Source organism: Conexibacter arvalis (assembly GCF_014199525.1).
Classification (GTDB): Bacteria; Actinomycetota; Thermoleophilia; order Solirubrobacterales; family Solirubrobacteraceae; genus Conexibacter; species Conexibacter arvalis.
Genome location: NZ_JACHNU010000008.1, coordinates 164,577 through 220,796 on the forward strand (window position 1 = coordinate 164,577; position 56,220 = coordinate 220,796).

At 74.7% G+C, this 56,220-nt stretch carries 50 protein-coding genes and 1 riboswitch (2 of these 51 running past the window's edge); of the genes, 23 read left to right on the forward strand and 27 right to left on the reverse strand.

Annotation, left to right across the window (positions count from 1 at the left end):
* The 6 genes from BDZ31_RS21610 to BDZ31_RS21635 all read right to left on the reverse strand — a co-directional run.
* Nucleotides 1-272 carry the 5' end (the start) of a Re/Si-specific NAD(P)(+) transhydrogenase subunit alpha gene (locus BDZ31_RS21610; protein ID WP_183345036.1) on the reverse strand. 865 nt of this gene lie to the left of the window's left edge, so 272 of the gene's 1,137 nt are visible here — the first part of the coding sequence; the start codon lies at nt 270-272; its stop codon lies beyond the left edge, outside the window.
* A gap of 81 nt (nt 273-353) precedes the next feature.
* A complete protein-coding gene (locus tag BDZ31_RS21615) occupies nt 354-2,105 on the reverse strand; it encodes a prenyltransferase/squalene oxidase repeat-containing protein (protein ID WP_183345038.1) in 1,752 nt (583 codons plus the stop codon).
* The gene (locus BDZ31_RS21620) at nt 2,102-3,937 is read right to left on the reverse strand and encodes an ATP-binding cassette domain-containing protein (protein WP_183345040.1); all 1,836 of its coding nucleotides are present in this window, start codon (nt 3,935-3,937) and stop codon (nt 2,102-2,104) included. The genes BDZ31_RS21615 and BDZ31_RS21620 overlap by 4 nt, the downstream gene beginning before the upstream one ends.
* On the reverse strand, nt 3,934-4,809 hold the full coding sequence (locus tag BDZ31_RS21625; protein WP_183345042.1) for an energy-coupling factor transporter transmembrane component T family protein: 876 nt from the start codon (nt 4,807-4,809) through the stop codon (nt 3,934-3,936). Before BDZ31_RS21625 ends, BDZ31_RS21620 begins: the two co-directional genes overlap by 4 nt.
* Nucleotides 4,809-5,762: a DUF4430 domain-containing protein gene (locus BDZ31_RS21630; protein WP_183345044.1), complete on the reverse strand. Its 954-nt coding sequence runs from the start codon at nt 5,760-5,762 to the stop codon at nt 4,809-4,811. The genes BDZ31_RS21625 and BDZ31_RS21630 overlap by 1 nt, the downstream gene beginning before the upstream one ends.
* A complete protein-coding gene (locus tag BDZ31_RS21635; protein WP_183345046.1) occupies nt 5,759-7,180 on the reverse strand; it encodes a hypothetical protein in 1,422 nt (473 codons plus the stop codon). The genes BDZ31_RS21630 and BDZ31_RS21635 overlap by 4 nt, the downstream gene beginning before the upstream one ends.
* Before the next feature lie 141 nt (nt 7,181-7,321).
* Nucleotides 7,322-7,455, reverse strand: a riboswitch (cobalamin riboswitch).
* 123 nt (nt 7,456-7,578) lie between these two features.
* On the opposite strand from BDZ31_RS21635, the gene BDZ31_RS21640 reads away from it, so the two are divergent.
* Nucleotides 7,579-8,133, forward strand: a complete 555-nt coding sequence (locus tag BDZ31_RS21640; protein WP_183345048.1) for a cob(I)yrinic acid a,c-diamide adenosyltransferase — start codon at nt 7,579-7,581, stop codon at nt 8,131-8,133.
* Nucleotides 8,134-8,139: 6 nt separating this feature from the next.
* On the opposite strand, the gene BDZ31_RS21645 is transcribed toward BDZ31_RS21640, so the two are convergent.
* Nucleotides 8,140-9,000 (reverse strand): phosphatase PAP2 family protein, encoded by an 861-nt coding sequence (locus BDZ31_RS21645; protein ID WP_183345049.1) that lies wholly within the window; start codon nt 8,998-9,000, stop codon nt 8,140-8,142.
* A gap of 115 nt (nt 9,001-9,115) precedes the next feature.
* Here BDZ31_RS21645 and BDZ31_RS26125 point away from each other — a divergent pair, with 115 nt between their 5' ends.
* The 3 genes from BDZ31_RS26125 to BDZ31_RS21660 all read left to right on the forward strand — a co-directional run bounded on the left by BDZ31_RS26125 (nt 9,116) and on the right by BDZ31_RS21660 (nt 12,536).
* Entirely contained in the window at nt 9,116-9,706 is a 591-nt protein-coding gene (locus BDZ31_RS26125) for an FKBP-type peptidyl-prolyl cis-trans isomerase (protein ID WP_221243243.1), read from the forward strand.
* A 69-nt stretch (nt 9,707-9,775) separates the two neighbouring features.
* Complete coding sequence (locus BDZ31_RS21655; protein WP_183345051.1) at nt 9,776-11,521, forward strand: pyruvate dehydrogenase; 1,746 nt, start codon at nt 9,776-9,778, stop codon at nt 11,519-11,521.
* Between the two features lie 37 nt (nt 11,522-11,558).
* Nucleotides 11,559-12,536, forward strand: coding sequence for a nucleoside hydrolase (locus BDZ31_RS21660; protein ID WP_183345053.1), 978 nt, complete (start codon nt 11,559-11,561; stop codon nt 12,534-12,536).
* A gap of 29 nt (nt 12,537-12,565) precedes the next feature.
* Here the strand turns inward: BDZ31_RS21660 and BDZ31_RS21665 are convergent, their stop codons facing one another.
* From BDZ31_RS21665 to BDZ31_RS21695, 6 genes are all read right to left on the reverse strand, one after another.
* Nucleotides 12,566-13,468 carry a hypothetical protein gene (locus BDZ31_RS21665; protein ID WP_183345055.1) on the reverse strand — a complete coding sequence of 301 codons (903 nt, stop codon included), beginning with the start codon at nt 13,466-13,468 and terminating at the stop codon, nt 12,566-12,568.
* Between the two features lie 44 nt (nt 13,469-13,512).
* Entirely contained in the window at nt 13,513-15,171 is a 1,659-nt protein-coding gene (locus BDZ31_RS25635) for a calcium-binding protein (RefSeq protein ID WP_281381788.1), read from the reverse strand.
* 54 nt (nt 15,172-15,225) lie between these two features.
* Nucleotides 15,226-18,033, reverse strand: a complete 2,808-nt coding sequence (locus BDZ31_RS21680) for an AAA family ATPase (protein WP_183345057.1) — start codon at nt 18,031-18,033, stop codon at nt 15,226-15,228.
* Between the two features lie 94 nt (nt 18,034-18,127).
* The gene (locus tag BDZ31_RS21685) at nt 18,128-18,901 is read right to left on the reverse strand and encodes an ABC transporter permease (protein WP_183345059.1); all 774 of its coding nucleotides are present in this window, start codon (nt 18,899-18,901) and stop codon (nt 18,128-18,130) included.
* A complete protein-coding gene (locus tag BDZ31_RS21690) occupies nt 18,898-19,707 on the reverse strand; it encodes an ABC transporter ATP-binding protein (RefSeq protein WP_183345062.1) in 810 nt (269 codons plus the stop codon). Before BDZ31_RS21690 ends, BDZ31_RS21685 begins: the two co-directional genes overlap by 4 nt.
* Nucleotides 19,685-20,776, reverse strand: a complete 1,092-nt coding sequence (locus BDZ31_RS21695) for an ABC transporter substrate-binding protein (protein ID WP_183345064.1) — start codon at nt 20,774-20,776, stop codon at nt 19,685-19,687. Before BDZ31_RS21695 ends, BDZ31_RS21690 begins: the two co-directional genes overlap by 23 nt.
* Before the next feature lie 294 nt (nt 20,777-21,070).
* Between BDZ31_RS21695 and BDZ31_RS21700 the strand changes: the two genes are divergently transcribed.
* Nucleotides 21,071-21,316, forward strand: coding sequence for a hypothetical protein (locus BDZ31_RS21700; RefSeq protein ID WP_183345066.1), 246 nt, complete (start codon nt 21,071-21,073; stop codon nt 21,314-21,316).
* Between the two features lie 5 nt (nt 21,317-21,321).
* On the opposite strand, the gene BDZ31_RS21705 is transcribed toward BDZ31_RS21700, so the two are convergent.
* Together BDZ31_RS21705 and BDZ31_RS21710 are read right to left on the reverse strand one after the other, a co-directional pair.
* On the reverse strand, nt 21,322-22,575 hold the full coding sequence (locus BDZ31_RS21705) for a sigma-70 family RNA polymerase sigma factor (RefSeq protein WP_183345067.1): 1,254 nt from the start codon (nt 22,573-22,575) through the stop codon (nt 21,322-21,324).
* A complete protein-coding gene (locus BDZ31_RS21710; protein WP_183345069.1) occupies nt 22,572-22,940 on the reverse strand; it encodes a YciI family protein in 369 nt (122 codons plus the stop codon). Before BDZ31_RS21710 ends, BDZ31_RS21705 begins: the two co-directional genes overlap by 4 nt.
* Nucleotides 22,941-23,205: 265 nt before the next feature.
* Here BDZ31_RS21710 and BDZ31_RS21715 point away from each other — a divergent pair, with 265 nt between their 5' ends.
* The gene (locus BDZ31_RS21715; RefSeq protein WP_221243244.1) at nt 23,206-23,700 is read left to right on the forward strand and encodes a hypothetical protein; all 495 of its coding nucleotides are present in this window, start codon (nt 23,206-23,208) and stop codon (nt 23,698-23,700) included.
* A 42-nt stretch (nt 23,701-23,742) separates the two neighbouring features.
* On the opposite strand, the gene BDZ31_RS21720 is transcribed toward BDZ31_RS21715, so the two are convergent.
* Nucleotides 23,743-24,096 (reverse strand): winged helix-turn-helix transcriptional regulator, encoded by a 354-nt coding sequence (locus BDZ31_RS21720; RefSeq protein WP_183345071.1) that lies wholly within the window; start codon nt 24,094-24,096, stop codon nt 23,743-23,745.
* Nucleotides 24,097-24,194: 98 nt separating this feature from the next.
* On the opposite strand from BDZ31_RS21720, the gene BDZ31_RS21725 reads away from it, so the two are divergent.
* The 3 genes from BDZ31_RS21725 (at nt 24,195) to BDZ31_RS21735 (ending at nt 28,043) form a co-directional block, all read left to right on the forward strand.
* Entirely contained in the window at nt 24,195-26,492 is a 2,298-nt protein-coding gene (locus BDZ31_RS21725) for an LLM class flavin-dependent oxidoreductase (protein ID WP_183345073.1), read from the forward strand.
* A gap of 110 nt (nt 26,493-26,602) precedes the next feature.
* Complete coding sequence (locus BDZ31_RS21730; protein ID WP_183345075.1) at nt 26,603-27,079, forward strand: DUF2269 family protein; 477 nt, start codon at nt 26,603-26,605, stop codon at nt 27,077-27,079.
* Nucleotides 27,080-27,218: 139 nt separating this feature from the next.
* The gene (locus BDZ31_RS21735) at nt 27,219-28,043 is read left to right on the forward strand and encodes a universal stress protein (RefSeq protein ID WP_183345077.1); all 825 of its coding nucleotides are present in this window, start codon (nt 27,219-27,221) and stop codon (nt 28,041-28,043) included.
* Here the strand turns inward: BDZ31_RS21735 and BDZ31_RS21740 are convergent.
* Both BDZ31_RS21740 and BDZ31_RS21745 read right to left on the reverse strand, forming a co-directional pair.
* On the reverse strand, nt 28,040-29,611 hold the full coding sequence (locus BDZ31_RS21740; RefSeq protein ID WP_183345079.1) for an FAD-dependent monooxygenase: 1,572 nt from the start codon (nt 29,609-29,611) through the stop codon (nt 28,040-28,042). The two genes, BDZ31_RS21735 and BDZ31_RS21740, sit on opposite strands and share 4 nt — an antisense overlap.
* A 121-nt stretch (nt 29,612-29,732) precedes the next feature.
* Nucleotides 29,733-31,997 carry an MBG domain-containing protein gene (locus tag BDZ31_RS21745; protein WP_183345081.1) on the reverse strand — a complete coding sequence of 755 codons (2,265 nt, stop codon included), beginning with the start codon at nt 31,995-31,997 and terminating at the stop codon, nt 29,733-29,735.
* 194 nt (nt 31,998-32,191) lie between these two features.
* On the opposite strand from BDZ31_RS21745, the gene BDZ31_RS21750 reads away from it, so the two are divergent.
* A complete protein-coding gene (locus BDZ31_RS21750; protein ID WP_183345083.1) occupies nt 32,192-32,641 on the forward strand; it encodes a VOC family protein in 450 nt (149 codons plus the stop codon).
* Nucleotides 32,642-32,713: 72 nt separating this feature from the next.
* Here the strand turns inward: BDZ31_RS21750 and BDZ31_RS21755 are convergent, their stop codons facing one another.
* Complete coding sequence (locus tag BDZ31_RS21755; protein WP_183345085.1) at nt 32,714-33,196, reverse strand: SRPBCC family protein; 483 nt, start codon at nt 33,194-33,196, stop codon at nt 32,714-32,716.
* A 635-nt stretch (nt 33,197-33,831) separates the two neighbouring features.
* Between BDZ31_RS21755 and BDZ31_RS25205 the strand changes: the two genes are divergently transcribed.
* From BDZ31_RS25205 to BDZ31_RS21770, 4 genes are read left to right on the forward strand one after another with little or no spacing between them, the layout of a single operon-like run.
* Nucleotides 33,832-34,608, forward strand: a complete 777-nt coding sequence (locus tag BDZ31_RS25205) for an ATP-binding cassette domain-containing protein (protein ID WP_246345708.1) — start codon at nt 33,832-33,834, stop codon at nt 34,606-34,608.
* Nucleotides 34,605-35,321 (forward strand): ABC transporter ATP-binding protein, encoded by a 717-nt coding sequence (locus BDZ31_RS21760; protein WP_343075665.1) that lies wholly within the window; start codon nt 34,605-34,607, stop codon nt 35,319-35,321. The genes BDZ31_RS25205 and BDZ31_RS21760 overlap by 4 nt, the downstream gene beginning before the upstream one ends.
* Complete coding sequence (locus BDZ31_RS21765; RefSeq protein WP_183345089.1) at nt 35,318-37,855, forward strand: ABC transporter permease; 2,538 nt, start codon at nt 35,318-35,320, stop codon at nt 37,853-37,855. Before BDZ31_RS21760 ends, BDZ31_RS21765 begins: the two co-directional genes overlap by 4 nt.
* 51 nt (nt 37,856-37,906) lie before the next feature.
* The gene (locus BDZ31_RS21770; protein ID WP_183345091.1) at nt 37,907-39,073 is read left to right on the forward strand and encodes a DUF2600 family protein; all 1,167 of its coding nucleotides are present in this window, start codon (nt 37,907-37,909) and stop codon (nt 39,071-39,073) included.
* Here BDZ31_RS21770 and BDZ31_RS21775 read toward each other — a convergent pair.
* The 4 genes from BDZ31_RS21775 to BDZ31_RS21790 form a co-directional block, all read right to left on the reverse strand.
* Complete coding sequence (locus BDZ31_RS21775) at nt 39,021-39,731, reverse strand: ATP-binding cassette domain-containing protein (RefSeq protein ID WP_183345093.1); 711 nt, start codon at nt 39,729-39,731, stop codon at nt 39,021-39,023. The two genes, BDZ31_RS21770 and BDZ31_RS21775, sit on opposite strands and share 53 nt — an antisense overlap.
* On the reverse strand, nt 39,728-40,300 hold the full coding sequence (locus BDZ31_RS21780) for a helix-turn-helix transcriptional regulator (protein WP_183345095.1): 573 nt from the start codon (nt 40,298-40,300) through the stop codon (nt 39,728-39,730). Before BDZ31_RS21780 ends, BDZ31_RS21775 begins: the two co-directional genes overlap by 4 nt.
* 239 nt (nt 40,301-40,539) lie before the next feature.
* On the reverse strand, nt 40,540-40,803 hold the full coding sequence (locus BDZ31_RS21785; protein WP_183345097.1) for an SHOCT domain-containing protein: 264 nt from the start codon (nt 40,801-40,803) through the stop codon (nt 40,540-40,542).
* Between the two features lie 15 nt (nt 40,804-40,818).
* Entirely contained in the window at nt 40,819-41,280 is a 462-nt protein-coding gene (locus tag BDZ31_RS21790) for a DUF6325 family protein (protein WP_183345099.1), read from the reverse strand.
* A gap of 109 nt (nt 41,281-41,389) precedes the next feature.
* On the opposite strand from BDZ31_RS21790, the gene BDZ31_RS21795 reads away from it, so the two are divergent.
* Nucleotides 41,390-42,547, forward strand: a complete 1,158-nt coding sequence (locus BDZ31_RS21795) for an AI-2E family transporter (protein ID WP_183345101.1) — start codon at nt 41,390-41,392, stop codon at nt 42,545-42,547.
* On the opposite strand, the gene BDZ31_RS21800 is transcribed toward BDZ31_RS21795, so the two are convergent.
* Complete coding sequence (locus BDZ31_RS21800; RefSeq protein ID WP_183345103.1) at nt 42,540-43,247, reverse strand: response regulator; 708 nt, start codon at nt 43,245-43,247, stop codon at nt 42,540-42,542. The genes BDZ31_RS21795 and BDZ31_RS21800 overlap by 8 nt on opposite strands.
* Before the next feature lie 138 nt (nt 43,248-43,385).
* On the opposite strand from BDZ31_RS21800, the gene BDZ31_RS21805 reads away from it, so the two are divergent.
* From BDZ31_RS21805 to BDZ31_RS21820, 4 genes are all read left to right on the forward strand, one after another.
* A complete protein-coding gene (locus BDZ31_RS21805; RefSeq protein WP_183345105.1) occupies nt 43,386-45,503 on the forward strand; it encodes a winged helix-turn-helix domain-containing protein in 2,118 nt (705 codons plus the stop codon).
* Nucleotides 45,504-45,609: 106 nt separating this feature from the next.
* Nucleotides 45,610-46,056, forward strand: a complete 447-nt coding sequence (locus tag BDZ31_RS21810; protein ID WP_183345107.1) for a DUF7144 family membrane protein — start codon at nt 45,610-45,612, stop codon at nt 46,054-46,056.
* A 34-nt stretch (nt 46,057-46,090) separates the two neighbouring features.
* The gene (locus tag BDZ31_RS21815; protein ID WP_183345109.1) at nt 46,091-46,567 is read left to right on the forward strand and encodes a response regulator; all 477 of its coding nucleotides are present in this window, start codon (nt 46,091-46,093) and stop codon (nt 46,565-46,567) included.
* Between the two features lie 147 nt (nt 46,568-46,714).
* Nucleotides 46,715-48,517 (forward strand): sensor histidine kinase, encoded by a 1,803-nt coding sequence (locus tag BDZ31_RS21820; RefSeq protein ID WP_183345111.1) that lies wholly within the window; start codon nt 46,715-46,717, stop codon nt 48,515-48,517.
* A gap of 17 nt (nt 48,518-48,534) precedes the next feature.
* Here the strand turns inward: BDZ31_RS21820 and BDZ31_RS21825 are convergent, their stop codons facing one another.
* Together BDZ31_RS21825 and BDZ31_RS21830 are read right to left on the reverse strand one after the other, a co-directional pair.
* Nucleotides 48,535-50,937: an arylsulfatase gene (locus BDZ31_RS21825; protein WP_281381789.1), complete on the reverse strand. Its 2,403-nt coding sequence runs from the start codon at nt 50,935-50,937 to the stop codon at nt 48,535-48,537.
* A 174-nt stretch (nt 50,938-51,111) separates the two neighbouring features.
* Entirely contained in the window at nt 51,112-51,609 is a 498-nt protein-coding gene (locus tag BDZ31_RS21830) for a DUF1269 domain-containing protein (protein WP_183345115.1), read from the reverse strand.
* Between the two features lie 169 nt (nt 51,610-51,778).
* On the opposite strand from BDZ31_RS21830, the gene BDZ31_RS21835 reads away from it, so the two are divergent.
* Nucleotides 51,779-53,215, forward strand: a complete 1,437-nt coding sequence (locus BDZ31_RS21835) for an SHOCT domain-containing protein (protein ID WP_183345117.1) — start codon at nt 51,779-51,781, stop codon at nt 53,213-53,215.
* Between the two features lie 86 nt (nt 53,216-53,301).
* Here BDZ31_RS21835 and BDZ31_RS21840 read toward each other — a convergent pair whose 3' ends face one another.
* The gene (locus BDZ31_RS21840) at nt 53,302-54,210 is read right to left on the reverse strand and encodes a collagen-like domain-containing protein (protein ID WP_183345118.1); all 909 of its coding nucleotides are present in this window, start codon (nt 54,208-54,210) and stop codon (nt 53,302-53,304) included.
* Between the two features lie 21 nt (nt 54,211-54,231).
* Between BDZ31_RS21840 and BDZ31_RS21845 the strand changes: the two genes are divergently transcribed.
* The 3 genes in view from BDZ31_RS21845 to BDZ31_RS21855 are tightly spaced (at most 2 nt apart) and all read left to right on the forward strand, a layout consistent with a single transcriptional unit that may run on beyond the window.
* Entirely contained in the window at nt 54,232-55,047 is an 816-nt protein-coding gene (locus BDZ31_RS21845; protein ID WP_183345120.1) for a sigma-70 family RNA polymerase sigma factor, read from the forward strand.
* A 2-nt stretch (nt 55,048-55,049) separates the two neighbouring features.
* Entirely contained in the window at nt 55,050-55,742 is a 693-nt protein-coding gene (locus BDZ31_RS21850) for a hypothetical protein (RefSeq protein WP_183345123.1), read from the forward strand.
* Nucleotides 55,739-56,220 carry the 5' portion of an ImmA/IrrE family metallo-endopeptidase gene (locus tag BDZ31_RS21855; protein ID WP_183345125.1) on the forward strand. Its footprint extends 82 nt past the window's final position, so the window shows 482 of its 564 coding nt (coding positions 1-482); its start codon is at nt 55,739-55,741; the stop codon falls past the right edge of the window. Before BDZ31_RS21850 ends, BDZ31_RS21855 begins: the two co-directional genes overlap by 4 nt.

Genomic DNA, 56,220 nt, shown 5'->3' on the forward strand with positions numbered 1-56,220 from the left:
ATCACGACGCTGCCCGAGCCGAGCCGGCCGGTCTCCTCGGTCGAGGGCGGTGCGACCTTCACGACGACGTCGCTCTGCCAGACCGCGGCCGCGTCGTCGGTGAGCGTGGCGCCGGCATCCTCGAACTGGGCGTCCGGGATGAACGCCTCCGCACCGGCTCCGCGCTCGACGACGACGTCGAGTCCGGAGCCCGTCAACGTTCTCACGACCTCGGGTACGAGCGCGACGCGACGCTCGCCCTCAGCGGTCTCTCTGGGAACACCGATCCTCATAGGGGCGGGAACCCTACTGATCGAACAGACGCAAGAGCGCCGATTTGGCGCAGTCGACACAAGCGTCTGCGCCAACCTGGATCATCGCCGCCTGAGCAGCAGCGCGGCGGCGCCGCCGGCGACCCCGAGCGCGGCCGCCACCGGCACGATCACGGCCGCCGCGGAGCTGCCGCCGTCGTCCTCCTCCAGCGGCTGCGCGGAGGACGACGCGCCGCGTCTGGCGGCGCCCAGCGGGAAGCTGCCGCCGGCGAGCGCGACCGCGACCGAGCCGGTCGTCCAGACCGGCGTCTGGCGGCTCGTGCGCGAGAACTGGACCATGCCGCTCGGCGTCACGAGCGAGCGCAGGTAGGCGATCGGCGAGCGCGCGCCGCCGCGGCGGACCCGCTCCGGCCGCACGCCGGCGGCCCGCAGCGCCTGGACGGTCCAGCCGGTCGACATCGCGTTGGAGGTCTGGCCGGGCAGCAGCGGGAAGCCGCCGTCGGCGTTCTGGTTGGCCCGCAGGAAGCCGATCGCGCGTCTGACCGCGGGCGATCTCGCGCGGCCCGCGGCGGCGAGCGCCTGCACGACGGCCGCCGTGTCGTCGACGTCGCTGCCGCCGCCCTTCGTCGCGAAGCCCCAGCCGCCGTCGCGGTTCTGCTGGCGCCCGAGCCAGCCGGCGGCGGCGCGCACCTGCCGGTCGCGCGCGGGCACCTTCGCGGAGCGCAGCGCGAGCACGCCGAAGGCGGTCAGGTTGGTCTGCCTCAGCACCGAGCCGTCGCGCGCGAACCGTCTGCGCAGGCCGGCGACGAGGTCCTGGCCGGCGAAGGAGCGCGGCGAGCGGCCCGAGGCGGCGACGACCATGATCGTGCGCTCGAGGTCGCCGACCGTCTCCGGCGCGTTCCCGCGCGTGAGGTCTCTCGCGCGCGCTCTGACGTAGTCGAGGACGCTCGTGCCGCCGCGTCTGACGTCCTGCGGATTGCGGCCCTGGGCGGCGAGGCCGAGCGCGACCCAGCCGGTGAAGAGGTCGACCGACGCCTGGCCGGGCGCGGCGCCGAAGCCGCCGTCGCGGTTCTGCGACCGCTCGAGGTAGTCGACCGGCGTGGCGGCGCGAGCGTCGGCCGGCGCGAACGCCGCGACGGCGATGCTCGCGCTCGCCAGCGCGACGGCGACGAGCAGCAGCGGCGACGCCGCCGCCGAGCGGGCGGCGTGCGCGGTGCCGGCCTCCGGCGCGCCGGCCGGCACAGACGGGGCCCAGGAGAACTCGAAGCGGGTGCGGAAGCGGCGCAGCGTGCGCACGAGCGCCGGGCCGAAGACGAGGTAGAAGACGACGTTGCCGACCGCGTGCGCGACGTCCCACGGCAGCGAGGTCGCCTGGTAGGCGGCGAAGCGGCCCCACAGGTCCTGGTCGCCGAACGTGACGACGCTGCCGAAGTTGACGACGACGCCGAAGGCGAGGCCGGCGAGGCCGCAGGCGAGCGCGAGCGGGAGGCGGCCGAGGTCGCGGCCGCCGAGCCGTGCCAGCAGCGCGCCGAAGATGCCGATCGCGCCCCAGGCGCCCATCTGCCAGGGCGTCCACGGGCCTTGCGTGAAGAAGAGATTGGAGGCGAGCGCCGACACGGCGCCGACGGCGAAGCCCGGGGCGCCGCCGAAGACGTAGCCGGCGAGCAGCACGATGTCGGTCGTCGGCTTGACGTTCGGGACCGCGGCGAAGGCGATCCGGCCGAGCACCGCGAGCGCGGCGAGCGTGCCGACGAGCGCGAGCACCCGCGCCGAGGGGTGCGAGCGCTCGTACCAGGCGAAGCCCGTGACGAGCGCGAGCGCGAGCAGAAGGAACGAGGCGAGCTGCCAGCTCACGGGCGGGCCTCCGTCGGGGTCGTGGACGTTCTGGGGGCGGCCGTGCCGGGAGCGGCCGTGCCGGGAGCGCGGGCGGCGAGGAGGGTCCGCACGAGCGCGGCGCCGGCCTCGGGGTCGAGCGCGCCGCCGGCGCCGCCAAGGATCCGCGCCGTCTCGGTCGCGAAGTACCAGCCGCCGGCGAGCGCCTCGGCCGCCGGGCCGTCGGCGATCGGCCGGCCGTCGCCGAGCAGCACGACGCGCGCGGCGAAGGCGGCGGCGAACTCCGGGTCGTGCGTGGTGACCAGCAGCGCCGTGCCGGTCGCGGCGAAGCGGCCGAGCAGGACGGCGAGGTCGGCCTTGTGGGCGCGGTCCATCCCGCGCGTCGGCTCGTCGAGGCAGAGGACGGCCGGCGGCTCGGGCGAGTCGAGCACGATCGCGAGCGCGAGCCGCTGGCGCTCGCCGCCGGAGAGGTCGCGCGGATGGCGGTCGGCGTGGGCTGAGAGGCCGGCGGCGGCGAGCGCGTCGGCCGAGGCCTCGTCGCCGACCCGCTCGTGGACGAGGTAGTCGTTCGGGTTCTGCAGCAGCAGCGCGACGCGGCCGGCCGCCTCGACGGAGCCGCGGGTCGGCCGCTCGAGGCCGGCGACGTGGCGCAGCAGCGTCGACTTGCCGGCGCCGTTGCGGCCCATCAGCGCGACCCGCTCGCCCGGCGCCAGGCGCAGGTCGACCGCGCGCAGGATCGCCGCGCCGTCGTGCGGCTCGCACCACAGCCGCTTCAGGCGCAGCGCGGCGGGCGCGCGGTCAGCGCGCAGACGCCCGAGCCGGCCGCGCGGCGGCGAGGGGGGCGAATCGGCGGCGCGCGCGCCCTCCCGGGTGGGTGGGAACAACTCTCTTCTCGCGGGATCGGCCTGCGGCGGGGCGGCGGCGGGCTGCGCGGGGTCGGCGACCGTGTGAGACGACGCGGAAGCCGCCGGCGGCGGTGCGATCGGCAACGGCGGGGCGGCGGGGTCGGGGAGGGCTTGGGCGGCGCGGAGGGTGGCGCGCGCCTCCTTGACGCCGACCGGCGGCGGGGCGAGGCCGGCGCGGGAGAGCAGGCGGGCGCCGGGGGTCTCGAGCGCCGGGGCCTCGCGCGCCGCCCAGGCGAGGAAGTCGCGCGGGGAGCCGTCGCAGGCGAGGCGGCCGTCGACCAGCGCGATCACGCGGTCGGCGGCGGCGAGGCAGCGCTCCAGCCGGTGCTCGGCGAGCACGATCGTCGTCCCCCACTCTTCGTTCAAGCGGCGCAGCAGGCCGATCAGCTCGTCGCCGGCGACCGGGTCCAGCTGCGAGGTCGGCTCGTCGAGAAGGACCAGGCGCGGGCGGCCGGCGAGCGCCGCGCCGAGCGCGACCCGCTGCAGCTCGCCGCCCGACAGCTCGTGGGTCGGGCGGTCGAGCAGGTGGGCGACGCCGAGCGCCAGCGCCGCCTCCTCCACCCCGCGCGCGACGGCGGCCGGCGGCTCGCCGCGGTTCTCCAGCGGGAAGGCCAGCTCGCTGCGGACCGTCCCCATCACCACCTGCGTCTCGGGATCCTGGAACAGCGAGCCGGCGACGGCGGCGAGGTCGCCCGGGCCGTGTCTGCGCACGTCGAGTCCGCCGACGCGCACCTCGCCGGAGATCTCGCCGCCGTGGAAGTGCGGCACGAGCCCGCTGCCGGCGCGCAGCAGCGTCGACTTGCCGCCCCCCGAGCGGCCGGCGAGCACGACGAACTGGCCGTCGCAGACCGTCAGCGAGAGGTCGCGCAGCGACGGTGCGCTCGCGCCCGGGTAGGTGTAGGTGACGTGCTCGAGCTCGAGCACCGCCGGATGGGCCGAGCCGCTCACGCGAGCCCTCGCCGGTCGAGGAACGGCAGCAGCGGCAGCAGCGCGACCGCGGCGGCGAGCGCGATCGTCGCCCCGCCCCAGTCGCCCTCCAGCCGCGGATAGGCCTCGAACGCCGCCACCCCGGCGAGCCGGCCGCCGACGGCCAGCGCGACGAGCGCGACGGCGACCGCGGCGAAGGCGATGTCGTGGCGCGACCACGGCGCGGCCTGCCGGCGGGCGGCGGCACCGCTTGCCGAGCCCGCGCCGCCGTAGCCGCGCACCTCGAGCGCGGCGGCGACCTCGACCGCGCGGTCGAGCGCGCCGCTGGCGACCGCGCGCAGGAGCGTGACGCGCGACGGCGGCGGGCCGGGACGGCAGCGCTGCGCGTCGGCGATCCGCCGGCCGTCGCGCTGCAGCAGCGGGACCATCCGCGTCGCGAGCGTCGCCGTCAGCGCCGAGCGGAAGGAGACCCCGCGGAACAGGCGCAGCAGCTGGTCGGGGTCGACGACGAGCGTGAGCAGCGCGAAGGCGACGATCAGCGCGAGCGCGCGCAGGCCAAGGATCCCGCCGTAGACGGTCGCCTCCAGCGTCACGTCGAGGCGGCCGAACCACGGCAGGTCGCCGAAGCGCGCGATCACCGTCAGCCCCTGGCGCGAGACGAACGGGTTGACGAGCACGACGAGCGCGACGAACGGCAGCGCGAACAGCAGCGTGCGCCGCAGCTCGCGCCCGACGCCGGCCGCGACCGCCGCCCCGATCCCGGCGACCAGCGTCGCCGCCAGCACGAGCGGGTGGTCGTACAGCAGCGCGACCAGCGCGATCGCGACGCACAGCCCGCTCCCGACCGCCGCGCGGACGGCGTGCAGCGGGCTCGGGCGGCGGCGGTAGCCCATCAGCGCAAGAGCGGCAGGCCGACGTCGTCGCCGGCGGGGTCGGTCGCGAGCGCGAATCTCTGTCTCAGCCGCTGCGGGACGAGCGCGTCGGCGGCGGCGGCGACGCCGTCGAGGTCGGTCCCGGTGACCGTCCACGTCGGCACCTGCTCGCCGAGCTTGACGGCGGCGACGAGACCGGCGCCGGCGCCGACGGCGCGGGCCGTGCGACCCTGCGCGTCGAGCAGCTCGAGCGTTCTGCCGTCCTCGTCGAATCTGGCGAAGACGCCGCTGGAGGTCGGGCCCTTGTCGATCAGCCGCAGCGCCTGGTCGCGGCGCAGGTCCTGCCAGCGGCCGACCATCACGCGCAGCACCTCGGTCTCGACGTTCGTCCCGAGCGTCTGGCGCGAGGCCTTCGTCCCGACGTCCGACAGCTGCTGGGAGACCTGCTGGCAGATCTCCTCGGAGTCCTTCGCGCACTGGATCACGACCGGGTAGCGCTTGCCCTCGGCGCCGTGCGCGAACGGCTCGGGGAACTGGCCGACGACGGCGTTGACGTTCTGCGAGCCGCTCCAGTCGTGGTAGTCCCACCAGACGCGGTCGCCGCCGTGCAGCTCGAAGTCGGCGGCGCTCTCCTCGCCGACGATCCCGTTGACCCAGTAGAACCAGTCGGCCTTGCCGCCGCTGCCGCCGCCGGCGAGGCCGTCGATCGACTGCACGAACTTGCCGCCGTAGGTGGTTCTGACGTCGAAGGCCCGCTCGGTCAGGCGCATCGCCGTCTCGGACTCGGGGATGTTCTGCTCGATCTGGGCGCCGAGCGTTCTGGCGCCGAAGTCGCGCGTCACGAGGATGCGCGCGTCGCCGCTCTTCTCGCCCGCGCCGAGGCCGCAGCCGGCCAGCGCGACGGCGGCGAGCGCCGCCGCGCAGGCGCCGCGCAGCGGCGCGCGGAGACGGACGGCGAGGCGCGCCCCGCTCATCGCGGCACCCGCGTGCAGGAGTTGGCCCGCGCGCACCAGAACCAGACGACCTTCTGGCCGCCGCGCAGGCGGCCGCTGCCGAACGGGCCCGACGGATCGGCTGCGCCGGCGGTGCCGACGCGCCCGTTGACGGCGTAGACCCAGCCCGCCTGGCCGCGACGGCGGTCGCTCCCGACCTGCGTCACGTAGAGGCCGCCGGAGTTGGCGGCGCGGCGGCCGCAGGAGCCGTAGTCGGCGACCTTGACGGCCGGCGCCCCGGCGCGGTCGGCGGCCAGCAGCGCCGCGAGCGGCGTGCCGGCAGGGACGGCGCAGCGCTTGCGGCCGACCTTCACGGTCGTCGCCGAGGCGGTGACGGTGCGGCTGCCGAAGACGGTGCCGCGCTTGCCGACGACCTTCGTCGCGACGCGCGGCGACGCGGCCGCGACGGCGACGGCGACGGCGACGGCGCTCGCGGAGCCCTGCGCGCCGCGGGCGCGGACGGTGAAGCGGGCGACGGCTCTGCCGACGTTGCCGGCGCCGTCGGTCGCGCGCGCCTGGAGCGTGTAGCGGCCGGGCGCGAGGCGCGAGGGCAGCAGGTAGCTCCAGCGACGGCGGTCGCCGGCCGCGACCCAGGCCGCTCTGCGCTTGCAGGGGACGAACCGCTCGCTGCGGCCGTCGAGCACCGTGCAGGCGCCGCCGGCGCGGCGGGTCAGCCGCAGCTCGACCTTCGCGCCGGACGGGTCGGCGGCGGTGCCGCGCAGCGCGCGCGGCGCCTTGCCGGCGGCGAATGCCTTGCCGGCCGGGAGGCCGGCGATCTTGACCGTCGGCGCCGTCACGTCACTGCTGCCGCAGCGGCCGGCGGCGCAGTGGAGCGGCGCCGACGGCACGTCGCTGTCGCGGGTCGCGCGCAGGCTGCTCTGGCCGGCGGCGAGCGTCACCTTCGCGCGCCCGCGCGCGTCGGTTCTGACGGCCTTCGTCCCGCCGGAGACGGTCGCGCCGGGGACCGGCGTCGTCGTCCCGTCGGGCGCGTACGCGACGACGCGGACGGTCGGCGCCGCGCTTCTGCCTCTCGGCGCGACGATCCCGAGCGGGCGGTTGGTGCAGCCGCTGTAGTCGGGGGTCGGCTCGCAGACGAACAGCAGCAGCTCGTCGCCGTTCTGCAGCTCGGTGTCGCAGAGGCCGGTCATCGACGATCTGCCGTTGAGCCAGACGACCCAGTAGTCGCTGCCGCTCGGCGCGACGCCGCCGACGCCGGTCAGGAAGTAGCCGAAGCTGGGGTTGTACGAGGCGCTCCATCTGCCCTTCGTCGCCAGCTCGAGCGCGCCGGCGGCGCTCGTGCCGCTGCAGGCGTGCTCGCCGTCCTTGGCGACCGCTCTCGCGCTCGTCGTCACGCGCGCGTCGGCGAGCGTCGCGCTCGGGCCTTCGACGCGGACGGTCACGCTCGCGGGCTTCCCCGCCGCTTGGGCTGAGGCCGCCGCGAGGGCGGTGACGGCAAGGGCTCCTGCGAGTGAGCCAAGGATGGAGCGAGTCATACGTGCACCCCTTTCCGCGAGGGCGTCTGAACCGTGGGTCGTGACTCTGTCTCCTGGCTTCCGGGCCTACCCGTTCCGCGCCTTCCCGGGAGCATGCTCCCAGTGGCTGCGCGCCAGGCGCGCGTGCGGCGGGCGTCCCCGGTCACAGTGGCGGGTCCGCACCGGCTTCTCACCGGACTTCCATCGCCACGACCTCGAACGGCGCGGATGGTAGCGCGAGAGACGTTGCGGATGCCGCCGAACAGGTTGCAACCCGGCTGGAAATCGGGGTCTTCCACGCCCTTCCGGGGCTAGACTCAGGCTCCATGACGGTCAACCTGACACGCATCTACACGCGCCTGGGCGACAAGGGCGAGACCCATCTCGGCGACATGAGCCGGGTGCCGAAGACCCACCCGCGGATCGAGGCGTACGGGACCGTCGACGAGCTCAACGCTCACCTCGGCGTCGCGGTCGCGACGCCGGGCATGCCCGAGCAGTACGTGCCGTGGCTGCGGCGGGTCCAGAACGACCTCTTCGACGTCGGCGCCGACGTCTCGGTCCCGCACGGCGGCGACCGCGAGCGCCTGCGGGTCAAGCCCTCGCAGACCGCCTGGCTGGAGGAGCGCTGCGACGAGGTCAACGCGACGCTGAGACCGCTGCGCTCGTTCGTGATCCCCGGCGGCACGGCGGCGGCCGCGCAGCTGCACGTCTGCCGCACCGTCTGCCGCCGCGCCGAGCGCGCCGCGATCGTCTGCGGCGACGAGCTCAACGCCGAGGTCGTCTCCTACCTCAACCGCCTCTCGGACCTGCTGTTCATCCTCAGCCGCGGCGCCAACGGCCCCGACGAGCCGCTCTGGGAGCCGGGCGCCGGGCAGTAGGCGCCCTCAGCGCCTCGGCGCGCGCAGCAGCAGGAGGCCGAGGGCGACGGCGAGCGCGAGGGCGGCGACCGCGAGCGCGCCGGCGCCGACGACGAAGGTGGTGTGCTCGGCGGCGTAGTCGAGCGTCTGCCGCGGCCGCGCGAGCAGGACCATCGCCGCGAGCAGCGCCGCCGAGGCGGCGGTCACGCCGGCCGGCGCGAGCACCTCGCGCAGCGGCAGCGGGCGGCCGGCGCCGCTCTCCTCCTGCGGCCAGCGGACGGCCGCCCACGACAGCACGGCGACCGCCGCCGCCGCCCACGCCGCCGCGACGAGGAAGCCGCCGAGGACGTCGCTCGGGTAGTGCCAGTTGAGCGTCAGGAACGAGAAGGTGACGGCGACCGCGAAGACGGCGCCGAGCGCCGCCGCCCACGCGCGCAGCCGCGCCGGCGCGACGAGCACGGCGCAGAGCGCGAGCGCCATCGAGGCGGTCGCGTGGCCGCTCGGCCAGGAGGCGGGAATGATCTGGCCGAGACCGTCGAGCAGCTCCGAGTGGCGCGGCGTCGCCAGCGCCGGCTTCAGCAGCTGCGTCGTCAGACCCGAGCCGAACAGGACGATCACGACCGCCGCGGCGGTGCGCGGTCTGCGCCGCAGCAGCGCGACGGCGACGAGAGCCGCCGCCAGCCAGACGAAGCGGTCGGGATCGCAGAGGCGCGCGAGGAAGAGCGCGATCGGGTGGACGCGCGGTCCGTCGAGGTTCGCGAAGCCGGCGAGGATCTGCGCGTCGAGGTGGTTGGCCGCTCCCGAGCGCGTCGCGAGCAGGTAGACGAGCGGCAGCAGGACAGCGGCGGCGAGCGCTCCGGCACCGGCGAGCTGTGCGCGGCGAGGCATCGGGGACACGGTAGCGAGCCGGATCCTAAACTCGGCATAAACACTGTAGAGACCGGATAATTGACTGAATCGAACCGGCGCATGGGCGGGGTCCGTTCCGCTACATTCCCGCGGCGTGACCACTGCTCGCGCTACCCGATTCCTCGCCGTCGGCCTCACTGGCGCGGCGCTCCTGATCGCCGGCTGCGGCGACGACGACGACGCGTCGAACGCATCCGCCGCGACCTCGACCGCGGCCGAGACCGCGACGACCACGACGCCGGCCGACCCGGCCGCGACGCCGATCAGAAACCCGTTCAGAAGACCGGTCCAGAGAGCCCACCCGGGCGAGAGACCGGACCAGCTGATCGTCAAGGACGTGAAGGTCGGCGACGGCGAGGAGATCGCCGCCGGCGACACCGCGATCGTCGACTACTACGGCACGATCTACCAGACGGGCAGAAGATTCGACTCGTCTTGGGACCAGGGCAGACCGCTCGAGATCAGAATCGACGCCGGCGGCGTGATCGCCGGCTGGTGGCAGGGCATCCCGGGCATGAGAATCGGCGGCCGCCGCACGCTCGTGATCCCGCCGGCGCTCGGCTACGGCGAGCAGGACAACGGCTCGATCCCGGCGAACTCGACGCTCTTCTTCACCGTCGACCTGCTCGGCATCAGACGCGAGACGCCGACGGGCCCCGCGCCCGAGGGCCAGCCGGTCGGCTGATCGCGCCTGCGCGCCGCCGCCCCGGCGGCGCGTTTCGCCGCCTGCCCGGCGGGCACCATCGCACCCACGATGGCCCGCGGCAGAACGACGATCGCCGAGCAGTTCGTCGAAGTCCTGCGCGACACCGGCGTCGAGCGGATCTACGGCCTCGTCGGCGACTCGCTCAACCCGATCGTCGACGCGGTCCGGCGCACCGACGGGATCGACTGGGTCCACGTCCACAACGAGGAGTCCGCGGCCTTCGCCGCCGGCGCCGAGGCGCAGCTGACCGGCAGGCTGGCGGTCTGCGCCGGCAGCTGCGGCCCCGGCAACACCCATCTGATCCAGGGTCTGTACGACGCCCACCGCAGCGGCGCGCCGGTGCTCGCGCTCGCGTCGCACATCCCCTCCGACCAGGTCGGGACGCTCTTCTTCCAGGAGACCCACCCCGAGCGGCTGTTCCAGGAGTGCAGCCACTACTGCGAGCTGATCTCCCAACCGGGGCAGATGCCGCGCGTGCAGCGGATCGCGATCCAGACGGCGCTCGGCAAGGGCGGCGTCTCGGTGCTCGTGCTGTCGGGCGACGTCGCCGACGAGGAGGCGGCGCGTCCGACCGGGCACAGCGCGATCGCCGCCCCGGCCGCCACCGTCGTGCCGGGCGAGGAGCAGGTCCGCGCGCTCGCCGACGCGATCGACGCGGCCCACAGCGTCACGCTCTTCTGCGGCGCCGGCGTCCGCGACGCCCACGCCGAGGTGATGGAGCTGGCGGGGAAGGTCCTCTCCCCCGTCGGCCACGCGCTCGGCGGCAAGGAGTGGATCCAGTTCGACAACCCCTACGACGTCGGCATGAGCGGCCTGCTCGGCTACGGCGCCTGCTTCGAGGCGTGCAACGAGGCAGACCTGCTGATCCTGCTCGGTACCGACTTCCCCTACGACAGCTTCCTGCCGCAGCGGCGCACCGCCCAGGTCGACCGCGACCCGTCGAAGCTCGGCCGCCGCACACTCGTCGAGGTGCCGGTCCACGGCGACGTCGCCGCGACGATCCGCGCGCTGCTGCCGCTGATCGAGCAGAAGCGGGACCGCTCGTTCCTGGACCGGATGCTGAGAGCGCACGCCTCGAGACTGGAGCGGGTCGTCTCGGCGTACACGAGAGACGTCGAGCGCCACACGCCGATCCACCCCGAGTACGTCGCCGCCGTGCTCGACGAGGTCGCCGACGACGACGCCGTCTTCACCGTCGACACGGGGATGAACAACGTCTGGGCGGCGCGCTACCTGACCCCGAACGGACGCCGGCGCGTGATCGGCTCGTGGCGTCACGGGACGATGGCCAACGCGCTGCCGCAGGCGATCGGCGCGCAGATCTCCCATCCCGACCGGCAGGTGATCTCGCTGTCGGGCGACGGCGGGCTGGCGATGCTGATGGGCGAGCTGCTGACGGTGAAGATCCACCGCCTGCCGCTGAAGATCGTGCTGTTCAACAACGCCTCGCTCGGGATGGTGAAGCTGGAGATGCTCGTCGGCGGCGTGCCCGACTGGCAGACCGACCACCCGGCGCACGACTTCTCCGCGATCGCCCAGGCGGCCGGCATCGACGCGATCCGGATCGAGGACCCGACGAAGGTCGGAGACGGCCTCGCCGACGGCCTGGCGCGGTCCGGTCCGACGCTGATCGAGGTCGTCACCGACGCCAACGCGCTCTCGATGCCGCCGAACATCACCGCGGCGCAGGTGAAGGGCTTCGCGCTGGCCGCGAGCAAGATGGTCGTCGAGGGCGGCGTCGGGCGGATGATCGACCTCGCCCGCTCGAACCTGCGCAACATCCCGCGGCCGTAGCGGCTCGATAGGCTGCCCGGCCCGCCACCGGCCCGCCATGTCGAACCCCGCCCCCATCCCGCTCATCCTCGACGTCGACACCGGCATCGACGACGCGCTCGCGCTGCTGTTCGCGGCCGGCAGCGCGGAGGTCGAGCTGGTCGGCGTGACGACCGTCGCGGGAAACGTCGAGCTCGCGCATGTCACGCGCAACACGCTCGCGGTGCTGGAGCTGGCCGGGCGCGGCGAGGTCGAGGTCGCCGCCGGCGCCGCGGCGCCCCTCTGCAGACCGCTCACCCCCACGCCGGAGACGCACGGGCCGGAGGGGATCGGGCGCGCGACCGTCCCGCCGCCGGTGGCGCGGCCGTCGGAGCGGAGCGCGGCGCGGCTGATCGTCGAGCAGGCGCGCGCCCGGCCGGGCGAGATCACGCTCGTCGCGCTCGGGCCGCTGACGAACGTCGCCGCCGCCGTGCTGTGGGAGCCGGAGCTGCCGCGGCTGCTGAAGCGGCTGGTGGTGATGGGCGGCACCTTCAGAGAGGCCGGCAACACGACCCCCGTCACCGAGTGGAACATGACCGTCGACCCGGAGGCGGCCGCCTGCGTGCTGCGGCGGTTCGGCCGCGACGGCGCCCCGCTCCCGCTGCTGATGGGGCTCGACGTGACGCAGACCGCGGCGATCCTCCCCCACCACCTCGCCGCCCTGCGCGCGCGGGCGGGAGACGGCCCGCTGGTGCGGTTCGTCGAGGACGCGCTCGGCTTCTACTTCGACTTCCACGAGCGGTACGACGGGTTCCGCGGCGCCCACGTCCACGACCCGTTCGTCGTCGGCAGCGTGCTCGACCCGGGGCTCCTGTCGGCCCGTCGGACGCTCGCGGTCGGGATCGAGCTCGGCGGCGAGCGGACCGCCGGCATGACCTTCGCCGACTGGAAGGGCACCGGCGGCGAGCCGCCCAACTGCGAGGTCCCCTTCCGCGGCGAGGGCGGCGCGTTCGTCGAGCGCCTCGTCGACCGGCTCGTCGCGCTCGCCGCGCGCTGAGCGGCCGCTCCCCCACGGTGGCTCGGCCGCTATCTGTCGCCGTTGAGCAGGATCGCGTCGTCGCCGGCGACGTCGATCAGCGGCGCGCCCTGGAGCTTGACGCGGAGGTTGCCGGTCAGCGGGCCGGTCGCGAAGGGGCCGCCGCCGCCGTTCGATCTGAACAGGCCGGTGCCGGTGAAGGCGCCGGCTCCCTTGACGGTCGCGCGCGCACCGCCGTCGGAGGCCGACAGCAGGTTGGAGCCGCCGGCCCGGACGATCGTCGCGCTGCTGACGGTCGCGCGGCCGGCCCGCTCGGGCGCGCCGGCGCGGGTCAGCGTCAGGTCGCGCTTGGTCGCCATGAACGAGTAGTTGACCCCGTCGCGCTCGAGCGTCAGCATCAGCCGCATCTGGTCGTCCTGACCGTCGCCGCCGTCGCCGTCGCCGCCGTCGCCGCGGCGTCTGTCGCTCGTTCTGTCGCACCTGATCGAGCCGCCGACGCTCGTCTGCGACGGCAGCGATCTGATCGTCACCAGCTTGCCGTTGGGCAGCCGCAGCCGCAGTCTCCCGACGAGCGCGCCCTTGTGCGTCGTGCCGGGCTTGCCGGTGCAGCCTCTCGGCACCTTGCGGCTGCGGTCGGCGCTGGCGTTGCGGAGTCTGAGGTCGACGTCGCCGCGTCTGCCGAAGGCGCCCTTGATCGTCGCCTTGCCGGGTCTGACGACCACTCTCACGCCTCTGGTGACGTGAAGCGTGTCCATCTGCCCGTTGGCGACGGTCCCGCGGTCGACGACGATCGTCAGCGAGTCTCTCTTGGCGTCGACGGCGGAGAGCATCACGGAGTAGCCGCCGGCGACCTTCACCGGCCCGCCGCTGACGGTGCCGGCCGCCTGTGCCGCGGCGGGAAGGGCCAGCGTCGCGGCGAGCGCGCCGGCCAGGATGATGCGCGAACGTTTCATCGCTCTCTCGATCTCGGTTTGGATGCGTCGTCTCCGCTCGCGCGCTATCTGCGGGCGACGACGACGCCGAAGCTCTTGCGGACGGTCTTCTTGCCGACTCTGAGCGACACGGCGACCGTGGCCCGGCGGGCGCGTCTCAGCGCCGTCCGGGCGCGCGGCGGCAGCGCCAGCCGCACGACCGCGGCGCGGCCGGCTGGGACGGTCACCGTCCGCCGTCCGAGCGCGATCGCCTTGCGGCCCTTGCCGATCGACGCCGTGACGGTGACGCGCGTCTTTCTGGACGCGACCAGCGTGCCGAGCGTGAGGCGCTTGCGCTTCAGCTCGACCTGCTGCTTGACGGCCGCGCCCCTTCTGCCGTTGCCGACCAGCAGTCGCACCGCGCCGAGCCGCATCCGCACCTTGCCGGTCGGGAGCTTCGCTCCGCCCGGCGCGGGGACCGTGCCGGCACCGCCGCCGCCTCCGCCTCCTCCGCCGCCGCTCCCGCCTCCGCCGCCCGGCGGCGCCACGACGCTCACCGTGCCGCAGGCGCCAGGCCCGGAGGTGGCGACCGGGTCGACCGCGTCGACGATCGCGACGTCGCCGGCCTGGTCGCCCAGGACCTGGCAGAAGATCAGCGTGTCGGCCTCGCCGTCGGCCGCCTCGATCCGGTCGAACGGGCTGCGCAGGGAGAAGCCGCAGGTCGACGTCGGGCCGGCGTCGGAGTAGAAGGTGTCGGCGCCGGGGCCGCCGATCAGCGTGTCGGTCATGCAGCCGCCGGTCAGCTCGTCGTCGCCGGGGCCGCCGTCGACGACGTCGTCGCCGTCGTCGCCGGAGATCCGGTCGTTGCCGCCGAGGCCGCTGATCCGGTCGTCGCCGTCGCCGCCCCAGAGGATGTCGTCGCCGGGCGAGCCGACGATCACGTCGTCGCCGGCGCTGCCGCCGACCGTCTCGATGTCCGGATGGATGTTGTCGGCCTCGCCGGCCATCCCGTCGTCGGCGATCCCGTCGAGCGTGATCGTGACCGGGTCGGCGCGATGGAAGTAGCTGAAGCTGTCGTTGCCGGGGCCGCCGATGTAGGTGTCGTTGCCCTTCAACGACGCCGGATAGCCGAAGCCGACGTACTGCTCGAACTGATCGTCGCCGGCGCCGCCGTCGAGGTGGTCGTCGCCGCCCGGCCCCGAGCTGCCGAAATCTCCGTTGAGGATGTCGTTCCCGTCCTGCCCGTGGATCCGATCGTCGCCGTCGCGACCGGTGAGCTGGTCGTCGCCCGGGCCGCCGTGGATCACGTCGTTGCCGCTGGTGCCGTCGATCCGGTCGTTCCCCGCGCCGGCGTCGATCTCGACCGGGACGGTGAAGGGGGCCTCGATGTCCTCGTAGACGGTGACCAGGTCGTCGCCGTCGCCGAGCGTCGCGACGATCCGCTGCGGCCGCGGACATGCCCACAGGTCGGCTTCGATGCCGGCCGTGCAGACGGCCGCCGCCCCCGGCGTCAGCGTGCTCCCGTTCCAGCTCTTGACCTCGACGATCGCCGGGTCGACCGACCCGCCGCCGCCGTGGGAGAGCAGCAGGTCGTCGACGCCCGGCGTGCCGGCGATCGTGAGCGTGGTGCCGTCGTGGTCGATCGTCGCGGCCTGCGCCGCGCCGACGCCGGCGAGCATGAGCAGCGCCGCCGCGAGCGCGGCGGCGCGGCCGCCGCGGCGTGCGAGGGATCTGGAGCAGAGCATGGCTTCGACGCTGCCACAGGCGGCGCACCGCCGCGACCCGCGCCACCCCGGAGATCACCCCGGGGTTTCGGCGCCGGCCGACCGCTCGAGCGCCGCCGGCAGCGCCGCGCGCGAACGGACGCGCAGCTTCGAGTAGACGTGGCCGAGGTGGTACTCGACCGTCTTGCGGGTGACCCACAGCGCCTCGGCGATCTGGCGGTTGGTCAGCCCGTCGGCGGCCAGCTCGGCGACCCGGCGCTCGCTCGGGGTCAGCGACTCGACCCCGCTGATCCGCTCCCGCCGCGGCCGCGCCCCGCTCGCCTCCAGCTCGGCGCGGACCTCGCGCGCCAACCGCGCCGACTCGGTGCGGCTGGCGGCGTCGAGCGCCGCGCGCAGCGTCTCGCGCGCCTCCTCCAGCTCGCCGCGGCGGCGAAGCGTCGCGCCCAGCGCCAGCAGCGCGCGGCCGTGCTCGAGCCGCAGCGGCGAGGCGGCCAGCGCGGCGACCGCCTCGCGCAGGGTCGCCAGCCGCTCCCTCCCCTCCTGGGCGAGCGCGCGCACCCGCAGCGTCGCGCCGAGCGCGCCGATCGCCCCGGCCCCGCGGGCGGCGGCGACGTCGTGGTCGATCAGCTCGCGCGCCTCCTCGGCGCGACCGCTGCCGGCCAGCAGCTCGGCCAGCCGCATCCGGCCGCGCGCGGCCGCCGGCGCGCGCCAGCCGCGGCGGTCGAGGATCTCGACGACCCGGCGCAGGTCGCGCTCGGCCTCGCCGTGGCGCTCGGCGGCGGCGCGCGTCATCCCGCGCGCCGTCAGCGCGAAGACCTCGACGAAGGTCCCCTCGGCGGCGCCGAGCGGGCGGTCGATCACCGCCTCGGCCTCCTCGACCCGGTCGAGCAGGACGAGGCTCTCGGCGACGATCGCCGCGACCGCCGCGACCGACACCGGCACGCCGGCCTCCAGCACTCCCTCGTAGCCGGCCTGCGCATGGGCGAGGCCGCGCGCGACCGAGCCGAAATCGCGGTGCCAGTAGGCCCACGACTGGTCGACGAAGGCGCCGGCGGTCCGCAGGCCGCGCTCGCGCACGACGCGGTCGCCCTCGAGCAGCAGCCGCCGCGCCGGCTCGGGCCGCTCGGCGAAGCGCAGCGCGTGCGTCAGCAGGCTCCAGGTCGAGCCGCCCGGACCGACCTCGCGCAGCAGCGCGCCGTCGGCGGCGGCCCGCTCGGCGAGCGCGGCGACCTCCGCGACCGGCTGGCCGGCGAGCGCCTCCTCGGAGGCGAGGTGGGCCAGCTCGGCGGCCGACGGGTCGCGCGCGGCGCGGATCGCCTCGTAGCGGGCGAGGCGCGGCTCGGCGAGCGCGTCGACGAAGCAGAGCGCCTCCAGCTCGGCGGCCTCCAGCCGCAGCCGCTCGCCGCGGTCGCCGGCCTGGGCGCGGGCCTGATCGATCTCCGCGAAGGCGGCGACCGGGTCGCTGAGCAGCAGGACGGTGCCGAGCGCCGCCCGCCCGCGCGCCTCCTCGTCGCGCTCCAGCCCGGCGGTCAGCGCCTCGCGCATCCGCGCCGGCCCCTCCGGCAGCAGCATCCGCAGCTCGAGCTCGGCCAGCTCCAGCAGCAGGCGCGGGCGGTCGGGCAGCTCGGCGTCCTCGGCGAGCGCCCGTCGCAGCAGCTCGACGGCGGTGCCGGTCGCGCCCTCCGCGGCCGCCTCCCGCGCCGCGGCGCGCAGGTCGGCGACCGCGCCGGGGTCGCGGGCGGGCGCAGTCGCCAGCCAGTGGAGCGCGACCTCGGCCGGCCGCGCGCCGCGCTCGCGCAGGCGGGCGGCGGCGAGGCGGTGGAGCCGGTCGCGCTCGGCGTGGGGCATCGCCGAGGCGACGGCCGAGCGCACCAGCGGATGGACGTATCGCCAGCCGCCGGACGCGACGAGCTGGAGGTCGGCGAGGTCGGCGAGCGCCGCGCGCGTCGCGGCGAGGTCGAGCCCGGCGAGGGCGACGACGTCGTCCAGCCGCGCCCGCTCGCCGGCGACCGCCGCCGCGCGCGCGACCGCCGTCGCGTCCGGGTCGAGGCGCGCGAGGCGGCGCACGACCGTCGGCGCGACGCCGGGCGCCGCCAGCTCGGGCAGCCGCTCGGCCTCCTCCGCGCGGCCGCGCAGCCCGTTGGCGGCCGCCTCCCGCGCCAGCAGCGACAGCAGCAGCGGGTTGCCGCCGGTCGCCCGCCAGGCGGCGTCGCGAAAGCGCTCGGAGGGCGGCCCGGCGAGCGCGTCGGCGAGCATCGCGCCGGCCGCCGGCGCGCTCAGCGGCGCCGGCTCGACCGTCGCGCAGGCAGGCGCTGCGCGCAGCGCCGCCAGCAGCTCGACCGGCGCGCCCGGCTCCTCGGGGCGGAGCGTGCAGACGGTCAGCACCGGCAGCCCGTCGATCCGGCGGCCGAGGAACTCGAGCAGCCGCAGCGACGCCGGGTCGGCCCAGTGGAGGTCGTCGACGCACAGCACCAGCGGCCGCTCGTCGGCGAGGTTGGCGATCAGCCAGTGGAGGCCGTTGAGGACGCCGTACTCCGGGTCGCCGTCAACTGCCGCGGCGCCGAACAGCGCCTCAGCGCGCCGTGCCGCGCCGGCGAAGAGGCGCTCGCGCCGCTGCTCGTCGCAGGCGCGCACGACCGGCTCCAGCAGCTGGTGGACGATCCCGAAGCCGAAGCCGCGGTCGAGCTCGGAGGCGCGCGCCGGCAGCACGAGCCCCTCGCGCCGCCGCGCGATCTCGGCGGCGGCCTCCAGCAGCGCGGTCTTGCCGATCCCGGCCGGACCGGAGATCAGGCAGGTCGCGCCCTGCCCGGCGCGGGCCCGCTCGACCGCCTCGCCCAGCGCCGCGACCGCGTCGTCGCGCTCCAGCAGCCCGCTCCCCCTCACGCCTGGATCGTAACCAGCCCGTTCGGGAACGCGGCGGGCGGCGATCAATGGCGGTCTGTACAGGACTGTCCTGTACAGACCGCCATCGATCGGCTCAGCCGTCGTCCTCCCACGTGACGACGAGGCGCTCGACGATGCCGATCAGGGCGAACAGGAGCAGCGCGAACAGCGAGGCGACGATCATCGTCGAATAGAGCAGCGGCGTCTGGAAGTTGTAGGTCGCGTTGATGATCAGGTAGCCGAGCCCCTCGTCGGCGCCGATCCACTCGGCGACGATCGCGCCGATCACCGCCGAGGTCGAGGCGATCTTCAGCGCGGTGAAGAGGAACGGGAGCGCGGCGTAGGTGCGCGCCCGCCAGAACAGGTCGGCCTTCGACGCCGACATGACGCGGAACAGCTCGACCGTCTGCGGGCTGATCGCGTTGAAGCCGCGCACCATGTTGACCAACGTCGGGAAGAGCGTCATCAGCGCCGCGATCACCACCTTCGGCGCCATCCCGTTGCCGAGCATCAGCACCAGCACCGGCGCGACCGCGACGAGCGGCAGCGTCTGGACGAAGACGGCGACCGGGAAGAAGCTGCGCTCGACCGTCCTGCTGTGGACGAAGACGATCGCGATCGCGATCGCGAGCACGTTGCCGATCGCGAAGCCGAGCAGCGCCTCCTGCGCCGTCGGCCAGAGGTTGTCCATCAGCAGCCCGAAGTCGCCGGTCAACGACCTCCAGACGTCGCCCGGCGGCGGCACGACGTACGGCGCGACGTCGAAGACGGTCACGACCGCCCACCACAACGCGATCCCGCCCGCGATCCCGCTCAGCGCGACGAGGCCGCGGGCGAGCGCGCCGCGCAGGTCGGCCGCGCTCCTCATCGTCGCGCGCCGCCCTCGAGCAGGGCGCGCGCCTGCGCGGCGACCGCGACGAACTCCGGCGTGTCGCGGATCTCCGGCCGCCGGTCGGCCGGCAGGTCGACCGGCAGCGTCCCGGCCAGCCGCCCGGGTTGGGGCGTCAGCACCGCGATCCGCTGCGACAGGAAGACCGCCTCGGAGATCGAGTGGGTGACGAAGACGATCGTCGTCCCCGTCTCCCGCCAGATCCGCAGCAGCTCGCGGTTCATCGCCTCGCGCGTGATCTCGTCGAGCGCGCCGAACGGCTCGTCCATCAGCAGGACGCGGGGTCTGGTCACGAGCGCGCGGGCGATCGCGACGCGCTGGCGCATGCCGCCCGACAGCTGGCGCGGGTAGGCGTCGGCGCGGTCGCCGAGGCCGACCAGCTCGAGCAGCTCCCGCGGGTCGGCCTGCTCGCCTCCCGACGCCGCCTTCGCGCGGCGGCGGCCGACCTGCAGCGGCAGCTTGACGTTGTCGATCGCCGTCCGCCACGGGAGCAGCTCGGCATGCTGGAAGACGAAGCCGATCGCGCGCGCCCGGCGGGCGCTCGCGGGCGTGCCGCCGAGCACCGCGACGCGCCCCGCGCTCGCCGGGATCAGGTCGGCGATCACGCGCAGCAGCGTCGATTTTCCGCTGCCGGAGGGGCCAAGGATCGAGAGCAGCTCGCGCTCGCGGACGTCGAGCGTCACGCCCTCCAGCGCGGTGACGGTCGTGCGCCTGGAGGTGAAGGCGACGGCGAGCCCGTCGATCGAGATCGCCGTCGTGCGCTCAGTCGCCGGCGGTCCGAGCATCCCTCGTCGCGTCGAGCACGTCGAGCGTCATCACGTCGTCGACCGTCGGCACGTCGCCTCTGTCGAACTGCCCGGTCTGCTCCCACAGGTCGAGCTGCTGCTGCCACGCGTCGGCGGTCATCGTCCCGTAGCCGTCGCGCTCGCTGGCGTCGGTCCACATGAACGGCGCGAGCGTCCGCTCCGCCTCGACGATGCTCTCGACGGTCGACTTGCCCTCCGCGTTCGGGTAGGCGTCGACGAAGATCCGCGCCGCCTCCTGCGGATGCTCGCGCGCGAACCGCCAGCCCTTCGCGGCCGCCCGCATGAACGCCTGCGCCAGCTCCGGCTCGTCGTCGAGGAAGCGGGGGTTGGCGTAGTAGACGCCGCCGTAGAGCGGGACGCTGTCGGCGTATCTGAGCACGTGGTAGCCGTCGGGCAGCAGTCTCAGCTGGGCGCGGTCGGTCAGCCAGCCGCCCCACACGTCGACCCGTCTCTGCAGCAGCGGCCCGACGTCGAAGGAGACCGACGTGACGCCCGCGAGGTCGTCCTTCGTCATGCCGTTGTCCTTCAGGTACGCGTCGAGCATGCCGACCGCGGGCGGCGGCACGCCGACCGTCTTGCCGCTGAGGTCGGCCGCGCTGTCGAGCTTCGTGCCCGGCAGCGCGAAGTACGCGTACGGATGGGCCTGCAGCTGGGCGGCGAACGCCTGCACCGGGATCCCCTGCGAGGCGGCGAGCATCACCGGCGGGCTCTCGGCAGCGATCCCGAGCTGCGCGCGGCCGGACGCGACCGAGGCGACGCCGTCGTTGCTGGGACCGCCCGGTCGGATCTCCAACTCGATCCCCTCGTCGGCGAAGAAGCCCCGCTCGATCGCGGCGACCTCGCCGATCAGCCCCTCGTCGACCGTCCAGTTGTACTGCAGCGTCAGCTTCGCGACCTCGCCGGTCCCGCTCGCGCCGCCGCCGGTCGTCGCGGCGGCGCCGCCGGCGTCGTCGTCGCCGCCGCAGCCGGAGATGACGACGAGCCCCGCCGTCGCGAGCACGGCCAGGACGAGCAGCCGCACGGCCCGCAGGCGCAGCGCACCTGTCATCTGTCACTGCTCCTTCTGTTCACTTCGAGACACCGAATCGGATTCCGTCGGGCCGCGCGACGAGCGCCGCCCATCACGGCGATCATAGGCGCCGGTCGCCGATGCGCCCGGGCAGGCACCGGGCGGTCCCGCGTGCGCATGGCCGCATGCGACTGCCGAGAGAATGGTGTCGCGACCTCATGCTGATGCCTCCTCGAGCGTGAGATGGTCAGGTGCTACGGCCTGCGAGCCTCCCCGACCGAGACCAACCGTCGCGGGCCTCATCGGGCCAGCGTTCGAAACCGAAGGAGACACATGCCAAGTCCATCCCGCCGGCTGCAGGCTGCACAGTCGAAGTCCGGCCGCCCCCCTTCCGCCGCCACGGCGCCGCTGCTGATGATCTTCGTCGTGCCGACGATCCTCGTCGTCGCGCTCGTCGGCTGGATCGCGACCGGGCTCAGCTGGGGCACCGTCGTGCTCGCGCTGGTCTTCATCGTCGTGATGACCTTCGCCGTGCTGCTGACGATCAACCGCCTGCTGGCCGACGACGCCGGCGGCTGACCCGCTCAACGGCCGGCCAGCCGCGCCGCCTGCGCCTGCAGGTAGCGCTGCTCGGGCAGGCTGGTCGTGCCGCGCGCGGCGGCGAGGTAGTCGCGCGCCGCGGCCTCGCGGTCGCCGAGCCGCTCGAGCACGTGGGCGCGGACGGCGGCGAGCCGGTGGCTGCCGGCCAGCCGCTCGTCGCCTTCGAGCGCGGCCAGGCGGGCGAGGCCGGCCTCCGGGCCCTCCGCCATCGCGACCGCGGCGGCGTGGTTGAGCGCGACCACCGGCCCGGGCGCGAGCCGCTCGAGCAGCCGGTACAGGGCGGCGATCTGGCGCCAGTCGGTCGCATGCGCCGTCGGCGCCTCGGCGTGGACGGCCGCGATCGCCGCCTGCATCTGGTAGGGACCGACCGGCGCGCGCGACAGCGCGCCGGTGATCAGCGCGACGCCCTCGTCGATCTGCTCCCGGTCCCAGCGCGCGCGGTCCTGCTGGTCGAGCGGCACGAGCGCCCCGTCGGGACCGGTGCGGGCGTCGCGGTGGGAGTCGGTCAGCAGCATCAGCGCCAGCAGGCCGGTCGTCTCGCCGTCGCCGGGCAGCAGCTCCAGCAGCTCGCGCGTCAGGCGAATCGCCTCGCCGGTCAGCTCGCGGCGGACGAGGTCCGGTCCGCTCGAGGCGGTGTAGCCCTCGTTGAAGATCAGGTAGAGCGTCTGGCGCACCGCCTCGATCCGCGCCGGCAGCTCCCACTCGGTCGGCAGCTCGAAGCGCGCGCCGGCGTCGGCGATGCGGCGCTTGGCGCGGCTGATCCGCTGGCCCATCGTCGCCTCCGGCACGAGGAACGCGCGCGCGATCTCCGCCGTCGTCAGGCCGCCGACGGCGCGCAGCGTCAGCGCCACCTGCGAGGCGCTCGTGAGGCTCGGGTGGCAGCAGAGCAGCAGCAGCTTCAGCGCGTCGTCCTCCGCGGCGGCGCCGTCGTGCTCGGGCACCGCGCCGCCGGCCGCCTCCTCCCGCTCGCGCTCGGCCGCGACGGCCGCCTCGCGGTCGCGGCGCGCGCGGTCGCTGCGGATCGCATCGACGACGCGGCGGTCGGCGACGGTCGTCAGCCACGCGCGCGGGTCGTCGGGGAGGCCGTCCTGCCGCCAGCGCGTCGCGGCGGCGAGCAGCGCCTCCTGGACCGCCTCCTCGCAGAGGTCGAACTGGCCGTGGCGGCGCACGAGCGCGCCGAGGACCCGCGGCGCCGTCGCGCGCAGCAGGTCCTCGATCCGGCGCTCGTCGCGAGTCACGTCTCCGCCGCGCCGTCGCCCATGATCGCCCGCACCTCGATCGCGCCGCCGTAGCGCACGTCGGGCCAGCGGCGCGCGACCTCCAGCGCCCGCTCCTCGCTCTCGCAGTCGATCGCGACGTAGCCGCCGAACTGCTCCTTGCTCTCCATGAACGGCCCGTCGGTCGCGACCGCGCCGCCGCCGTCGCCACCCCGCACCGTGCGCGCCTGCGACGGGTCGACGAGCGCCTGCCCGCCGATCAGCTCGCCCGACTCGGTCAGCTCGCGCATCAGCTCGTCGACCTCGCCGAACAGCCCGGTCCGCTCCCGCTCGCTCAGCTCCGTCACGAAGCCCGGCCGGTTGTAGATCAGCAGCATGTACTTCACGGCGTTCCCTCCATCGTCGGGCGCGCCCTCCGTGGACGCGATTGCCGGGGAAGTCGGAGCCGGCGCCGCGTTCTCGACATCTCCCGGGCGGTCGCAGCCGATCATGTCGAAATCGGCGGCTTCGGCAGCCACGCGGAGGCGTTCGCCGAGCGGGTCGACGCGGTGCTGCGCGGCGCCGGGTAGCGTCCGCGACGGCGACTCCGGTTTGCGGAGCGGTGAAGGCGGAGAGGTTCGCGACGTGGGCCGGCCATCGAGATCAGCGACCGTGACGGGGGACGAGACGGCCGGCGTGGTCGCGTCGATCGGATCGCGCATCGCCCACGGCCTGGCCGCGGGGGCGGTCGGGACGATGGCGCTCAACGCCGTGACCTACGCCGACATGCTCGTCCGTGCGCGGCCGGCCAGCAGCCTGCCGGAGGAGGACGTTCGGAGGCTCGCCGGGCGCGCCGGCATCTCGCTCGGCGAGGGCGAGGCGGCCGCCCAGCGCACGAGCGCGGCCAGCGTCCTGATGGGCTACCTCACCGGGATGCTCGGCGGCGTCGCGTGGTGCGCCGCCGAGCCGGTCGCCCGGCGCCTCCCGTGGCCGCTCGCCGCCACTGCGCTCGGCGTCGTCGTGATGACGGCGACCGACGCGAGCAGCGCGCTGCTGAGAACGACCGATCCCCGCAGCTGGTCGGCCGCCGACTGGGTCTCCGACCTCGTCCCCCACCTCGCCTACGGCGCCGCCACCGTCGCGACCGGCCGCGCGCTGCGCGGCTGACCGCGTCAGCCACGGCGCGGCACCGCTCCCGCGCGGCGCCGCCTAGCTGCCTTCCGCGGGCAGGTTCTCCTGCGCCCAGACGGCGATCTGGTCGAGCGCCGGCATCAGCGCGCGGCCGCGGTCGGTGAGCGCGTAGGAGACGCTCACCGGCGGGCCGGCGTCGACGGTGCGGACGATCAGGCCGCCCGCGGCGAGGTCGGAGAGCCGGTCGGAGAGGACGCTGTCGCTGATCCCGTCGAGCGCGCGCGCCAGCTCGCGGAAGCCGGCCGGCCCGACGCTGAGGCGCCCGAGCACGACCGCGTTCCAGCGCTTGCCGAGGAATCTGAAGGCCCGTCCGAGCGCCTCGGAGGCGGGGACGCAGGCGGCGGGGTCGTGCGAGGCGGGCGGTCCGGCCATCGATCGATCGTAGCGCGCTAGCTGCTGCTATTTTCGAAGTAGCTACTACCCACCTTGCGACTGCGAACATCCGAGTCGCCTGCGAGAGGATCAGGCACATGGCCGACTACGGGCACGAGCTCGCCTTCGGGACGTTCATCACGCCGCAGAGCGCGCGGCCGCAGGAGGCCGTCGCGCTCGCGCGGCTGACCGAGCGCGCGGGCCTCGATCTCGCCACCTTCCAGGACCATCCGTACCAGCCGGCGTTCCTCGACACCTGGACGCTGCTGTCATGGGTCGCCGCACAGACCGAGACGCTGCGCGTCGCGCCCAACGTGCTCAACCTGCCGCTGCGCCAGCCGGCGGTCGCCGCGCGCGCTGCGGCCAGCCTCGACCTGCTCTCCGGCGGCCGCTTCGAGCTGGGCCTCGGCGCCGGCGCCTTCTGGGAGGGGGTCGAGGCGATGGGCGGCGCGCGCCGCACGCCGGGCGAGGCGGTCGACGCGCTCGACGAGGCGATCGACGTGATCCGCGGCGTCTGGGATGCCGACGCGCGCGGCGGCGTCCGCGTCGACGGCGAGCACTACCGCGTGCAGGGCGCCAAGCGCGGGCCGGCGCCGGCGCACGACGTCGAGATCTGGCTCGGCGCCTACAAGCCGCGGATGCTGCGGCTGACCGGCCGCAAGGCCGACGGCTGGCTGCCGTCGCTCCCCTACCTCCCGCGCGAGCAGATCGCGCCGGCCAACGCGGCGATCGACGAGGCGGCCCGCGCCGCCGGCCGCGACCCGCGCGAGATCCGCCGGCTGCTCAACATCAAGGGCGGCTTCGGCCCGGCCGGCTCTGGCTTCCTGCAGGGACCGCCCGAGCAGTGGGTCGAGGAGCTGGTCGAGCTGGTGCGCGAGCACGGCTTCAGCACCTTCCTCGTGATGGGCGACGAGCCGCGGCTGATCGAGACGTTCGGCGCGGAGGTCGCGCCCGCCGTCCGCGAGGCGGTCGCGCGCGAGCGGGCCGCCGCCGGCACCTCCACGGCACCGGTGCGCGGGCCGCAGGCGCTGGCCGAGCGGCGCCCGGGAATCGACTACGAGGCGGTGCCGCCGTCACTCGCCGCCGAGGCGGTCGAGCCCGGCGACCGCGCCTACCGCTCGGTCCGCTCCAGCTACGTCCACCGCGGCTCGCCCGGCCTGGTGCTGCGGCCGCGCGACGCAGAGCAGGCACGGGAGGCGCTCGTCTACGCGCGCGAGCAGGACGTGCCGCTGGCGGTCCGCAGTGGCGGTCACGGCATCAGCGGCCGCTCGACCGACGACGGCGGCGTCGTGATCGACCTCGGCCGCCTCGACGAGGTGACGCTGCTCGACCCGGCGACCGGCCGCGTCCGGCTCGGTCCCGGCGCGCGCTGGGGCGACGTCGCGCGCGAGCTGGGCCGGCACGGGCTCGGAATCAGCTCGGGCGACTACGGCGACGTCGGCGTCGGCGGGCTGGCGACCGCCGGCGGCATCGGGCTGCTCGTGCGCAGGCACGGCCTCACGATCGACCACGTCGTCGCAGCCGAGATGGTGCTCGCCGACGGCAGCCGCGTGCGCGCCGACGCCGAGGAGCGCCCCGACCTGCTGTGGGCGGTGCGCGGCGCGGGCGGCAACTTCGGGATCGTCACCGGGCTGGAGCTGGAGGCGTACCCGGTCGGCGACGTCGTGCTCGCGACGACGGTCTACGACGCGAGCGAGGCCGCCGCGCTGCTGACGAGATGGGGCGCCGCGATCGAGCGGGCGCCGCGCGAGCTGACGAGCTTCATCACGGTCGTGAACCGCGGGCGCGGCCCCGCGTTCGCGCAGGCCTACAGCGTCTACGCGGGCGACGACGCGCAGGCCGCGGCCGACGCGCTCGCGCCGCTGCTGGAGGCCGGCCCGGTGCTCGACCAGCGCGCCCACCTCCTGCCGTACCCGAACGTGATCCCGCCGCACGGCGGCGACCACGTCGGCGGCGGCCTCGGCGGCGTCCGCGCCGGACTGCTCGACCACCTCGACGCCCCGGCCGCCGAGGCGCTTGCGCGCCTGCTGGGCTCCGGCGAGGTGCCGCTGCTGCAGGTCCGCTCCGTCGGCGGCGCCGTCAACGACGTCGCCCCGCTGGCGACCGCGTACGCCCACCGCAGCCAGCAGTTCTCGGCGAACGCGGTCGGCCGCTCGGCTGCCCGGCTCGACGAGCTGTGGGACGCCGAGCTGCTGCCGCTCCAGCATGGGCTCTACCTCAGCTTCGACACCGACCGTCGCCCGGAGCGGCTGCACGACGCCTTCCCCGAGCCGACGCTGGCGAGACTGCGCGAGCTGAAGGCGCGCTACGACCCCGATCAGCTCTTCGACCGCAACTTCCCGATCCCGCCGTCCGGCACGCGCGACCACAGCTCGTCGAAGGCGATGCTGTCGTAGGAGCAGCGACACGCCGGTCGCGCTCCGGCGCCGGTGTCCTCCGGCGCGTGTGGGAGGCTGTGCGCGATGCGCTCCCCCCGACGCGAAGCCGGCATGCCGGAGCAGCGCCGTTGAGCGGGTCCGGCGCGCGCGACGTCGCGCTGTTCCTGCACCTGCTCGGCGTGATCGCGCTGCTGGCCGGGATCGCGATCGCGGCGGTCGCGCATGCGCGGGCGCGACGGGAGGAGAGCACCGAGGCGGTCGTCGTGCTGCTGCGGCTGGCGCGGACCGGCGTGCTGCTCGCGGCCCCGGCGGCCCTGCTCGTCGTCGGCGCCGGGGCGTGGCTCGTCAGCATCCAGCACCTCGCCTGGGACACCGGCTGGCTGCGCACCGCGATCGCCCTCTTCGTCGTCTCGCTCGTGCTCGGCGCCGCCGGCGGCCGCCGCCCGCGGCAGGCGCGCGAGCTGGCGGAGCGGCTGCGGACCGACGGCCGGCCGCCGAACGACGCGCTGCGCGCCCTGCTCGACGACCGCGCCTCGTTGCTCGCCAACGCCGCCTCGGCGATCGCGATGCTCGTCGTGCTGTGGCTGATGGTCGCGAAGCCGTGAGCGCGCAGCCTGCTCAGTGCTGATCTGAGCACGGCATGCGTGCCCGGATCAACGCTGATCGCCGGCGCGGCGCTCCCGCGCGGAAAGATGGGCTCACGACCGCATGCGCACCCCGCCGCGGCGCTGGCATGGTCACGTGATGCGACTTCTCTGTGGACTGGATCACTCGACGACGTCGCTCGCCGCCGCGTGCTTCGCCGCGGGGGTCGCGCGCCGCCTCGGCGCGGAGCTGACGGTCGTCCACGTCGTCGAGCCGCCGGCGACGGCGCGCGGTGCGAGGGCGCGGGCGCCGCTGCCCGAGCCCGCCGGCTACACCGCGGACGCGCTCGCCGAGCGCGCCCGCTCCCTCGCGGAGCTGACCGGCGCGCAGGTGAGCGTGCGCATCGAGCACGGCCCGGTCGCCCCCACCCTCGCGCGGCTGGCCGCCAAGGAGGGCTGCGACCTGCTCGTCGTCGGCAGCGGGCGCGGCGGCGCGCTGACGGAGATCTGGCGGTCGGGCGTCGCGCGGCAGCTCGCCGCCGCCCCGCCCTGCCCGGTCGCGCTCGTCCCCGAGGAGGCGACGAGCGCCCGCGTCGAGCGGATCGTCGTCGGCTGCGACGGCAGCGCCGCCGCCCAGGCGGCGACCGCGGCGGCCGGGCGTCTCGCCTTCGCGCTCGACGCCGAGGTCGTGCTCCTGCACCAGACCCGCGCCCGGACGCGGCCGACCGGATGGGAGCGCTACGACGAGGAGCGCCGCCGTCGCCGCGCTGGGCGCGCCGCCGTCGGGCGCGGCGTCGCGCTCCACGTCGCCGAGCGCTCCGGCGACCCGGTCGCGACGCTCGCCGAGCCGGTCGACGGCGACGACGGCGACGCCTGGGTCGTCGTCGGCCAGCGCCGCCGCCGCCGGATGTCCCGACTGCGGCGCCCGCTCGCCAGCCGCGTCGCGGACCGGTCGCGTCAGCCCGTCATCGCCGTTCCCGCCTAGTCGCGGTCCGGCGCGGCGCGCAGCGGGAGGCCGCGGAGCCCGGCCGCCGGACCGAACCAGCTGCTCAGCGCGGCGCGGCGGGAGCGCGCGACGCGAGGCCCGGTCGCCGGACCGAACCAGGTGCCCAGCGCGTCGATCAGCGCGCGCGGGCCCGGGTCGCCGTCGCCGACCCAGGCGACGTGGCCGTCCGGTCGGACCAGGACGGCCCCGGGCGCCGGCACGGCGCCGAGCACCGGCAGCTCCCACGGTCCCTCGCACGTGGCGTCGACCAGTCGCACGCGATCGGCCCACGGCCCGACGTCCACGGCGCCGGGCGCGCCGAGGTTCAGCAGGACCGGACGGGCCTCGTGGAGCAGGTCGAACGCCCGCCGCGGGCCGTCGCCGGTGACGAGGTCGACGTCGGGCATCCGCCGTCCGAGCAGCGGGTGGCCGTCGCCGACGTCGTACCGGATGTCGAGCCCCGAGAGCGCGCCCGCCATCGCCCTCCGCGGCTCCTCCAGGCGCATCAGCTCGGCGACGGCGTCGCGCAGCGCCTCGCTGCGCGCGTCGGCGCGCATCAACGCGGTGATCGCCATCGTCGAGCGCAGCGCGCGGGCGGCGACCGGGTGGCGCTCGGCGTGGTAGCTGTCGAGCAGGCGCTCCGGCGAGACGCCGCGCACCACCTGCGCCAGCTTCCAGCCGAGGTTGACCGCGTCCTGCACCCCGGTGTTGAGCCCCTGCCCGCCCATCGGCGCCTGCACGTGCGCCGCGTCGCCGGCGAGCAGCACGCGGCCGACGCGGTAGGACTCCGCCTGTCGCGCGACGTCGGTGAAGCGCGAGATCCAGCGGGCGTCGTGGACCCCGAAGTCGGTGCCCCAGACCGAGCGCATGGCTCCGCGGAGGTCCGCCAGGCTCGGCTGCGCGGCGCGCGTGAGCTGCTCGTCGCGCACCACGATCCGCACGTGCCCGTCGTCGAGCCGGCCGATCGCGTAGACGCCCTTCTCGTCTCTGCGGACCTTGCCGACCTCGGACTCGTCGCGGAGCTGCGCCTCGGCGATCAGCCAGCTGCTCACCGGGTCCCATCCCGGGAACGCGACGCCGGCCGCCTTGCGCACGACGCTGCGGCCGCCGTCGCAGCCGACGAGGTACCGGGCGCGCAGCGACCGCCCGTCCGCCAGCGCGACCTCGACGCCCTCGCCGTCCTGTGCGAAGCCCGTCACCTCGCAGCCGCGCAGGACCGGCGTCCCCAGCTCCTCGACCCAGGCCGCGAGGATCTCCTCGAAGCGCCGCTGCCACAGAGCCAGGCCGTACGGCCGGCGCGTCGGGAAGTCGCCGATGTCGAGTGGAGCGCCGAAGCGGTGGATCTGCGCGACCTGCCCCTGCGACACGAACCGCTCGCCGACGCCGCGCTGGTCGAGCAGCTCGATCGTGCGGGCGTTCAGCCCGCCGGCCCGCGAGCCCTCGAGTCTCGCCTCGGCGCGCCGCTCGACGATCGCCGCGTCGACTCCGGCCAGCGTCAGCTCGGCCGCCAGCATCATCCCCGTCGGGCCGCCTCCGGCGATCACGACCGCGTGCTCTCCCGTGCCCATCTTCCCGCTCCCTTCGTCGTTGGGGCGGGCGATTATGGGGAAGCGGTCCAGGCCTCATGAGGGAATTGCCTGCGGTATACATTGAGGACGGCAGGTGAGAGTTCCCCGCCTGCACGGGCGCTCAGCGGATCAGCGTCACGGTCGCGCGGCGATTGAGCGCGCGGCCGCGCGCGGTCCGGTCGGAGGCGCGCGGGTTGCGCTTCCCGCGCGGCGTCTCGGTCGCTGGCGCAGTCAGTCCGGCGGCGCGCAGGATCGCGCACGCGGCGACCGCTCGATCGCGCGCGAGCGCCAGCGAGAAGGGCGTCTCGCGCGGACCGGCGACGCTCGCCACGTGGCCGGCGCAGACGACGCGCCGCACGCCGACGGCACGGCGCGCGAGCGACTCCAGCCAGCGCCGCCCGGCCGCGGTCGGGCGTGCCGTGTCGGGCTCGAAGATCGCCGCCCGCGGCCCCGAGAGCGTCTGGCGAGCGGCCAGCAGGCGGATCGGCACCGTCATGCGCGCCGTCCGCGCTCCGCCGCGGGCACGCGCGACGATCCGCAGCCGCGCGCGCTGGCCGGCGGGGTCGGCGAGGAGGCGCCGCAGCGCCGCCTGCCGCAGACGCACGGTGACCGCCACGCCGCGAGCGCCCCCGTGCGCCGCCGATCGGCCGCGGCCGATCGGCGCCCCGTCCGCGCCCTCCAACGCGACGACGCAGCGACGCAGCGGCGCGCCGCGCAGGCGGCAGCCGATCCGCACCGCGCCGCGGCGCACGACGAGTCGGCCGCCGAAGGTCCGCTCCAGGCGGGCGGCGGCCGTGCGGCCGGGCGCGCCCGCGCCGCCGGCCGCTTCGCCCCCGTCCGCGCTCCCGCCGCCCGCGCCGGGGGCGCCGTTGGCACGGCCATCCGCGCCCCCGCTGCCGGGATCGCCGCCCGCCGATCTGTCGCCGGCGCGCCCGCCGCCGTCATCCGGGCGATCGCGGCCGTCGCCTTCCGAGTCGCCGTCCGCGCCCCCGCCGCCCCCGCCCGGCTCGGGCGCGGTCACCGTCAGCGTTCCGGCTTCGAACGCGATCGCGTAGTCGGGCGAGCTGACCCCCGCGCACGTGATCGGATACCTCCCGGGCGGGCTGCTCGCGTCCGCCGGCGTCGTGCAGCGCAGCGATCCGTCGAGCCGATCGAGCCCGTCGCCGGCGACGAAGCCCTCGACGACGGCGTCCAGCGGCGGGTCGGGGGCGCCGACCGCGCGGCTCGCGTCGCGCGCGATCACGCGCAGCGGCGCCGGCTGCACGACGACCCCGGACAGCACTCCGAGCCCGTCGCCGAACGCCGCCGACGGGCTCGGCCAGCGGCCCTCGAGGTCGTAGGCGCCGGCATGCAGGCCGTCGACCTCGCAGCCGCCCTCGCCGTCGGCGCCGAGCGGTGCCTCGCAGGTGGACGCGAGCATGCCGCCCGGGCCGCTCACCGCGACGGCGACCGCCGTCGCGGTCGGCAGCACGCCCGAGCTGACCGCCACGGCCACCTCGACCGCCAGCCGCTCGCCGTAGCGGATCGGCGCGCGGGGCGCGGCGAGCGAGACCGTCGTCGCGGCCGCTGGCGTCGCGACCGCCGGCGCCGCCGACTGGGAGGGCCCGCAGGAGCCGTTGACGCAGAGCCCGAGCACGTCCTGCACCGAGAAGGTGTATGCGACGCCGTTGTCGAGGCCGGAGAAGGTCGCGCCCCGCTCGGCGACGATCGTCGTCGACGCCTGCGGCATGCCGTCGCGATAGGGCGTCACGACGTAGGTCGACGACGGGTCGCCCGACCAGGCGACCGTCGCGGAGCGATCGCCGGCGACGGCCGTCACGGCGCTCGCCACCTGCCAGCTCACCGTCTCACCGGGCACGTCGGCGACGCGCAGATCGACCTGCGCTGCCGCGCCGATCCGGTCGCCGTCGGCGTCGACAAGCGCGTAGGAGAACGTGTCGACGCCGTGGAAGAAGCGAAGGTTGGGCTGGTAGCAGAGCACGCCGGCGTCCGTCGGCGCGGCCGGCTCGCCCTCCGTCGGCCTGGGGATCGGCGCGCCGATCCCGTCGGCCTGAGCCGGGTCGAACGCAAACAGCCGGCCGTGGGTCGGCGAGGTCTCGAGCCGCATCGCGATCGCTTCGGGCGGGGCGTCGGAGGCGACCGTGACCGGGCGGTCGGCCGGCAGCGCGTCGTTGGCCGCCCACGGGACGGCGATGCACGCAGAGCCCTCGTAGCCGACGACCGCGTCGCCGACCGCGATCGGCGCCATGCCCGCCGGCGTGGTCGGCGGCGGAGAGGCAGCCTCCGCACGACCGGCGGCGAGCGCGACGATGGCGGCAGCGAGCACGGCGCTCGCCGCAGCCCGCCCCGCCGCCGGCAACGTGCCTGCTGCGGCTCTCCCCTCCATCGCATGACCTCCGTGTCGCAATCGAATACGTTCGCGCACGAATTCTAATCGCCGACGACTCCCGGCGTCGTGCCTTCGGCCCGCTCCGGTGCGCAACGGCAGGCCGAGCGGTCGTGACGACCCGGGGCGAGACGACCGCTCCGCCCCCGGCTGGGTATGACCTGGGTCTCGGCCTCAGCACAGGAAGGCTTCCCATGCCTGCCGCCCCACCGGACTACTTCGCCCCCGAGACCGGCCTGGTACTGACGCACCTGCTGATCGTGCGCGACGTCGACCGCTCGCGCGAGTTCTACGAACGCGTGCTCGGCACGACGGTGCTGCGCGAGCGCGACCCGTGCGTGATGCGCTTCGCCAACGGCTACATCGTGCTCAACGGCGAAGGAGGCCCCACGGACGACAAGCCCGACGTGCAGGCCCGAGCACCGCGCGACTCCGACACGCTCGCGAGCGCGATCAACATCCGCGTCACCGACGTCCACGCCGTCTACGAGCAGTGGCGAGCACGCGGCGGCGAGTTCCTCACCGAGCCCAAGGACCACGAGCTGGAGATCCGCTGCTATCTGCGCGACCCTGACGGCTACTTGATCGAGCTGGGCCAGGGAACCGGCATCCTGGAGCAGGTTCGCGGGCCGCGCCCGACGTAGTCGACCGCGCTCGACGCGCCGAGGGCCGGGCCGCTCGGCACGCGCCCCCACGCGCCGAGCGGCGCGCGGCGATTACCGCGCCGCGAACAGGTCGGCGTAGCGGCGCAGGTAGAGCGGCCAGCCGCCCTCGCCATCGACGCCGTCGCGCACGGCCTCCCAGCCCTCCAGGTGACGGTCGAGGTGGCGGTGCTCCAGCACCACGCGCGTGTGCCGCGCGTCCTCGGCCAGGAACCGGATCTCGACCTCGCTGGCCTTGTCCGGGTCGGCTTCGATCTGCCAGGTCGGGCCGATGTCCCAGCTGATCACCAGCCGGTCGGGCGGCTCGTACGCCAGGACGCGCGCCCAGCGGCACTCGCTGCCGTCCACGCCCCGGTCGTAGACGTGACCGCCGACGCGCGGCTCGAAGACCGTGTCGGCGATGTCGACGGCGAGCAGGTTGTGCTCGCGCGGCTTGACCTTGCTGAAGTCGTCGACGAAGACGTCGAACGCGCGCTCGATCGGCGCCGCGACGACGACCTCGTGCCGAACGCTGGTTGCCCCTGCTGCTCCACTCATGATCTCTCCTTCGCAGTCGCCCGCGCCCCACGAGGCGCGCCTGCCCGAGCCCAACCGCCGGACGCGTAAGCACTCACTAACCGTAAGAGTCTACTTACGGATCAGCCCACGTCAAGCCGGGCGTCGTGCGAAGGAGCGTAAGCGCCCCTCGCTGGGGCGGCATCCGATCGTCGGCCGCGCGTACGAGGCCGGCGCCTCACGACTCCCTCAGCGGGTCGCGGTGAGCGCTCGCAGGCGCGCGCTCGCAGGCGCGCGACGCCCTCGTCGAAGGGCCGACCTGTCGCCGCGACCGCCGGTCACGAGCGAGACGGCGGGTGGAGCGCGCGGTCCCGGCGACCACCGTAAGGGGGTATCGGGTGGCGCCGGGACCGCGGCTTGCCCAGCCCAGCGGCGGCCTGCTTCACGTCAACTGCGCCGCACGGCAAGGGGAGTGACTCGTGCGGGCGATCAGCGGCCGAACCGGTGAGCCGGGAGCTTGGGACACCGTGCTTGCAGCACCCAGTCTCCTGCCGGCGGTCGTCGGCCGCCAGTGCCGCCCGCGAATGTTCAAGTCATGAGTACGGCGCGCGCTTCGGCTGCCGGTTGCGACCCGCTGGCGGCGTTGAATAGTCTGGAAGACGGGAGCATTTCTCGTCTTGGGGACCTCGGAGAGCTTTGGGCGCAGTACGACGCCGGCAGCGAGCGCGCCGGCCGCGCTGCTCGCGTTCGATCACGTGACCAAGCGCCGGCTGAACGGACGACAGCCGCATCTCGTGCTCGACGGCGTCTCGTTCGATATCGCCCCGGGCGAATGCGTCGGTCTGCGCGGACCGCGCCGAAGCGGGAAGACGACGCTGCTGCGGATCGCGGCCGGCATCGACCTTCCCGACGACGGACAGGTCCGCTGGCAGGGTTCAGACGCCGTCGGACGCCGCCGTGCAAGCCCCCTGCGGAAGGTCGCGTTCGTCGCGCAGACGAGCGACTGGCGTGGGGCGCCCGGCAAGCCGATGCTCGACCACATCGCCTTGCCGTTGCTGATCGCCGGCCGACCGGTCGCCGAAGCACTCGCGACCGCCCGCGCGATCAGCGCGGAGCTGGGTGCTGAGGACTACGTCGATCTCCCTCCCCACCTGCTGCCCGCGGACGTCCTGGCGCGGCTCTCGCTCGCCCGCGGCCTCGTTCGGAATCCGAAGCTGCTGATCGCCGATGCCGCCGGCGACGATGCAGTCGACGGCGAGCACCTGGCATTCCAGCAGCTGCTCGCATGCGTGCGTGCGCGGCCGGGGTTGGCGCTGTTGGTCGCGTCGCGCGAGGCGTCGGCGCTGCGCGGCACCGACCGGATCATGACGCTCGACGGCTCAGGCCGACTTCGCGTTCCCGACCGCGCCGACGCGCGCGTCTTCCCGTTCCCCGCGGGAGCGCCAGAGCCGTGACGCTCGAGCTGGTCGGCGCCGCCAAGCGCTTCGCAAGCGGCGGTGAGACAGTGCGGGCGATCGAAGACGTCTCGCTCACGGTCGGCGCCGGCGAGGTCGTCGCCCTGTACGGGCCGAGCGGCTCGGGCAAGACGACGCTGCTGGAACTGGCGGCAGGAACGCTGCATCCCGACCGCGGAACCGTTCGCTTCGACGGGGTCGACCTCCCCACCCTCTCCCCCGCCGAGGCGACGGCGTACCGACGTTCGCTCGGCTTCGTCTTCCAGCGCTTCCACCTTCACGCCGGAGCCTCGGCGCTCGACAACGCCGCGATGAAGCTGCTGCTGGCCGGCTGGCCGCCCGGCAGGGCCAAGCAGGCGGCCGCCGTCTGGCTCAAGCGCGTCGGGCTGGAACGCCGCGCGAGACACCCGCCGTCGAAGCTGTCGATGGGCGAGCAGCAGCGCGTCGTCATCGCCCGCGCGCTCGCCGGTGAGCCGAAGCTGATCCTCGCCGACGAGCCGACCGCGAGCCTCGACACCGAGCGCAGCCGCGCGATCCTTGGGCTGCTCACCGAGATCGCCCGCGAGCGCAGCGTCGGACTGCTGCTCGCCACCCACGACCCCGACGCCGCCGCGTTCGCCGACCGGGTCTGCGACCTGCGCGACGGCCGGCTCGTCGCCCGCCCCGACCACCGGCCGACCGCGACAGCGCCTGCCGGCGACCGGCGCACATGAAGCTCCGGACGCTGATCTACATCTACCGCTGGCGGCTGCGCGCGCATCCGGTCCAGGAGCTGCTCGCGGCGGCCGGGATCGCGGCCGGCGTCGCGCTGCTGTTCGCGGTGCAGGTCGCCAACACGAGCATCACCGGTTCGGTCGAGCGGCTGTTCCGCGGAATCGCGGGAGACGCGCAGATACAGGTCGCCGGCGGCGACGAGCACGGCACTCCGGCCGGCACGGTCAGACGGATCCGTGCGATCGAAGGCGTCACGGTCGCCGCGCCGGTCGTCGAGCGGCGCGCGATCCTCGTCGGCCCCGAGGGCCGCCAGCCGCTGGAGCTGGTCGGCGTCGAGCCGAGCCTCGCCGCGCTGCGCGGGCGCCTGACGCAGAACTTCAGCTCCAGCGGCCTCCAGCTCCCCCGAAGAGGGATCGTCCTGCCGGCGCCGATCGCCGAGCAGGTCGGCGTCACCGCACCCGGCCGCGCCCGCCTCCTCGTCGCCGGGACCGTCCACGACGTCGCGGTCGCCGCGACGCTCGGCGACGGGCAGATCGGCGACGCCTCCGCGAGCCCGGTCGCGATCGCGGCGCTCCCCTTCGCTCAGCGGCTCGCCGGCATGGATGACCGCGTCTCGTCGATCTTCGTCGCCGCCAAGCTCGGCGCGACCGACGCGGTGACGGCGCAGCTCGAACAGCTCGGCGCCGGACGACTCGACGTGGCAGGCGCCGACGCACCCGTCGAGCGGCTGCGGGTCGCGACCGAGGCCAACGACCAGTCGACGCTGCTGTTCTCGATCGTCAGCGCGCTCGTCGGCCTCCTCTTCGCCTTCAACGCGATGCTGCTGACCGTCCCCGACCGCCGACGCTTCGTCGCCGAGCTGCGCACCCAAGGGGCCACGACCCGACAGGTCGTCTCGGTCCTCGCCTTCCAGGCGCTCGCGCTCGGAACCACCGCGTCGTTGGTCGGGCTGCTGTTGGGCGATCTGCTGTCGCGCACCGTCTTCAACAGCGTCCCGGGCTACCTCGCCTTCACCTTCCCGATCGGCACGCAGCGCATCGTCCCCGTCAGCGCGATCGCGATCGCCTTCGGCGCCGGCCTCCTCGCCGCTCTGCTGGCGACGGGACGGCCGCTGCGCGACGCCTTCTCCCGCGGAGAGCTCGAAGCGGTCTACGACGAAGACGGCGAGCCAGGCGAGGCGATCCCCCCGCGCACGCAGCTGGTCCTGCTCGGTGTCGCCGGCGTGCTCGTCGCCGCGACGGCGGCGATGGTCGCACTCGAGCCGAGCCTGGCGATCGTCGGCGTCCTGGTCCTCATCGTCGCGACGCTCTGCGCGATGCCGGCGAGCTTCACCGGCGCGATGCACGTGATCGACTGGATCGCGACGCGCCTCAGGTTGAAGCTGCTCACGATCGCCGTGATGAGCGCTCGCTCGACGATGACGCGCTCGGTCGCGATCGCATCGATCGCCGCGATCGCGCTGCTCGGCAACCTCGCGATCGAAGGCGCCCGCCAAGACCTCGTCCGCGGACTGCACGCCGGCTACGCCGATCACCTGCGGACCGCCGACGTCTGGATCACGACTGCCGGCCGCAGCCTCACCACCGACAGCTTCCATGCCAGCCCGGCGATGCTCAGACGGCTGGCCGACGTCCCCGGCGTGGAGGACGTCCGGGTCTACCAGGGCGGCATGTACGACACCGGCGATCGCCGCATCTGGATGATCGCCCGCCCCAGAGCCGACCGCGTCATCGTCCCGCTCAGCCAGGTGATCGACGGCGACGCCGCACGTGCGACGCAGGCGATCCGAGACGGCGGCGCCGCGGCGGTCTCCGACGCGATCGCCAAGCGACGGGATCTCGGCGTCGGCGACCGGCTCACCCTGCCGACGCCGAGCGGCGAGCTCTCGCTCGACGTCGCCGCGATCGTCACCAACCTCAGCTGGGGCCCGGGCGCGGTCATCCTCAACGCCGACGACTACCGGGACGCCTGGCAGACCGCGGATCCCTCCGCGATCCAACTCGACCTCGCCCCTGACACCGCCCCCGGCAGCGCGATCCGCGCGATCGAGACCGTGCTCGGAGCGCAGGCGCCGGCGCTCGACGTGCAGACGACCGCCGAGCTGGAGGCCGAGTTCCAGGGCGTGCTGCGAGAAGGCCTCACGCGGCTCAGCCAGATCGCCACGCTCCTCTTGATCGCCTCCGCCCTCGCGCTCGCCGCCGCGATGAGCGCTGCCGTCTGGGAGCGCCGCAGACTCCTCGCCGCCTACAAGCTCGAAGGCGTCCAGAAACGCCAGATCGGCGGCATGCTCCTGCTCGAAGGCCTCGCCATCCTCGCCATCGGCTGCGCGACCGGCATCGCCGCCGGCATCTACGGCCACCTGCTCGGCAACCGCTGGCTGGAGCTGACAACCGGCTTCCCCGCTCCCTTCTCGCTCCAGATCCCGCAGGCCGCCGAACTCGTCGCGCTCGTCGTAGCCCTCACGCTCCTGATCGTCGCGATCCCCGGCTTCCTCGCGACCCGCGTCCCGCCGCGCCTGCGCTTCCAGGAATAGCCGCGCCGAACCGGACGATTGGCCTCTGGCTGTTTGCCAGAGGATGGCGGGATGACCGATCTCCCCGTCACCGACACCGCCGGGCAGCGGTGTTCCAGCAGCTCCGATCGGCGGTCGCTGCTCACGCTGCTGTGGGCGACGCCGCTCTACTGGCTGCGGATCTTCCCCGCCGTCACCCGCGAGCTGCGGCGCTGGCAGTCGCTCGCCCAGCAGATCCCCGACCCGCAGCTGCGAGCGCTCGCGCTGGCCAAGCTCTCCGATGAGCGCGCCAGCGCCGAGGGCGCCGCAGCGTTCGCGATCCTCGCGGCACGCCGGCGGCGCCTGCGGGTCACGCGCGCCTGCGTCGCCTTCGAGGTCCTCTACGACTACCTCGACGCGCTCGGCGAGGCGCACCCCACGCTCGCCAACAACCGCCGGCTGCATGCGGCCCTCACCGCCGCCGTCGACGCCGACCATGCCCTCGGCGCCTTCTACGACCTGCACCCCCACAGCGACGACGGCGGCTACCTCGACGCGCTCGTCTTAGCATGCCGCACCGACCTCGGCGCGCTGCCCAACACGAGCGCCGTCGCCAGCCAGCTGCGGGAGATCGCCTTGCGCTCCGGCGAGGCGCAGAGCCGCAACCACGCGACGCTGACCGGCGATGATCGGCTCCGCGACTGGGCGAGCGACGCCGCCGCCGACTGGCCCGAGCTGGAGTGGTTCGAGTTCGCAGCCGGCGCCGGCTCACCGCTCGGCGTCTTCGCCCTCGTCGCTGTCGCCTCCCATCCAAGGACCAGCGGCCCCGACGCCGCCGCGGTGGCCGACGCGTACTTCCCCTGGGTCGCCGCGCTCCACTGGCTGATGGAGAGCGTCGTCGACCACGCCGACGACCTCCGCACCGGCAACCCCAGCTACGTCGCCCGCTACGGATCCGGACAGGCCGCAGCCGACCGACTTGCCGTCGTCGCCGCGCGCAGCGCCCGCGACCTCGCCGCACTTCCACATCAACGCCGGCACCGACTCCTGCTGGCGGGCATGGTCGCGCTCAACCTCGTCCACGACGACGCCCGGCATGAGCTGGCCCGGGGCGTTGCGACGACGGTCCGCGCCGCGATCGGCCCCGCGATCGCGCCGTTCCTCGTGATGCTGCGTGCTCGCGGCGCGGCGAAGCAGCTCAGACGGTTCAGGCGCCGGCGGCCGGCCGCAGCGGGATCACGTCCGCACGGTCGGCGGTGACGTTGGCGTGAACTCTGCCGCGGCTGATCGTCAGCGCCCGGTCGACGCCTGAGAGGCCGATCGCCTCGCCGGCCGTCATCAGCACCGCGACCCCCGCGTCGGCGATCGACCGCAGCAGCGTCAGCACCCCGTCGCGCTCGATCAACGGCACCGTCGCAGTCGGCTCGTCGACGACCAGCAGCTTCGGCTCGAACAGCAGCGCCTGCGCGATCCCGACCCGCATCGCCTCGACCGCATCCAGCTCGCCGACGCGAACCCCCGCGCAGTCGGCGGCGCCAACCCGCCCGAGCACCGCCTCGGCCTCCTGCCGAGCCGCCGACTTCGAGCGCCCGCGCGCGACCAGCGCCACCGAAACCCGATCGATCAGCAGCTGCCGCTGCGGACCGACCAAGCGCGGCTGCACATACGCCAGACCACGCGCCGTCGCCGCCTCGGCACCGGCCACCAGGTCGAGCCCGTCGAAGACGACCCGCCCCGCGTCGGGCTGCTCCAGGCCGGCCGCGACGCGAAGCAGCGTCGTCCGCCCTGAGCCGCGCCCTCCCCAGACGGCGACCACCTCGCCAGCCTCGACCGCGAGGGAGACGCCGTCGAGCGCCACCGCCATCCGCCGCGCATCGGCGTAGCGCTTCGAGACGCCGGAGAGCGAGAGCAGGCTCATCCGCCGAAGCCGCCGGCCCGCTGACGCTCGGCGCGAGCCCGCAGCTCCTCGCGCGCGTAGTCGATCCACCGCAGCTGCGCCTCGAGCACGAACCGCCGCTCCTCGGCCACCAGCCGCCGGACGAACTCGGCTGGCGGCTCGACCCCGGCCGCCGCGCGGTCGGCGAGCGGCATCCGCTGCGTCGCCGCCACGCACTCCGCGTCATAGCGGTCGAGCATGTCGCCGAGCGCCTCCGGATCGCGGGCCCCGACCGCGATCAACTTGCCGAGCAGCTCGACCCGCTCCTCGTCGTCACGCAGGCGCTCCGCCAGCCACTGCCGGTACGCGAACGCTCCCGCCGCCGTCGCCCGGTAATGGACCTTCGGCTGCCGTGACGGCCCCTCGGCCGTGCGTACCTCCGCCGGCATGCCCTCGACGAGACCTTCGCCCTGCAGCCGGTCGAGCGCCGCATACACGTGCGAGGGGCTTCTCACCTCCAGCAGCTCCCCGAAGCGCGACTGCAGCCGCTTCGACAGCTCGTAGCCGTAGCTCGGCCGCTCGATCACGAGCCCCAACACCGCGAAGTTCACCGGCGATCTCAAGCTCGACCTCAACCCATCCCCCCAGTCCTCACGCCCTTCGGCGCCCATCCCCATTACGCCGCAAAGCGGCAGTTGCAGCCGCAACCTATCCGCACCGCCGCCGCGCCGCAACCGCCACAGGCGCACCGGACCGCTGTTCAGAGCTTGAACGTTCCGCGCCGTTGCCGACCGCTGGACGGCGGCAGGCGCGGCGCAGTCCCCGGAATGGGGGCTGCGCCGCACGCCGGTCAACCGAGCAGCTTGGCCTTCTGGGCGGCGAACTCCTCGTCGGTCAGGACGCCCTGCGCGTGGAGCTGTCCGAGCTGCTTGAGCTGCTCGATCGGGTCCGGCGCCGCGGCGGGCGGTGGCGCGGCGGCGGGCGGCTGGGCGTAGGTCGGCTCCTCCTGGGCGGCCCAGCGCTCTGCCTGGCGCCGGCTGACGCGGTTGGAAACCGCCGTGGCGGTGCCGGCGACGACCGCCGTGCGCGCCATCCCCCGCAACAGTCCTGGCATCGTGCTCTCCTCTCGTCAGATCGTGGCGGACTCGGCCGCGTCGAGGGCGTCGAGCAGGTCCTGGACCGGGATGCGCTCGAACGCGACCGGGATCCCGCCGTTGCGTCGGACCGCCGCGACGAACGGGGCCGCCCAGCGGTTCTCGTAGGCGATCGCGACCGCGGCGCTGCCGGGCTCGATCGCGTCGGCGACCTGCCTGGCGTCGTCGTCGCCGAGCAGGCCCGACGAGGCCCCCTCGAAGGCGACGAAGTCGCCGACCCCCTCCTCGGTGAGATCGGTCGCGTCGAAGCCCGCGAACGTCCCGTCCGCCTCCTTGCGCACGAACAGCACGTCGAGGACGCGGACGATCCCGCGCTCGACGAGGTCGAGCAGCAGCGGCACGGCCTCCCCGGTCATCGGCGCTCCTGCCGGATAGGCGATCACGGCCACGTCGACCGGGCCGAGCGCGTCGTCGTGTCTCTCAGCTGCGTCGTCCATCGATTCTCTCCTTTCGGCGGTGCTCCCGCCATTACGCCGGTCGCCGGGACGACGCGCATCCCCCGAACCAGGTGATGCGGCCGCCTGCCTGCGCTGCGACCTTCGGCGCATGCTCGATCGACGACGCCGCCGACGACCGGCGAAGTCCCCCGATGGCGTCGCCCTCCCGGCAGACGAGATCGTCGCGCTCGACGCGGCCGACGCGACCGCGGACCTCGCCACGCCGAGATGGCTGCGCGACCTCGGCACGAGCGCGTGGCTGATCGCGGGCGTCGGGGTCGTCCTCGTCGGGGCGGTCTGGATCGCGTCGCTGACGCAGACGATCGTCACGCCCGTCATCACGGCCGCCGTGCTCGCCTCGGTGATGTCGCCGCTGGTGAGCCGGCTCCACCGGCACGGCGTCCCGCGCGGGCTGGCAGCCGCGCTCCTGCTGCTCGGCGTCGTCGCGCTGGGCGTCGCCGTGACGCTGGTCGTCGTCGGCGGGGTCACCGGCGAGAGCGCCGCGCTCCGAGACCATCTGTCGCAGGCACGCCAGACGATCACGGGGTGGCTGACCGATCTCGGCATCCCGGCCGGTCAGGCGCACGACGGCGACCACGACGTCAGCTCGGCGATCGGCAAGGCCGTGCCCGCGCTGCTGCACGGCGTGAGCAGCGGGATCGCAGGTCTGTCGTCGCTGGTCGTGTTCCTCTCGTTCACCGTCCTCAGCCTCTTCTTCCTGCTGAAGGACGGACCTGCGATCCGCGACTGGGGCGAGCGCCACATGGGGCTTCCCGCGCCGCTGGCGCGGGCGGTCAGCGCGCGCAGCCTCCAGTCGCTGCGCGGGTACTTCCTCGGCGTGACGATCGTGGCGGCGTTCAACGCGGTCGTCGTCGGCCTCGGCGCGCTCCTGCTCGGGGTCCCGCTGGCCGGCACGCTCGCGGTCGTCACGTTCGTCGGCGCCTACGTCCCGTACGTCGGCGCGTGGGGCGCGGGGGCGTTCTCGGTCCTCGTCGCGTTGGGCGGCGGCGGCAGCGACGCGGCGATCGGCATGATCGTCGTCCAGCTCCTCGCCAACGGCATCCTCCAGCAGCTCCTGCAGCCGATCGCGTACGGCGCGGCGCTGGGCATCCATCCGCTCGCGGTGCTGATCGTGACGATCGCCGGCGGCAGCCTCTTCGGCGCCGTGGGCCTCATCCTCGCGGCGCCGGTGACCGCTGCCGTGACGCGGATCTCGGCCGATCTGCGACGGGCGCGCGCCGTCGACGACGGCTCCGCCCCTACCTGAGGCCCGGGTCCGCGGCGCCGTCGGCGGCCGGTTCGCGGCCGGTGCCGGCCAGGAACATCAGCGTCGCCTTGACGCGCCGGCTGGTGCTCTCGTCCTCGAACAGGCTGAGCTTCATGAAGATCGAGTTGATGTGCTTCTCGACCGCGCGCTTGGTCAGGAACAGCGACTCGGCGATCGCGGCGTTGCTCATGCCCTGCGCGATGTTGGCGAGCACCTCGCGCTCGCGCGGGGTCAGGTCGGCCAGCGGGGAGTGCTCGTGCCGCGTCCGCGCGGCGATCAGCGGCTCGATGATCTTCGCGTCGACCATCGACCCGCCGATCGCGACGGCGCGGATCGCCGCCACGAGCTGCGAGCGGTCGTGGATGCACTCCTTGAGCATGTACGAGCGGCCGGGCGCACCCGCGTCGAGCAGCGCCACCGCGTAGCTCGGGTCGGCGTAGTTGCTGAGGACGACGACGCCGGTCGACAGCCCCCGCTTGCCGAACGTCGCGGCGGCGCGGATGCCCTCGTCGGTGTGCGTCGGCGGCATGCGGATGTCCGTCACCACCACGTCCGGCTGATGCTGCTCGACGGCCTCCAGCAGGGAGCCGAGGTCGGCGCATTCGGCGACGATCTCGACCTCGGGCTCGGTCGCGAGGAGCCCGACGATCCCCTCTCGCACGATGAGGCTGTCCTCCGCGAGCACGACGCTGATCGCCACCAGATCACCCTACTCCCTTTCCTGGTCGGGGTGCGAGCCTCGCCGTCCTCCTGTCGTTCGCGGGTGCGTGCGCCGCACCACGAACTTGGGTGCCGGCACCCTGGAACGGTGTCGAACGGCTCGCTTAGCGTCCCAGGCATGAGCTCGGTGCTCGCCCATGACGTCGGCGACCCGGCGCGCGAGGAGGTCCTCGACACCGTCCCGCGGCGCGACCTCGCGCAGCGGCTGGCCGAGACGAGCCGCACCGTCATCGGCCTCGTCGTGGCCCCGTCGGGGTACGGCAAGACGGCGTTCCTCCGACAGTGGGCCCGCAGCGACCCGCGACCGGTCGCGTGGGTGACCGTCCGGCCCGGCCAGGACGCGCCGGACGCGATCGCCGGGCGGCTGGCGGATCTCGATCAGGCCGCCGGGACGGGCCCGCTGGCGCTCGTGCTCGACGACGCCCAGCTGATCCCCGCGCAGGCGGCCGAGACCGTCCTGCTCGCGGCCGACCGCCTGCCGACCGGCTCGCTGGTCGTGCTCGCCTCGACCTGCGAGCCTCCCCTGCCGGTCGGTCGGCTGCGGCTGGAGGGGCGCCTGCGCGAGGTGCGCGCCCGCGACCTCGCGATGACGCCCGTCGAGGGGCGGCAGCTGCTCCAACGCGCGGGCGTCCTGCTCGACTCCGACCAGCTGGCGACGGTCATGCGCATCACCGAGGGCTGGCCGGCGGGGCTCTCGCTCGCCGCGCTCGCCCTCGGAGGCGACGGCGGGATCGACGCGCTCGACCGCTTCGGCGGCGACGATCGGGTCGTCGCCGACTACCTCCGCGACGCGTTCCTCGACGGGCTTCCCGCGCATCAGCTCGACCTCCTCGTCCGCACGTCGGTGCTCGACGAGCTCAGCGGTCCGCTGTGCGACGCCGTGGCCGGGCAGCGCGGGTCGGGATGCACCCTGCGCGAGCTGTCGCGCTCGAACATCCTGCTGGAGCCGCTCGACCGCAGCGAGCAGCGGTTCCGCCTCCATCCCCTGCTGCGCGGCCTGCTGCGCAGCGAGCTGCGGCGGTCCGGAAGCGACCTCGAGCGCGCCGCGCTGCGACGCGCGGCGGCGTGGTTCGACGCCGACGGCGACCGCGACCGGGCGGTCCGGCATGCGGCCGCCGCCGGCGACGCCGGCCTTGCCGGCCGTCTGCTGTGGGGCGCGGCCGCGAGCTGCTTCCTGCAGGGCGACGCCGCGGGCCTGGAGCGCGAGCTGCAGCGCTTCACCTCGGCGCAGGCCGCCGCCGTCCCGGGGCTCGCGGCGTGCAAGGCGGTCGCAGGGCTGGGACGCAACGAGCGCCAGTACGTCGAGTACTGGACCGAGGCGGCGGAGCTTGCGCTGCGCAGGTCCGGCGACGAGCGCTCCCCCGACGTCGCAGCCTGCATCGCGCTGCTGCGCGCGGCGATCGCCCGCGACGGCGTCGCGCAGATGGGCGCCGACGCCCGGCGCGCCTACGAGCTGGACGGCGCCGGTCAGCGCACGTGGCGCCCCCTCGCGTGCTTCCTCGACGGCGCCGCTCGGCATCTCACCGCCGATCCCGGCGGCGCCCGCGAACAGCTCGCCGAAGGCGTTCAGAGCGGTGCGGTCGGGGCGCCGATCGCCGTGATGCTGTGCCGCGCGCAGCTCGCGCTGATCGAGCTCGCCTCCGACGGCCGCGACGAAGGCGCCCGGCATGCCGAGCTGGCGCACGCGTGCGCCGAGGATCACGACCTCGACGACGAGCCGCTCGCGGCGCTCGCGTACGCCGCGTCGGCGTTCGCGCTCGCCCTGCAGGGGCGCGTCGACGCGTCGCGCCGCGATGCCGACCGTGCCGGTCGCCTGCTGCGCGGGCTCTCGGGAGCGCTGCCGTGGCTGGAAGCCGAGATCCACGTCGCCCTCGCGCGCACGGAGCTGCGCTTGAGCGACTCCGAGGCGGCGCGCCAGCTGCTCACCAACGCCGGGCGGCTGGTCCGGTACTGCTCGGATGCGACCGTCGTGCGCACCGCGATCGACGACGGCTGGGAGCGAGCGGACGCCTTCGCGGCCGCCGCCGTCGCCGGGGTCTCGCCGCTCACCGCCGCCGAGCTGCGCGTGCTGCGCATGCTGCCGAGCCACATGTCGCTGCGCGAGATCGCCGAGCGCCTGCACGTGTCGCAGAACACCGTCAAGACCCAGGCCCACGCCGCCTATCGCAAGCTCGACGTGTCGTCGCGCTCGGACGCCGTGCGGCGCGCGCGCAGCGTCGGGCTCGTCGATCCCTGACCGTCGGCCCGGATCACCCGCATCGGAGGATGCCCATGCGCAGGATCGCCCATAGGGTCGCCGTCGAAGGTGCCCGACTCGCGCCACGACCCGACAGGAGGCAGAGATGAGCAGCGGAACGACGAGCGGCCAAGCGGCGCCGTACGCCGCGCACCCGGTCGACACGACGGGAGCGCTGGAGGAGCGCAGCGGCTGGGTGACGTTCGCCGGGGTGATGGTCGTCGTCCTCGGCGTGATGAACACCATCTACGGCATCGCGGCGATCTCGAACTCCACGTTCTACATCGCCGACGCGAAGTACATCCTGAGCGACCTGAACACCTACGGCTGGGTCGTGCTGGTGATCGGGATCATCCAGCTCGGCGTCGGCGCGGGGATCTTCGCCCGCATGCAGTTCGCGCGCTGGACGGGCGTCTTCATCGCCTCGGCGAACCTCGTCGCGCAGCTGCTGTGGATCTCGGCGTTCCCACTCGCCGGGTTGGCGTTCATCGCGCTCGACGTCCTGGTGATCTACGGCCTCGTCGTCCACGGGCGCAAACCGGCGGCGTACTAGGTCCGCGCCGTCGGCGGCGAGCGGGGGACGCGTGGTGGGAGCGCCGCGCGGGCCCTCGCCCTCCGCAGCCGGCGCGATCCGCGTCGTCGCCGCCGACGACTGCGTGCTGATCCGCCGCGCCCTGGCCGACGCGCTGGGCGAGGCTCCCGAGCTGGAGCTCGTCGCGGTCTGCGCGCGCGCCGACGAGCTGCGCACGGCGATCGACCGCCACCGTCCCGACGTCGTCGTCACCGACATCCGGATGCCGCCGACGATGACCGACGACGGGCTGCGGCTCGCCGCCGAGCTGCGCCGGACCCATCCGACGGTCGGCGTGGTCGTCCTGAGCGTCTACTGCGAGCCGGAGTACGTGGTCTCGCTGCTGCGCGGAGGAGTCGACCGCCGGGCGTACCTGCTCAAGGAGCGGCTGGCCGACGTCGCGCAGCTGGTCGCGGCGATCCGCGCGGTCGCCGACGGCGGCTCCGTCATCGACGCGAGGGTGGCGCAGATGCTGCGACCCGACGGGACGTGACGCACCGGATTCTCCGCCGACGGCGTCGAGCCATGTAGGGTCGGTCTCGTGCGGGGATGGGTCGGAGGACGATCGCCCTCGATTCCAGACGACCGGGGGCAGGCCGGGACGGACGGCGCCGGCGCATCCGCGGCACGAGGCCGGGGGATGCTGTGGCTCGGCGCATGCATCACGGTGGCGCTGACCGCGGGAGCGGCGGCCGTGCCGCTCTTGGCTCCGGCGGCGAGGTCGCCCGACGTCAACGCCGTCGTGCTCGGCCTCGTCGTCGCCGTGCCGGCGGGCATCGGCCTGCTGGCGCTGGCCCGCTCGCCCGACGACCGGTTCGCGCGCCTGCTGCTGATCACCGCCTTCGGGGCCTCGGCGGTCGCGCTCGCGGGGACGACCGCGTCGCTGCCCTACAGCATCGGGCGCGTCGCGATCTGGCTCGTGGAGCTGCCCTTCGCCTATCTGGTGCTGAGCTTCCCGTCCGGTCGCCTCGCCGGGCCGTGGGAGCGACGCGCCTTCGCAGCGCTCGTCGCGATGGCGCTGGCGCTGTGGTTGGCGACCGCGCTCGCCGTGCCCGAGTACCCCCTGCCGTCGGCGTGGGCGCTGTGCGGCCTCGACTGCCCGCAGAACGCGTTCCAGCTGACCGCTTCGGAGCCGGCCGTGATCGAGTCGGTCGTGAAGCCGGTCCGCGAGCTGCTCGTCGTCGGCCTGTGGTTCTGGATCGTCGCGATCCTCGCCGTCCGGGCGCACCGAGCGGGCCCGTTGCTGCGGCGGGGCCTGATCCCGCTGGCGGTGACGGCCGCACTGCGCAACGTCGCGCTGCTGTCCTGGTTCGTCGTCCGCGCGATCGATCCGTCCGCCACCGAGACGCTCCAGGTCGTGGGATGGCTCTACATGCTGTCGCTGCCGCTGATCGCCGTCGGAGTCGGCACGGGGCTGCTGCTGCGCCGGCTGTACGCGGCGATCGCGCTCGAGCGGTTCGTGATCGGCCTGCCGCCCCATCCCTCCGCGGTGCAGGCGCGCGCGACGCTCGCGCACACGATCGACGACCCGACGCTGCGCATCCTCCACCGCAGCGCCGAGACCGGCGGCTGGCTCGACGAGGAGGGCGCCCCGGCGCCGGCGCCCGACGCCGCCCGCCCCGGCGTCACGATGATCGAGGTCGACGGCGCCGCCGTCGCGGCGATCCTCCATGACGAGACGCTCGCGCAGGATCGGGTGCTCCTGCGCGCGGCTGGACGGTTCTCCCACACGGTGGTCGAGAACGACCGGCTCGTCGGACGCCTGCGCACGTCGCTGCGCGACCTGTCCCAGTCGCGCGCGCGGACCGCGATGGTCGCCGACGAGACCCGGCGCCGGATCGAGCGGGACCTGCACGACGGCGCCCAGCAACGGCTGGTCGCGCTGCGGATCAGGCTGACCGCCGCCGCCGAGCGCCTTGCGGGATCGAGGCCGGAGAGCGCCGCGGCGCTGCGCGCGCTCGGCGACGACGTCGAGCAGACGCTCGACGAGCTGCGCGACCTCGCGCACGGGATCTACCCGGCGGCGCTGACCGACCGCGGCCTCGTCCCGGCGCTGACCGGGGCGGCGCTCGCCGCTCCCCTGGCCGTGTCGGTGCGGGCGACCGGCAGCCGGCGCTACCGCCCGGAGATCGAGAGCGCGGTCTACTTCGCGTGCATGGAGGCACTGCAGAACAGCGTCAAGCACGCCGACGGCGCCACCCGCGTCGAGATCTCGCTGACGCTCGGCGGCGTGCTCGCGTTCGAGGTCCGCGACGACGGCGCCGGCTTCGCCGTCGACGGGACGAACGGCACGGGCGGCGCGGGCCTCGCCAACCTGCACGATCGGCTCGCCGCGGTCGGCGGCGAGGTCCGGGTCGAGTCGACCCTCAGCGCCGGGACGCGCGTCGCCGGCACCGTCCCGGTCGACGGCCGGGGCGACGCACCGGCCGTCGACGGCGCCTGACGAGCGGCGCCGTCGGCTCAGGCGCCCATTCCGTGGGCGAGCGCGGCGTGGTGCGCATGCTCGTGCATCGAGCGGGCCTGCTCGTCGCTGGCGTGGGGGTCGACGTCGAAGACGACCTTGCGGACCGTGCCGGTGAAGGCGAACGGCGACCGGTCCGCGTAGCTGCGGTCGACCGGGAGCCCGTTGTCGCGGCCGACGTCCATGCCGGCGTAGCCGGAGAAGCGGAACGGCACCGTGTGCTCCATCCGCCCGCCGCCGACGCGCTCGCCGTCGACGAAGAGCGAGACCTCGCCGCCCGTTCCGGGCGTGGCGCCGTCGGCCGCGAACTCGAGGCGGACGTCGACCCTCCCGGCGGCGGTCGGCATCGGGACCTCCGCCTCCTGGCGATAGACGAAGACGCCCATCATCGAGTACGTGTGGCGCAGCCTTCCGTCCTGCACGAACAGCGAGAAGCCGCCAAGGTGGTCGGCCTCCGCCACGATCACCCCCTCGGCGCCGCCCTCCTCGATCTCCAGCTCGGCGCTGATCGTGTAGGAGTGGTTGTAGATGCGCGGGATCATCCCCGACGCGACGTTCTGCACCGGGCCGTGGTACGCGTAGGTGGTGCGGGTGCCGAGCGGCGGCACGATGCCGAAGTAGAACGTCATCCCGCCCAGCAGCGGCAGGACGTCGTACTTCTCCGCCTCCGCCCAGAACAGCTCCCGCAGCTCGGCGAGCTTCTCCGGATGCTGCGCGGCGAGGTCGCGCGCCTGGGAGAAGTCGTCCGGCAGGTAGTAGAGCTCGGCGGGGTCGTCGTCGGGGTTCCAGACGCCGGGCGCGAACTGTCTCATCGTCGCCGGGGTGGCGTCCCACGGGATGCGCGGCATCCGCCACGACGCCCACCAGCCGTCCTTGTAGATCGCGCGGTTGCCGAAGATCTCGAAGTACTGCTGCGTGTGGCGCTCCGACGCCTCCGCGTCCTCGAAGGTGTACGCGAAGCTCGTCCCGTGCATCGGCCGCTGCTCGATGCCGTCGACGCGTGTGGGCTGCGGGATGCCGGCGACCTCGAGGATCGTCGGGCCGATGTCGATCGCGTGGGTGAACTGGGTGCGGATCGATCCGCCGGCGGCGATCCGATCGGGCCAGCTGACGACCATCGGGTTGCGGGTTCCGCCGAGGTGCGACGCCACCTGCTTGCCCCACTGGAACGGGCAGTTGCCCGCCCACGCCCACGCCGCGGCGTAGTGCGGCGCGATCAGCTCGGAGCCCCAGGCGTCGAGGCCGCCGTACTGCTCGACGAGGCCGAGCTGCTGCTCGGAGGTGAGCGGGATCCCGTTCTGCATCGTCAGCTCGTTGAAGGAGCCGGTCGGCGTGCCCTCCATGCTGGCGCCGTTGTCGCCCCAGATGTAGAGGATCAGCGTGTTGTCCAGCTCCCCCATCCGCTCGATCTCGTCGACGAGGCGGCCGACGTTGTGGTCGGCGTTCTCCATGTAGGCGGCGTACGTCTCCATCTGGCGCGCCAGGAGCGGGCGCTGCTGCTCGGGAATCGACTCCCAGGCCGGGAACGCCTCGTTGCGCTCGGTCAGCTCGGCGTCGGCGGGGATCACGCCGAGCCGCTTCTGGCGCTCGAAGGTCTCCTCGCGATAGGCGTCCCAGCCGGCGTCGAAACGACCCCGGTACTTCTCGATCCACTCCGCGGGGACCTGGTGGGGCGCGTGGGCGCAGCCGGTCGAGTAGTACATGAACCACGGCTTGCCGGGCTCCTGCGCACGGACGCCGTGGATCCAGCCGATCGCCTTGTCGGTCATCGCGTCGGGCAGGTAGAAGTCGGGGTCGGTCGGCGGGCCGATCGTGGTCTGGTTCTCGGTCAGGCACGGGTCGTACTGGCCCGACTCGCCGCCGAGGAAGCCCCAGAAGTAGTCGAATCCCAGCCGGTTCGGCCAGCGGTCGAACGGCCCGGCCGGTCCCTGCTGGTGGTCGGGCGTCATGTGCCACTTGCCGAACGCCGCGGTGCTGTAGCCGTTCTCCTGCAGCGCGCGCGTGAACGGCGCGCAGTCCTTCGGGAAGAACGCCGAGTAGCCGGGGAATCCCGTCGACAGCTCGCCGATCGAGCCGAACCCGACGGCGTGGTGGTTGCGCCCGGTGAGCATCGCGGCGCGCGTCGGCGAGCACAGCGCCGTGACGTGGAACCCGTTGTAGCGCGCGCCCGCGTCGGCGAGGCGGGTGAGCGTCGGGGTCTGCGCCGGGCCGCCGAAGGTGCTGGGGTTGCCGAAGCCCGCGTCGTCGATCAGCACCAGCAGGACGTTGGGAGCGCCGTCGGGCGCCTGCGGCGCGGCCAGGATCCCCCAGTCGGGCTGGGACCCGTCGAGCGTTCTCCGGACCGTCCCCCTAAAGGGCGGACGGCGAAGCGGAAGGACGCTGCGATCGATCTGCTCGGACATGGCAACCCCGCTGGACTCGCGTTGAGATGACGCCTCGATCATGAGCGGGCCGCGGCCGGCGACGCATCGCCCGGATCGGGTGATGGCCGACGCCGGCCGAGCGCGCCGAGCAGACGGTTCGCCTGCTCGGAGCTCGCCGGGGACGCCTGCCGCGCCGCTCGGCTCCACGGGCGCTCAGGCGGAGGCCGCCTCGCCGTGCAGCGCGTCCTGCAGCTCGCGCTCGGCCCGCTCGGAGAGCGAGGACTTGAGGACCGTGCCGCCGTAGGCGCTGAGCGCGGCGACCGCCTTGTCCGGCGTCACCTTCTCGACGACCATGAACAGAGCCGACGTGCCGGGCTTGACCATGTCGCGCACCTGGTCGCGGAAGCCCGAGTCGATGTCGGACTTGGCGAGCTTGCCGAACAGCGCCCCGAGGCCGGCGCCGACGGCCATGCCGAGGACGGGCACGAAGAAGAGGATCCCGAACAGGACTCCCCAGAACATGCCCCACGTCGCGCCGCCGCCGACCATGTGGTGGTTGGTCGTGACCTTGTACTTGCCGTCCTCGGTGCGCTCGATGACGGCGACGGCGTCCGGTTCGATCACCAGGTCCTTCGAGAGCCTGTCGACCTCGGCGGCGGCGGCGTGCGCCGTGAGCCGGTCGTCGTAGCCGATCGCGATGAGCTCTGCCATGGGTCCTCCCTCGTTGGGTGGCTGGGGGCCGGGACCGTACGAGCCGGCGAGCGGGGCTCCATCACCCGAAGGGGGTGATCCGTCAGGCCGCCGGCCCGGTCGAGCGGCGCCGCTTCACCCGCTTCGGGCGATGCGGGCGAGCCGAGCCGTGCCGATGCTGTCGCGAGCGATGCCCGCCGAAGCCGAGAGAGAGCCCGCCGCGGACGCGGCGGAGCCGCCGACGATCGCGCCCACCTCGCGTCGCGATCACCGGACGCTCGTCACCGTGCTGCTGGTCGTGGCGGTCCTCACCGGGCTGCCGGCGATGCTCGCGGTCTGGGTCGAGCGCCAGGCGCTCGACACCGGGAACTGGACCGAGACCAGCGCCGAGCTGCTCGCCGACGCGGACGTCCAGGCCGCGCTCGGCGCGTTCCTCGTCGACGAGGTGTTTCGCAGCGTCGACGTCGCCGGGGAGCTGGAGCGGGCGCTGCCGGCGCAGCTCGCGGGCCTCGCGAGCCCGGCGGCTGCGGGCCTGCGACAGGTCGCCGACCGCGAGGCGCCGCAACTGCTCGCCCGCCCGCGCGTGCAGCAGGCGTGGCGCAGAGCCAACGAGCTGGCGCATCGGCAGCTGGTGCGCGTCATCCGCGGCGGCGGTCCGGTCGTGGCGACCGGCGGCGGCGACGTGACGCTCGACGTCCGCGCGCTCGTCGACGAGGTCGCCGGGACCCTTGGCGTCGAGGACCAGGTGGTTGCGGCGCGCCGGCAGCTCCAGAGCCCGGCCGGGAGCGCCGCGCGCGGCGCGGCCGAGCAGCGCCTCGGCGTGACGCTGCCCGCGTCGTTCGGGCGGATCACGATCATGCGATCGGACGAGCTCGAGGCCGTGCAGGCGGTCGCGAAGGCGATCCACGGGCTCGCGATCGTGCTGACCGCCGTCAGCCTCGCCCTGTTCGCGGCCGCCGTGGCGCTCGCCGGCGGGTGGCGCCGCGTGGCGCTGCGGACGGTGGGCTGGTGCTTCGTCGGCATGGGGGTCGTCGTGCTGCTGGCCCGCCGGGTCGGCGGCGATCGGCTGGTGGACGCCCTCGTCCCCGCGGAATCGGTGCGGGCCGCGGCGCACGCCGCGTGGACGATCGGGACGGGCCTGCTGTACGACGTCGCGGCGGCGATGCTCGTCTACGGCCTCCTGCTGGTCGCCGCGGCGTGGCTGGCGGGATCGACCCGACCGGCGGTCGAGACCCGCCGGGCGCTGGCGCCGACGCTGCGCGATCGTCCCGCCGCCGCGTTCGGCGTCGTGGCGATCGCGTTCCTGCTCGTGCTGCTCTGGGGCCCCACCCCCGTCACGCGCGCTCCGCTCGGGATCGCCGCGCTGGCGGTCCTGCTCGCTCTGGGCGTCGAGACGCTGCGTCGCCTGGCCGGCCGCGAGTTCCCGGACGCTCGCCGCGGCGACACGGTGCGCCGGGTGCGAGCGTGGCTGGACGAGCGGCGCCGCGTCGGACGCCGCGAGGCGGGGTCCGAGGGGACGCGGACGCCGATCGAGGAGCTCGAGCGGCTCGCGGCGCTGCGCGACCGCGGCGCGCTCGACGACGAGGAGTTCCGCGCGCAGAAGCAGCTGCTGCTGCACGGCTCGTAGCCCGCCCGTCGCGTGGCCGGATCACGGTCGACGCCCTGTTGCGGGCTGGGCGAGCGCTGCCGCGCCCGGGCGGATGCGCGTGCGCGTCAGCCGGTGGCGACGTACGTGACCTGTCCCTGCATGACGGTCGGGAAGCGGTTCGGAGCGGAGGTCTGGCAGGACAGGCCGATGTCGTGGGTGCCGGGCGAGACGGCGAACCGCTGCACGACCGGGATCGTGACGTACCCGTCCGACTCGCCGGCGAAGTACCCGAACGACGGCTTGCCGTTCGTCCCGTTCAACGTGAGTCTGCACACGATCGTGTCCGCGGCGCCCGGGGCGTCCTCGCTCGGCAGGTCGGTCAGGATCAGCACCCCGCTGAGCACCAGCGCGTTCACGCCCGCCGGCGTGGTCACCGACTGCACCGACCACCGCGTCTCCTGGCCGGGATCGAGGCGCTTGATGTCGAGGTCGAACATCCCCGACTCCGACGGCCCCGCCGGCCCCGTGGCGCCGGGCGGACCGGGCGGACCGGGCGGCCCCGGCTCCCCGGCCGCCCCCGGCAGCCCGGTCGGCCCGCGCTCGCCCGCCGGGCCCGGGAGGCCGGGCGCCCCGCGCTCGCCGCCGGGCCCGGGCGCGCCGGCAGCGCCGCGCTCACCGGGCGGCCCCTGCGGCCCGGCCTCGCCCCGCTCCCCGGCCGGCCCACGCGCCCCGGCCGGCCCACGCGCTCCGGCCGGCCCGCGCGCCCCGGGCTCGCCCCGCTCGCCCTGAGCTCCAGCGGTGCCGCGGGCCGCCTGGCGGCCGAGCCGCGCGCGCACGCCGCGGGACAGATCCCGCAGCTGCACGCCCCCGTCCCGGAGCTGGCGCGAGGCCACCGCGCCGTCCCGCAGGTTGGCCCCGGTGAGGCTGCGCTTCTCGATGTCCTTGCCGGTCAGCAGCTGACGAACCCCGCCGCGCGCAGGCGGGACCACGGCGACCGCCATCGCCGCCAGCAGCAGCACCGAAGCCGCAAGCACCGCCGGAGGCAGGGCGCGAACGTGGGAGAACAGGGATTTCATGGGACTTCGAGGCTCCTCATCGTCGGTGGCGCAACGAACTTGGCACGCCGCCGTCAGTATGAACCGTCGGCCGGAGCCGCTCGATCTGACGCCGATCCCTCCGAGTCGGGGTGCCGGGCCGCGGGCCCCCGTCGGATACGCTGCCGTCGCCGACTGCTCGAGGACCCTCGAACCATCGTGACCTTCCTTCCGCGCACCGAACACGAACTGGTCCGCATGGGCGACGACGAGCTGATCGAGCACGTTCGGCGCGCGCGGGCGGTCGGCGAGGTCGAGCAGGCGGTGCTCGCGTTGCGCGTCCTCGTGTACGGGCATTGGGACCGGATCGAGCGGCGGGTGGCGCTGAAGGTGCCGCGCGAGGAGGTCGAGGCCGTCACGTCGGACGTCGTCTTCTCTGCGATCAGTTCGGCGTTCGACGGCGGGTCGCCGGGCGAGTTCGCGACGTGGCTCAACACGATCACGAGCCGTCGGATCGCCGATCACCACCGGCGCCGCGCGGGCTCCCCCACGCTCGTGGAGATCGGATCCATGCGCAGCGGCGAGGAGGCCGGGTCGGCGATCGAGCCCGCCGATCGGTCGCAGGAGGGGCTGGTCGAGACCGAGGACGCGCTCGCCCGCGTGCTCGGCGCGTTGAGCGAGCAGCATGCGCGTGTGGTGGAGCGTCACGTGCTGGCTGGCGTGCCGGCCCGCGAGGTCGGCGAGGAGCTCGGCGTCGGCGCCGACAACGTGGCGCAGATCGCCTCTCGCTTCCGCAGAAGACTGCGCGAGCATCTCTCGATGGGAGAGGATCGGTGAGCATGGCTGACGTCCACGCACTGTTCGACGCGTTCGTCGCCGCGGATCGCGGCCCGGCTCCGGCGGATCCGCACAGGTTCCTCGACCAGGTGGCCGGCTTGGATCGTCGGGAGCTCGAGCTGCTGATCGACGGCTACCTCCAGCGCGCGCCCCGCCGGACGGTCTCGCCGGAGGTGCTGCGCGCCGCCCATCCAGCTGGCGTCGCAGCCGGCGCGGCGCGGACGAGCGACCGCGTGGAGCGGGCGTTCGCGGGTGCGAGCGGCTCCTGGCCGGTGCTGCTTCCACGTCTGCGGGAAGCGGCCCGACTGCCGCGACGCGCGCTCGTCGATGCGCTCTCGTCACGCCTCGGAGTCGAGGACGAGACGGAACGGGTCGCCGCGTACTACCACGAGATGGAGCGCGGACTGCTGCCGGCGGACGGCGTGAGCGATCGCGTGCTGGTCGCGCTGGCCGCGTTGCTCGGCGAAAGTGCGGAGCGGCTGCGCGCCGCCGGTCGTGCGATCGCGCCGCCGGCCGCCGTTCCGGGACGGGATGGGACGCTCGCCGCGGCCGCATTCGCGCGCACCGCGACGCCCGACGAGGAGCTCGCGCCGCCTGCGGAGCCGGCGGTGAAGCGACCGCAATCCGGACGGCAAGCCGGTGCGCTGGTCGACGCGCTGTTCACCGGCGGCCCGGACGCCGGAGCGACGGCGTGACGGGCGCCGGCGGCGACCGCGTGCGCGAGCAGGCCGAGCGCATCCTCGCCGACGTCCCTGCATGGCTGTGGGACGGTGAACGGCTTCCCGTGCCCGTGGAAGACATCGTCGACTCGTGCTTCGGCCTGCACGTGCGCGACGTCGAGGACATGAGCGCCGCGCCGGGCGCTCCGGCGGTGGACGGAGGCCAGCAGCTGAGCGGTCTGCTGCTTCCGGCGCGCGGCGAGATCTGGGTCAACGCCGACGAGGCCCGGCGCTGGCCTCCGCGTCGGCGGTTCACGATCGGGCACGAGCTCGGACACTGGGTTCTGCACCGGACCGGCCAGGAGTCGCTGTTCTGCCGCCGGACGACCGTCCAAGAGGCGCGAGCGGTGGTGGCCGACATCGAGGAGGAGGCATCTCAGTTCGCTGCCGAGCTGCTGATGCCGCGGTGGCTGCTCGTGCGAGAGCACGCCGCCTGCAACGGCGACATCGACGC

Coding starts and splice junctions, on each gene's coding strand:
- BDZ31_RS21745 (WP_183345081.1), bottom strand. CDS start 31,997: ATGGAGGGGAGAGCCGCAGCAGGCACGTTGCCGGCGGCGGGGCGGGCT.
- BDZ31_RS21830 (WP_183345115.1), bottom strand. CDS start 51,609: ATGGCAGAGCTCATCGCGATCGGCTACGACGACCGGCTCACGGCGCAC.
- BDZ31_RS21825 (WP_281381789.1), bottom strand. CDS start 50,937: ATGTCCGAGCAGATCGATCGCAGCGTCCTTCCGCTTCGCCGTCCGCCC.
- BDZ31_RS21775 (WP_183345093.1), bottom strand. CDS start 39,731: ATGAGCCTGCTCTCGCTCTCCGGCGTCTCGAAGCGCTACGCCGATGCG.
- BDZ31_RS21735 (WP_183345077.1), top strand. CDS start 27,219: ATGCGACTTCTCTGTGGACTGGATCACTCGACGACGTCGCTCGCCGCC.
- BDZ31_RS21690 (WP_183345062.1), bottom strand. CDS start 19,707: ATGCTCGGACCGCCGGCGACTGAGCGCACGACGGCGATCTCGATCGAC.
- BDZ31_RS21630 (WP_183345044.1), bottom strand. CDS start 5,762: ATGAGCGGGGCGCGCCTCGCCGTCCGTCTCCGCGCGCCGCTGCGCGGC.
- BDZ31_RS21755 (WP_183345085.1), bottom strand. CDS start 33,196: ATGAGTGGAGCAGCAGGGGCAACCAGCGTTCGGCACGAGGTCGTCGTC.
- BDZ31_RS21770 (WP_183345091.1), top strand. CDS start 37,907: ATGACCGATCTCCCCGTCACCGACACCGCCGGGCAGCGGTGTTCCAGC.
- BDZ31_RS21790 (WP_183345099.1), bottom strand. CDS start 41,280: ATGGACGACGCAGCTGAGAGACACGACGACGCGCTCGGCCCGGTCGAC.
- BDZ31_RS21785 (WP_183345097.1), bottom strand. CDS start 40,803: ATGCCAGGACTGTTGCGGGGGATGGCGCGCACGGCGGTCGTCGCCGGC.
- BDZ31_RS21765 (WP_183345089.1), top strand. CDS start 35,318: ATGAAGCTCCGGACGCTGATCTACATCTACCGCTGGCGGCTGCGCGCG.
- BDZ31_RS21805 (WP_183345105.1), top strand. CDS start 43,386: ATGAGCTCGGTGCTCGCCCATGACGTCGGCGACCCGGCGCGCGAGGAG.
- BDZ31_RS21665 (WP_183345055.1), bottom strand. CDS start 13,468: ATGAAACGTTCGCGCATCATCCTGGCCGGCGCGCTCGCCGCGACGCTG.
- BDZ31_RS21700 (WP_183345066.1), top strand. CDS start 21,071: ATGCCAAGTCCATCCCGCCGGCTGCAGGCTGCACAGTCGAAGTCCGGC.
- BDZ31_RS21750 (WP_183345083.1), top strand. CDS start 32,192: ATGCCTGCCGCCCCACCGGACTACTTCGCCCCCGAGACCGGCCTGGTA.
- BDZ31_RS21810 (WP_183345107.1), top strand. CDS start 45,610: ATGAGCAGCGGAACGACGAGCGGCCAAGCGGCGCCGTACGCCGCGCAC.
- BDZ31_RS21835 (WP_183345117.1), top strand. CDS start 51,779: ATGCCCGCCGAAGCCGAGAGAGAGCCCGCCGCGGACGCGGCGGAGCCG.
- BDZ31_RS21795 (WP_183345101.1), top strand. CDS start 41,390: ATGCTCGATCGACGACGCCGCCGACGACCGGCGAAGTCCCCCGATGGC.
- BDZ31_RS21740 (WP_183345079.1), bottom strand. CDS start 29,611: ATGGGCACGGGAGAGCACGCGGTCGTGATCGCCGGAGGCGGCCCGACG.
- BDZ31_RS21720 (WP_183345071.1), bottom strand. CDS start 24,096: ATGGCCGGACCGCCCGCCTCGCACGACCCCGCCGCCTGCGTCCCCGCC.
- BDZ31_RS21645 (WP_183345049.1), bottom strand. CDS start 9,000: ATGCCTCGCCGCGCACAGCTCGCCGGTGCCGGAGCGCTCGCCGCCGCT.
- BDZ31_RS21725 (WP_183345073.1), top strand. CDS start 24,195: ATGGCCGACTACGGGCACGAGCTCGCCTTCGGGACGTTCATCACGCCG.
- BDZ31_RS21685 (WP_183345059.1), bottom strand. CDS start 18,901: ATGAGGAGCGCGGCCGACCTGCGCGGCGCGCTCGCCCGCGGCCTCGTC.
- BDZ31_RS21820 (WP_183345111.1), top strand. CDS start 46,715: ATGCTGTGGCTCGGCGCATGCATCACGGTGGCGCTGACCGCGGGAGCG.
- BDZ31_RS21655 (WP_183345051.1), top strand. CDS start 9,776: ATGGCCCGCGGCAGAACGACGATCGCCGAGCAGTTCGTCGAAGTCCTG.
- BDZ31_RS21660 (WP_183345053.1), top strand. CDS start 11,559: ATGTCGAACCCCGCCCCCATCCCGCTCATCCTCGACGTCGACACCGGC.
- BDZ31_RS21640 (WP_183345048.1), top strand. CDS start 7,579: ATGACGGTCAACCTGACACGCATCTACACGCGCCTGGGCGACAAGGGC.
- BDZ31_RS21625 (WP_183345042.1), bottom strand. CDS start 4,809: ATGGGCTACCGCCGCCGCCCGAGCCCGCTGCACGCCGTCCGCGCGGCG.
- BDZ31_RS25635 (WP_281381788.1), bottom strand. CDS start 15,171: ATGCTCTGCTCCAGATCCCTCGCACGCCGCGGCGGCCGCGCCGCCGCG.
- BDZ31_RS21850 (WP_183345123.1), top strand. CDS start 55,050: ATGGCTGACGTCCACGCACTGTTCGACGCGTTCGTCGCCGCGGATCGC.
- BDZ31_RS21695 (WP_183345064.1), bottom strand. CDS start 20,776: ATGACAGGTGCGCTGCGCCTGCGGGCCGTGCGGCTGCTCGTCCTGGCC.